Annotated in this window: 51 protein-coding genes (2 of these 51 running past the window's edge); 29 read left to right on the top strand and 22 right to left on the bottom strand. The window is 66.8% G+C overall.

Going from position 1 to position 57,344, the window contains the following annotated elements; genetic code table 11:
* Window positions 1–1,401, bottom strand: the 5' portion of a protein-coding gene (locus tag C8J43_RS12980) for an AMP nucleosidase (protein ID WP_056048645.1). 36 nt of this gene lie to the left of the window's left edge; 1,401 of the gene's 1,437 nt are visible here — the first part of the coding sequence; its start codon is at window positions 1,399–1,401; the stop codon falls past the left edge of the window.
* A 179-nt stretch (window positions 1,402–1,580) separates the two neighbouring features.
* Window positions 1,581–2,060 (bottom strand): peroxiredoxin, encoded by a 480-nt coding sequence (locus tag C8J43_RS12975; protein ID WP_133031239.1) that lies wholly within the window; start codon window positions 2,058–2,060, stop codon window positions 1,581–1,583.
* A 108-nt stretch (window positions 2,061–2,168) separates the two neighbouring features.
* On the opposite strand from C8J43_RS12975, the gene C8J43_RS12970 reads away from it, so the two are divergent.
* The 10 genes from C8J43_RS12970 (at window position 2,169) to C8J43_RS12925 (ending at window position 16,377) form a co-directional block, all read left to right on the top strand.
* A complete protein-coding gene (locus tag C8J43_RS12970) occupies window positions 2,169–2,729 on the top strand; it encodes a YqgE/AlgH family protein (RefSeq protein ID WP_056050390.1) in 561 nt (186 codons plus the stop codon).
* Window positions 2,730–2,991: 262 nt separating this feature from the next.
* Window positions 2,992–4,425 (top strand): adenosylhomocysteinase, encoded by a 1,434-nt coding sequence (ahcY, locus tag C8J43_RS12965; RefSeq protein WP_133031238.1) that lies wholly within the window; start codon window positions 2,992–2,994, stop codon window positions 4,423–4,425.
* Between the two features lie 147 nt (window positions 4,426–4,572).
* Complete coding sequence (locus C8J43_RS12960; protein ID WP_133031462.1) at window positions 4,573–6,948, top strand: PAS domain-containing sensor histidine kinase; 2,376 nt, start codon at window positions 4,573–4,575, stop codon at window positions 6,946–6,948.
* A 118-nt stretch (window positions 6,949–7,066) separates the two neighbouring features.
* On the top strand, window positions 7,067–7,516 hold the full coding sequence (gene tsaE / locus C8J43_RS12955) for a tRNA (adenosine(37)-N6)-threonylcarbamoyltransferase complex ATPase subunit type 1 TsaE (RefSeq protein WP_133031237.1): 450 nt from the start codon (window positions 7,067–7,069) through the stop codon (window positions 7,514–7,516).
* Complete coding sequence (locus C8J43_RS12950) at window positions 7,513–8,493, top strand: phosphotransferase (protein WP_207893403.1); 981 nt, start codon at window positions 7,513–7,515, stop codon at window positions 8,491–8,493. Before tsaE ends, C8J43_RS12950 begins: the two co-directional genes overlap by 4 nt.
* A complete protein-coding gene (locus C8J43_RS12945) occupies window positions 8,490–9,245 on the top strand; it encodes a nucleotidyltransferase family protein (RefSeq protein WP_243645565.1) in 756 nt (251 codons plus the stop codon). The genes C8J43_RS12950 and C8J43_RS12945 overlap by 4 nt, the downstream gene beginning before the upstream one ends.
* Window positions 9,238–12,198, top strand: a complete 2,961-nt coding sequence (addB, locus tag C8J43_RS12940) for a double-strand break repair protein AddB (protein WP_133031234.1) — start codon at window positions 9,238–9,240, stop codon at window positions 12,196–12,198. The genes C8J43_RS12945 and addB overlap by 8 nt, the downstream gene beginning before the upstream one ends.
* Entirely contained in the window at window positions 12,188–15,613 is a 3,426-nt protein-coding gene (gene addA / locus C8J43_RS12935; RefSeq protein ID WP_133031233.1) for a double-strand break repair helicase AddA, read from the top strand. The genes addB and addA overlap by 11 nt, the downstream gene beginning before the upstream one ends.
* A 64-nt stretch (window positions 15,614–15,677) precedes the next feature.
* Window positions 15,678–16,001 carry a thioredoxin TrxA gene (gene trxA / locus C8J43_RS12930; protein WP_055877560.1) on the top strand — a complete coding sequence of 108 codons (324 nt, stop codon included), beginning with the start codon at window positions 15,678–15,680 and terminating at the stop codon, window positions 15,999–16,001.
* A 91-nt stretch (window positions 16,002–16,092) separates the two neighbouring features.
* Window positions 16,093–16,377, top strand: a complete 285-nt coding sequence (locus C8J43_RS12925) for a virulence factor (protein ID WP_133031232.1) — start codon at window positions 16,093–16,095, stop codon at window positions 16,375–16,377.
* 1 nt (window position 16,378) lies between these two features.
* Here the strand turns inward: C8J43_RS12925 and argJ are convergent, their stop codons facing one another.
* Complete coding sequence (gene argJ, locus C8J43_RS12920; protein ID WP_133031231.1) at window positions 16,379–17,599, bottom strand: bifunctional glutamate N-acetyltransferase/amino-acid acetyltransferase ArgJ; 1,221 nt, start codon at window positions 17,597–17,599, stop codon at window positions 16,379–16,381.
* A gap of 146 nt (window positions 17,600–17,745) precedes the next feature.
* Here argJ and C8J43_RS12915 point away from each other — a divergent pair, with 146 nt between their 5' ends.
* The 4 genes from C8J43_RS12915 (at window position 17,746) to C8J43_RS12900 (ending at window position 22,286) form a co-directional block, all read left to right on the top strand.
* Complete coding sequence (locus tag C8J43_RS12915) at window positions 17,746–17,997, top strand: hypothetical protein (RefSeq protein ID WP_133031230.1); 252 nt, start codon at window positions 17,746–17,748, stop codon at window positions 17,995–17,997.
* A gap of 99 nt (window positions 17,998–18,096) precedes the next feature.
* Window positions 18,097–20,835 carry a preprotein translocase subunit SecA gene (secA, locus tag C8J43_RS12910; protein ID WP_133031229.1) on the top strand — a complete coding sequence of 913 codons (2,739 nt, stop codon included), beginning with the start codon at window positions 18,097–18,099 and terminating at the stop codon, window positions 20,833–20,835.
* A gap of 284 nt (window positions 20,836–21,119) precedes the next feature.
* Window positions 21,120–21,536, top strand: a complete 417-nt coding sequence (locus C8J43_RS12905; RefSeq protein WP_133031228.1) for a secondary thiamine-phosphate synthase enzyme YjbQ — start codon at window positions 21,120–21,122, stop codon at window positions 21,534–21,536.
* A 123-nt stretch (window positions 21,537–21,659) separates the two neighbouring features.
* Complete coding sequence (locus tag C8J43_RS12900; RefSeq protein ID WP_056048678.1) at window positions 21,660–22,286, top strand: hypothetical protein; 627 nt, start codon at window positions 21,660–21,662, stop codon at window positions 22,284–22,286.
* A gap of 101 nt (window positions 22,287–22,387) precedes the next feature.
* Here the strand turns inward: C8J43_RS12900 and mfd are convergent, their stop codons facing one another.
* Together mfd and C8J43_RS12890 are read right to left on the bottom strand one after the other, a co-directional pair.
* Entirely contained in the window at window positions 22,388–25,858 is a 3,471-nt protein-coding gene (gene mfd / locus C8J43_RS12895; RefSeq protein ID WP_133031227.1) for a transcription-repair coupling factor, read from the bottom strand.
* Window positions 25,859–25,979: 121 nt separating this feature from the next.
* Window positions 25,980–26,246 carry a succinate dehydrogenase assembly factor 2 gene (locus C8J43_RS12890; RefSeq protein ID WP_056048683.1) on the bottom strand — a complete coding sequence of 89 codons (267 nt, stop codon included), beginning with the start codon at window positions 26,244–26,246 and terminating at the stop codon, window positions 25,980–25,982.
* 72 nt (window positions 26,247–26,318) lie between these two features.
* On the opposite strand from C8J43_RS12890, the gene recG reads away from it, so the two are divergent.
* Both recG and C8J43_RS12880 read left to right on the top strand, forming a co-directional pair.
* Window positions 26,319–28,370, top strand: coding sequence for an ATP-dependent DNA helicase RecG (gene recG / locus C8J43_RS12885; protein WP_133031226.1), 2,052 nt, complete (start codon window positions 26,319–26,321; stop codon window positions 28,368–28,370).
* 41 nt (window positions 28,371–28,411) lie between these two features.
* A complete protein-coding gene (locus C8J43_RS12880) occupies window positions 28,412–28,852 on the top strand; it encodes a DMT family transporter (protein WP_133031225.1) in 441 nt (146 codons plus the stop codon).
* 2 nt (window positions 28,853–28,854) lie between these two features.
* On the opposite strand, the gene C8J43_RS12875 is transcribed toward C8J43_RS12880, so the two are convergent.
* The 5 genes from C8J43_RS12875 to serS all read right to left on the bottom strand — a co-directional run bounded on the left by C8J43_RS12875 (window position 28,855) and on the right by serS (window position 33,821).
* Complete coding sequence (locus C8J43_RS12875) at window positions 28,855–29,172, bottom strand: PilZ domain-containing protein (protein WP_133031224.1); 318 nt, start codon at window positions 29,170–29,172, stop codon at window positions 28,855–28,857.
* 104 nt (window positions 29,173–29,276) lie between these two features.
* Window positions 29,277–30,515: a tyrosine--tRNA ligase gene (gene tyrS / locus C8J43_RS12870; protein ID WP_133031223.1), complete on the bottom strand. Its 1,239-nt coding sequence runs from the start codon at window positions 30,513–30,515 to the stop codon at window positions 29,277–29,279.
* A 110-nt stretch (window positions 30,516–30,625) separates the two neighbouring features.
* Window positions 30,626–31,780, bottom strand: a complete 1,155-nt coding sequence (locus tag C8J43_RS12865) for a M23 family metallopeptidase (RefSeq protein ID WP_133031222.1) — start codon at window positions 31,778–31,780, stop codon at window positions 30,626–30,628.
* A complete protein-coding gene (gene surE / locus C8J43_RS12860) occupies window positions 31,780–32,544 on the bottom strand; it encodes a 5'/3'-nucleotidase SurE (protein ID WP_133031221.1) in 765 nt (254 codons plus the stop codon). The genes C8J43_RS12865 and surE overlap by 1 nt, the downstream gene beginning before the upstream one ends.
* A complete protein-coding gene (serS, locus tag C8J43_RS12855) occupies window positions 32,544–33,821 on the bottom strand; it encodes a serine--tRNA ligase (RefSeq protein WP_133031220.1) in 1,278 nt (425 codons plus the stop codon). The genes surE and serS overlap by 1 nt, the downstream gene beginning before the upstream one ends.
* 145 nt (window positions 33,822–33,966) lie before the next feature.
* On the opposite strand from serS, the gene C8J43_RS12850 reads away from it, so the two are divergent.
* The 4 genes from C8J43_RS12850 to C8J43_RS12835 all read left to right on the top strand — a co-directional run bounded on the left by C8J43_RS12850 (window position 33,967) and on the right by C8J43_RS12835 (window position 36,794).
* Window positions 33,967–34,407: a host attachment family protein gene (locus tag C8J43_RS12850; protein WP_133031219.1), complete on the top strand. Its 441-nt coding sequence runs from the start codon at window positions 33,967–33,969 to the stop codon at window positions 34,405–34,407.
* Window positions 34,408–34,656: 249 nt separating this feature from the next.
* Complete coding sequence (locus C8J43_RS12845) at window positions 34,657–35,163, top strand: hypothetical protein (RefSeq protein ID WP_133031218.1); 507 nt, start codon at window positions 34,657–34,659, stop codon at window positions 35,161–35,163.
* Window positions 35,164–35,748: 585 nt separating this feature from the next.
* On the top strand, window positions 35,749–36,237 hold the full coding sequence (gene dksA / locus C8J43_RS12840; protein ID WP_056048710.1) for an RNA polymerase-binding protein DksA: 489 nt from the start codon (window positions 35,749–35,751) through the stop codon (window positions 36,235–36,237).
* Window positions 36,238–36,413: 176 nt separating this feature from the next.
* Window positions 36,414–36,794, top strand: coding sequence for a PilZ domain-containing protein (locus C8J43_RS12835; protein WP_133031217.1), 381 nt, complete (start codon window positions 36,414–36,416; stop codon window positions 36,792–36,794).
* Between the two features lie 73 nt (window positions 36,795–36,867).
* On the opposite strand, the gene C8J43_RS12830 is transcribed toward C8J43_RS12835, so the two are convergent.
* Window positions 36,868–37,023: a DUF465 domain-containing protein gene (locus tag C8J43_RS12830; RefSeq protein ID WP_082444127.1), complete on the bottom strand. Its 156-nt coding sequence runs from the start codon at window positions 37,021–37,023 to the stop codon at window positions 36,868–36,870.
* Between the two features lie 86 nt (window positions 37,024–37,109).
* Here C8J43_RS12830 and C8J43_RS22555 point away from each other — a divergent pair, with 86 nt between their 5' ends.
* From C8J43_RS22555 to C8J43_RS12820, 3 genes are all read left to right on the top strand, one after another.
* The gene (locus C8J43_RS22555) at window positions 37,110–37,244 is read left to right on the top strand and encodes a hypothetical protein (RefSeq protein ID WP_279388833.1); all 135 of its coding nucleotides are present in this window, start codon (window positions 37,110–37,112) and stop codon (window positions 37,242–37,244) included.
* Window positions 37,245–37,258: 14 nt separating this feature from the next.
* Window positions 37,259–37,456, top strand: a complete 198-nt coding sequence (locus tag C8J43_RS12825; protein WP_056048712.1) for a DUF465 domain-containing protein — start codon at window positions 37,259–37,261, stop codon at window positions 37,454–37,456.
* A 136-nt stretch (window positions 37,457–37,592) separates the two neighbouring features.
* Window positions 37,593–38,054: a DUF1465 family protein gene (locus tag C8J43_RS12820; protein ID WP_243645564.1), complete on the top strand. Its 462-nt coding sequence runs from the start codon at window positions 37,593–37,595 to the stop codon at window positions 38,052–38,054.
* A gap of 60 nt (window positions 38,055–38,114) precedes the next feature.
* Here the strand turns inward: C8J43_RS12820 and C8J43_RS12815 are convergent, their stop codons facing one another.
* The gene (locus C8J43_RS12815) at window positions 38,115–39,551 is read right to left on the bottom strand and encodes an NAD-dependent succinate-semialdehyde dehydrogenase (RefSeq protein ID WP_133031215.1); all 1,437 of its coding nucleotides are present in this window, start codon (window positions 39,549–39,551) and stop codon (window positions 38,115–38,117) included.
* A gap of 203 nt (window positions 39,552–39,754) precedes the next feature.
* Between C8J43_RS12815 and C8J43_RS12810 the strand changes: the two genes are divergently transcribed.
* The gene (locus tag C8J43_RS12810; RefSeq protein WP_133031461.1) at window positions 39,755–40,015 is read left to right on the top strand and encodes a hypothetical protein; all 261 of its coding nucleotides are present in this window, start codon (window positions 39,755–39,757) and stop codon (window positions 40,013–40,015) included.
* Between the two features lie 89 nt (window positions 40,016–40,104).
* The gene (locus tag C8J43_RS12805) at window positions 40,105–40,965 is read left to right on the top strand and encodes an NAD(P)-dependent oxidoreductase (RefSeq protein ID WP_133031214.1); all 861 of its coding nucleotides are present in this window, start codon (window positions 40,105–40,107) and stop codon (window positions 40,963–40,965) included.
* 7 nt (window positions 40,966–40,972) lie between these two features.
* On the opposite strand, the gene C8J43_RS12800 is transcribed toward C8J43_RS12805, so the two are convergent.
* The 9 genes from C8J43_RS12800 to C8J43_RS12760 all read right to left on the bottom strand — a co-directional run bounded on the left by C8J43_RS12800 (window position 40,973) and on the right by C8J43_RS12760 (window position 51,803).
* A complete protein-coding gene (locus C8J43_RS12800) occupies window positions 40,973–42,127 on the bottom strand; it encodes a PepSY-associated TM helix domain-containing protein (protein WP_133031213.1) in 1,155 nt (384 codons plus the stop codon).
* Window positions 42,127–44,175 (bottom strand): TonB-dependent receptor, encoded by a 2,049-nt coding sequence (locus tag C8J43_RS12795; protein WP_243645563.1) that lies wholly within the window; start codon window positions 44,173–44,175, stop codon window positions 42,127–42,129. Before C8J43_RS12795 ends, C8J43_RS12800 begins: the two co-directional genes overlap by 1 nt.
* 86 nt (window positions 44,176–44,261) lie before the next feature.
* Window positions 44,262–44,726 (bottom strand): hypothetical protein, encoded by a 465-nt coding sequence (locus tag C8J43_RS12790; protein ID WP_133031212.1) that lies wholly within the window; start codon window positions 44,724–44,726, stop codon window positions 44,262–44,264.
* A gap of 68 nt (window positions 44,727–44,794) precedes the next feature.
* Window positions 44,795–46,297 carry a coniferyl aldehyde dehydrogenase gene (locus C8J43_RS12785; RefSeq protein ID WP_279388837.1) on the bottom strand — a complete coding sequence of 501 codons (1,503 nt, stop codon included), beginning with the start codon at window positions 46,295–46,297 and terminating at the stop codon, window positions 44,795–44,797.
* 7 nt (window positions 46,298–46,304) lie between these two features.
* Window positions 46,305–46,532, bottom strand: a complete 228-nt coding sequence (locus C8J43_RS12780) for a hypothetical protein (protein WP_133031210.1) — start codon at window positions 46,530–46,532, stop codon at window positions 46,305–46,307.
* Between the two features lie 154 nt (window positions 46,533–46,686).
* Entirely contained in the window at window positions 46,687–47,907 is a 1,221-nt protein-coding gene (locus C8J43_RS12775; RefSeq protein WP_133031209.1) for an acyl-CoA dehydrogenase family protein, read from the bottom strand.
* 10 nt (window positions 47,908–47,917) lie between these two features.
* Complete coding sequence (locus C8J43_RS12770) at window positions 47,918–49,015, bottom strand: acyl-CoA dehydrogenase family protein (RefSeq protein ID WP_133031208.1); 1,098 nt, start codon at window positions 49,013–49,015, stop codon at window positions 47,918–47,920.
* A complete protein-coding gene (locus tag C8J43_RS12765; protein ID WP_133031207.1) occupies window positions 49,012–50,550 on the bottom strand; it encodes an acyl-CoA synthetase in 1,539 nt (512 codons plus the stop codon). Before C8J43_RS12765 ends, C8J43_RS12770 begins: the two co-directional genes overlap by 4 nt.
* Complete coding sequence (locus tag C8J43_RS12760) at window positions 50,550–51,803, bottom strand: acetyl-CoA C-acetyltransferase (RefSeq protein ID WP_133031206.1); 1,254 nt, start codon at window positions 51,801–51,803, stop codon at window positions 50,550–50,552. The genes C8J43_RS12765 and C8J43_RS12760 overlap by 1 nt, the downstream gene beginning before the upstream one ends.
* A 114-nt stretch (window positions 51,804–51,917) precedes the next feature.
* Between C8J43_RS12760 and C8J43_RS12755 the strand changes: the two genes are divergently transcribed.
* Both C8J43_RS12755 and C8J43_RS12750 read left to right on the top strand, forming a co-directional pair.
* Window positions 51,918–52,472: a TetR/AcrR family transcriptional regulator gene (locus C8J43_RS12755; RefSeq protein ID WP_165899618.1), complete on the top strand. Its 555-nt coding sequence runs from the start codon at window positions 51,918–51,920 to the stop codon at window positions 52,470–52,472.
* Between the two features lie 57 nt (window positions 52,473–52,529).
* On the top strand, window positions 52,530–54,149 hold the full coding sequence (locus tag C8J43_RS12750) for a choline dehydrogenase (protein WP_133031204.1): 1,620 nt from the start codon (window positions 52,530–52,532) through the stop codon (window positions 54,147–54,149).
* Window positions 54,150–54,248: 99 nt separating this feature from the next.
* Here the strand turns inward: C8J43_RS12750 and C8J43_RS12745 are convergent, their stop codons facing one another.
* Window positions 54,249–55,028: an SDR family NAD(P)-dependent oxidoreductase gene (locus C8J43_RS12745; protein WP_133031203.1), complete on the bottom strand. Its 780-nt coding sequence runs from the start codon at window positions 55,026–55,028 to the stop codon at window positions 54,249–54,251.
* 104 nt (window positions 55,029–55,132) lie between these two features.
* Between C8J43_RS12745 and C8J43_RS12740 the strand changes: the two genes are divergently transcribed.
* Both C8J43_RS12740 and C8J43_RS12735 read left to right on the top strand, forming a co-directional pair.
* Complete coding sequence (locus C8J43_RS12740) at window positions 55,133–56,503, top strand: cytochrome P450 (protein WP_133031202.1); 1,371 nt, start codon at window positions 55,133–55,135, stop codon at window positions 56,501–56,503.
* A gap of 114 nt (window positions 56,504–56,617) precedes the next feature.
* Window positions 56,618–57,344 carry the 5' end (the start) of a S9 family peptidase gene (locus C8J43_RS12735; protein WP_243645578.1) on the top strand. 1,289 nt of this gene lie beyond the right edge of the window, so 727 of the gene's 2,016 nt are visible here — the first part of the coding sequence; the start codon lies at window positions 56,618–56,620; the stop codon falls past the right edge of the window.

Here is a 57,344-nt window from a genome sequence, read left to right as displayed (position 1 = left end):
GCGGCTGTGGAGCTTCGGGCCCTCCAGGCGGAGCTGTTCGCAGGTCTCGATCCCGATCCGCAGATGCTCGCTGATCGCGCGTTCGTAGAAGCGGTTGGCCTGGCCCGGCAGCTTCAGCTCACCGTGGAGCGGCTTGTCCGAGACGCAGAGCAACGTGCCGTAGGGGACACGGAAGCGGTAGCCCTGCGCAGCGATCGTCGCGGACTCCATGTCGATGCCAACGGCGCGGCTGAGCGAGAAGCGGAGTGCGGACTTCGAATAGCGGAGTTCCCAGTTGCGGTCGTCGGTGGTGACGATCGTGCCGGTGCGGAGCCGACGCTTGAGTTCCTCGCCCGACTGGCCCGAGACGATCTCGGCCGCCTTGGCCATCGCGAGCTGGACTTCGGCGATCGCGGGAATCGGGATTTCTGGCGGCAGGACATCGTCGAGGACATGGTCGTCGCGGAGATACGCGTGTGCGAGGACGTAATCGCCGATCCGCTGGCTGGGGCGCAGGCCACCACAATGGCCGATCATCAGCCACGCCTCGGGACGCAGCACGGCGAGATGGTCGCAGATCGTCTTCGCGTTCGACGGCCCGACGCCGATGTTGACCAGCGTGATACCGGTGCGATCGTCCGCCATCAGGTGATAGGCAGGCATCTGGTGGCGGCGCCATGCGCTATCAGAGATGATCTTGTCGATGTCGTCGCCCGACGAGATCGTGATCCCGCCGGCGCCGGAGAGGCTGGTGAAGCGCGAACCTTCACCAAGCTGCGTGCCGGCCCAGCGGACGAACTCGTCGACGTAGCGATGGTAGTTGGTGAACAGCACGAAGCGCTGCGCGTGCTCGGCGGGGGTGCCCATGTAATGGCGCAGGCGGGCGAGGCTGAAGTCGGTACGCAGGCCGTCGAACAGCGCGAGCGGACGCGTCTCGTCATGCGCGATCCAGAGGCCGTCGGCGATCTCGTCGCCGATATGCGCGAGTTCGGTCGCGGGGAAGTGACGCGACAATTCGGTCGCGGAGACCTCGTCGAGGCTCAGCGCGTGGCCGGGCTCGATCACATAGGGGAACGGGATTTCCTGGCGACCCTCGACCGCTTCGACGGTGACGTCGTAATCCTCGATCAGCAGCGTGAGCTGTTCGGTCAGATATTCGGCGAAGATCGCGGGCTTGGTGACGCTGATGCGGTATTCGCCTGCGTTGACCAGGCGGCCGAACGATCGCAGCGGGGTCGGGCGATCGACGCCGCCCTTATAGGTCAGCCGGATCTCGGGATAGGCGAACGAGCCGTCGGTGCGGCTGGCGGGATCGGGTGTCGTTCCGTCGGCGATATAGGCGCTCATCGCGGCTTGGAGGCGCTCGACGGAGGCGCGGTAGAGGCGGTCGAGGTCGGCGACGAGGTCGGATGCGATTGTCATCGGGCAGTGTTAGGTGGCGGACGTTACGGTGGCAAGACTTCGAAATCCTCCCCGGCACGGGGAGGGGGACCGTTCGCGAAGCGAAGGGTGGAGGGGGCGTGCCGCACACGGAACGTTCGCGGAGAGCCCCCTCCGTCAGCCCTGACGGGCTGCCACCTCCCCGTGCCGGGGAGGAATGATCAGATCTCGCTGAGGAGGTGCTCGGCCGAGCTGACCTTGAACTCGCCGGGTGCCTCGACGTTAAGCTGCTCGACGACGCCGTCATTGACGAGCATCGAATACCGCTGGCTGCGCGTACCCATGCCGAAGCCCGAGCCGTCCATCGTCAGCCCGATCGCTTTGGCGAAATCGGCATTGCCGTCCGCAAGCAACGTGATGTCGCCGGCGCCCGCCGACTTGCCCCATGCGCCCATCACGAACGCGTCGTTGACCGACACGCAGGCGATCTCATCGACGCCCTTGGCCTTCAGCTCGGCTTCCTTCTCGACGAAACCGGGCAAATGCTTGGCCGAGCAGGTCGGCGTGAACGCGCCGGGGACCGCGAACAGCGCAACCTTACGGCCCTTGAAGAAGCTGTCGGTGTCGACCTGGTCGGGGCCGTCCGCGGTGGCCTTGACGAGGTTGGTGGTGGGAAGGCGGTCGCCGACGCTGATCGTCATCTGAAATCTCCTGTGCCGCGCGGTCGTCGCGCGCGGTGCGTACCTTGGACGCCGGACGGCGGATTTCAAGCGTGGCGACGGGGTGCGCGCAACGCTATGTTCCTGGTCATGGACAAAACGCGCTTTCTTTCGGGACAATTCCTGCTCGCGATGCCGGGCATGAGCGACCCGCGCTTCGCCCGCGCGGTGATTGCGATGTGCAGCCATGACGAGAACGGCGCGATCGGCATCGGGATCGGCGCGACGATCGACGGGCTTGGTTTTCACGATTTGCTCGAACAGTTCGGGATCGAGCCGGGCGACGCCCCCAACGCGCCGGTGCATTTCGGCGGACCGGTCGAGCCGCGACGCGGGTTCGTGGTGCATTCGTCCGACTGGGGCGGGCAGGACTCGGTCGATGTCGCCGGGCGGTGGAAGCTGTCGAGCACCGTCGACGTGCTGCGTGCGATCGCCGACGGGAAGGGCCCGTCGGAGTGGGTGGTGGCGCTCGGCTATGCCGGTTGGGATGGCGGACAGCTCGAGGGCGAGCTGTCGCGGCCGGGGTGGTTCAACGTGGCCGGGGATGCCGAACTGCTGTTCGAGACCGCGGCGGAGGATCGCTGGACGCTGGCCTTCGCGCAGGCTGGCGTGGATCCGCGGTTGCTTGTCGCGGAGACGGGGCGGGCCTAATCTTCCCCCCTCCCTGGCAGGGAGGGGCCGGGGGTGGGGCGGCCGGTTGGCTAGCCGTGCGCCCGCCTCGAACCGACCCACCCCCAACCCCTCCCTGCCAGGGAGGGGAGCCGAAGAAGGGCAACGCGGCTTACAAAGTGTGCATCCCCAACCATCATATAAAGATATCTTTATATTTGATTTGGAGCTTCCACTCTCCTATGATGCAGTATCCGGCACGGGCATGAGGCTCGCCGATCACGATATTCTCAGGAGACTCCTCGTGGCCACCACGCTTGCGCCTACGAAGACCGACGCCAAGGCCGACTACGTTGTCGCCGACATCAGCCTCGCCGATTTCGGCCGCGCCGAGATCAACATCGCCGAGACCGAAATGCCCGGCCTGATGTCGCTGCGCACCGAATTCGGCGCCGCACAGCCGCTCAAGGGCGCGCGCATCACCGGTTCGCTGCACATGACGATCCAGACCGCGGTGCTGATCGAGACGCTGACCGCACTCGGCGCCGACGTCCGCTGGGCGACCTGCAACATCTTCTCGACGCAGGACCATGCCGCCGCCGCCATCGCCGCGACCGGCGTCCCCGTGTTCGCGATCAAGGGCGAGAGCCTAGCCGATTACTGGAACTATGTCGGCGACATCTTCTCATGGGATCGCGACGTAGAGGGTCAGACCGCCAACATCATCCTCGATGACGGCGGCGACGCGACGATGTTCGCGCTCTGGGGCGCCAAGCTCGAAGCCGGCCACACGATGCCCGAGCCCGAGAACGAGGAAGAGGTCGAGATGCAGCGCGCGCTCAAGGCGTACGTCGCAAAGAACCCCGGCTACCTGACCGAGACCGTCAAGAACCTGAAGGGCGTCTCGGAAGAGACCACCACGGGCGTTCACCGCCTGTACGAGATCGCGAAGAAGGGCGAGCTGCCGTTCCCCGCGATCAACGTCAACGACTCGGTCACCAAGTCGAAGTTCGACAACCTCTACGGCTGCAAGGAATCGCTGGTCGACGCGATCCGTCGCGCGACCGACGTCATGCTCGCCGGCAAGGTCGCCTGCGTCGCCGGTTTCGGTGACGTCGGCAAGGGCTCGGCCCAGTCGCTCCGCAACGGCGGCGCGCGCGTGATGGTCACCGAAGTCGATCCGATCTGCGCACTGCAGGCGGCGATGGAGGGCTTCGAGGTCGTGACGATGGAAGAGGCCGTGACCCGCGCCGACATCTTCTGCACCGCGACCGGCAACGCCGATGTCATCACCGCCGATCACATGAAGGCGATGAAGCCGATGTCGATCGTCTGCAACATCGGCCACTTCGACTCGGAGATCCAGATCGCCGCGCTGTCGAACTACGACTGGACCGAAGTGAAGCCCGGCACCGACCTGGTGAAGTTCCCGGACGGCAAGCAGATCATCATCCTGGCGAAGGGTCGCCTGGTGAACCTGGGTTGCGCCACCGGCCACCCGTCGTTCGTGATGTCGGCCTCGTTCACCAACCAGACGCTCGCGCAGATCGAGCTCTGGACCAAGGGCGAGAACTACAAGAACGAAGTGTACGTCCTGCCGAAGCACCTCGACGAGAAGGTCGCGATGCTTCACCTCGAGAAGCTCGGCGTGAAGCTGTCGAAGCTTTCCGACAAGCAGGCCGGTTACATCGGCGTGCCGGTCGAAGGCCCGTTCAAGCCGGATCACTACCGCTACTAAGATGCCGATACCGATCCTTACGGGATGGGACATCGGAGGGCTCGGTCGAAAGACCGGGCCCTTTTGCGTGGTGGCGGCTTCCCCGGCGGGGGCGAAGTGTCCTAGATGGGCGACGATGACGCTCGCTCGCCGCTCCGCTCGCCTATCATGATCACGCTGGGTCTCGGCACGGCGCTGGCCGCAGGCGCGATCCTTTCGCTGCTCGTCGTGGCGGGGGGCATCCTGTTGTTCCTCGGCCAGCGCGCACGCGGCGATGCTGTGGCGGCGATTGAGACCAGCGCGCATCTTCAGACGCTGCTTGACGGATCGCCAGCGATCGTCACCGTGATCCGCTCCGGCGGGCGGATCGAGATGACGCAGCGGATGGCGGATTGGCTGGGGCTGGATGTGGCCCCGCGCTCGATCGCCGAACTTGCGACGGGCGGGACGGGGCTGTCCGCCGACGACGCAGCGCGGCTGATTGCGGATATCACTGCGGCGCAGCGCGCGGGGCGGACGTTCGTGCGATCGGTGCGGCTGGTCGGCTCGACCCGGGCGATCACGTTTCGCGGTGGCCGTGCGCCCGGCGAGATGGGTGCGGCGGGGGCGGTTTTGCTATGGGCGTTCGATGCGACCGACAGCGAGGCGGAGATCGCCCGACTCAGCGCCGAAACCACGCGGCTGGGATCGGCGTATGACTCGCTGACCGGGCTCATCGAGGCGGCGCCGATGCCGATGTGGTACCGCGCCAACGATCTGCGTCTGACGATGGTCAACACCGCCTATGTCGATGCGGTCGAGGGGCGCGATGCCGCCGATGTCGTTGCGCGCGGGCTGGAGCTGGTCGAGGGGTCGGGCCGCGGCGGGCCGCTTGCCGGGGCGGCGGTCGCGCGCGAACAGGGCCGGCCGCATCAGCAGGTCCTGCCGGCGACGATCGACGGCGCGCGGCGCTCGTTGCAGATCTACGACGTGCCGCTGCCGAGCGGCGGCGTGGCCGGGTTCGCGATCGATATCGAAGAGCTGGAGCAGGCGCGGTCGGGGGCGAAGCGCTTCGCCGAAGCGCAGCGCGCGATGCTCGACCGGCTCTCTGCGGGCGTTGCGCAGTTCGGCGGCGATCGGTCGCTCGTGTTCTGCAACCAGCCGTTCCGGCGGATGTTCGCCATGCGCAGCGAATGGCTCGCCGATCGCCCCGAATTCGACCGCGTGCTCGAGCGGATGCGCGAGGCCAACCGGCTGCCCGAGGTCCGCGATTTCCCGACCTGGAAGGCGGAACGGCACGACTGGTTCCTGCAGACCGGCGGATCGCAGAGCGGCCCGGTCGGCGGTGGCGCGATCGAGGAGAACTGGCATTTGCGCGGCGGCACGCATCTCCGCGTCGTCGCGCAGCCGCTCCCCGATGGCGGGCTGCTGCTGATCTTCGAAGATCGCACCGAGCAGGTCCAGCTCGCGAGCGCCCGCGACACGCTGTTGCGGGTGCGGACCGCGACGTTCGACAACCTCTTCGAGGCGCTCGGCGTGTTCGCGGCGGATGGCCGGTTGCAGGTCTGGAACAACCGGTTCCGTCTGTTGTGGGGTCTCGAGGAGGAATTCCTCGCTGCGCATCCGCGCGTTGATGCGTTCGCGGAGGCGGTCGGCGGCAAGCTCGCGACGCCGAGCCGTTCGGCGCTGATCCCCGATCTGGTCCGCTCGGCGACGGTCGAGCGGCAACAGCGCGGCGGTCGCGTGGCGTTTGCCGACGGGCGCCATTTCGAGTTCGCCGGCGTGCCGCTGCCCGATGGCAACGCGCTGTTCACGATGCTCGACATCACCGACAGCCGGCGCGCCGAGCAGGCGTTGCGCGACCGCGCCGATGCGCTGGAGGCCGCCGACAAGGTGAAGACTGCGTTCGTCGCCAATATGAGCTATGAACTGCGCACGCCGTTGACCTCGATCAGCGGGTTCGCGGAGATGCTGCATGGCGGCTATGCGGGCGAGATGACGCCGCAAGCCGTCGGGTATGTCGGCGCGATCCTCGAGTCTGTCGAGCGGCTCGGGCTGCTGGTCGACGACGTGCTCGACCTGACGCGCGCCGAGAGCGACCGCGACGAGACCGACCGCAGCGACGTCGATCTCGCCAACACCGTGCGCGCCGCGGCGGAGACGATCCTGCCGTCGGCAAAACGGCGCAAACTCGACTTCGCGGTCGAGGTCGCGCGGTCGACGGGGCGTGTCAACGGCAATCCGAAGCGGCTGAAGGAGGTTGTCGAGCATCTGTTGCGGCATGCGGTCGCGGCGACGCCGGATGGCGGGCGCGTGCTGTTGCATACCGACGGCAATGCGACGTCGGCGCGGATCGTGGTGTCGGACGACGGGGTCGGGATGGACGCCGAGGCGGTCGCGCATGCGTTTGACCGGTTTGCGGAGTCGAAGCCGATGGGGGATCGGGCGCTCGGGCTCGGACTGCCGTTGGCGAAACAGTTCGTCGAGGCGCATGGCGGGACGATCGAACTGGTGTCCGAGCCGGGGGCGGGGACGCTGATCACCGTAGAATTGCCGCGGCGATGATCGTTTTGAATCTGCTCCCTCTCCCCTCCGGGGAGAGGGTCGGGGTGAGGGGCTGCCAAGCAGCGCGTCGCCCGGAACAGCCCCTCACCCAACCCTCTCCCCGAGGGGGAGAGGGCTCATGCGCGTGATCCGACTACCCGACCCGCAAGCTACCGAAGCGTTCGGGGCCATGCTTGCCGACCTGGTCCGACCCGGCGACGTCATCACGCTTGTAGGCACACTGGGCGCGGGCAAGACCAGTGTCGCCCGCGGTCTCCTCGCCGCGCTCGGCCTCGCCAGCGAGGCGCCGTCGCCTAGCTTCGCCATCGTCCAGCCCTACGAGCCGCCCGAAGTGCGCTTCCCCGTACTCCACGTCGACCTCTACCGCATCGACGACCCCGCCGAGATCGAGGAACTCGCGCTCGACGATGCGCGCTACGATTCGCTGCTGCTCGTAGAATGGCCGGAGCGCGCGGGGCCCGATCACTGGCCGGATGCTCTTCGCTTGACCCTGACGATCGAGCCGGACGGCACGCACGGCTTGACAGTCGGAGTCCCGGAAGCTTGGAGGTCGCGATGGCCGACATGACCCCGCCGCCCGGCGCCGCCGCTTTTCTCGACGCTCATGGCTGGGGAGGCGCGCAAATACTCCCGGTCGCCGGCGACGCGTCGTTCCGACGCTATTTCCGCGCGATCGACGGTGCCGAAAAGGGGGGGCGTCAGGCTATCCTGATGGACGCGCCGCCGCCGCACGAGGACCCGCGCCCGTTCATCGCCATAGCCGAATGGCTCGTCGAACGCGACTTCGCGGCGCCGGCGATCCTGGCATGCGATCTCGACCAAGGGCTCGTTCTGATCGAGGATTTCGGCGACGATCGGCTGCGCGAAGCGGTCGACGCTTCACCGGACGAAGAACTGTCGCTGTATGCGCCGGCGATCGACCTGCTGGTGCGGTTGCGTGCCGAGCCGGCTGGGCCGGTCCCCCCCTATGATCGCGCGGTGCTGAAGCGCGAGGCGGGGCTGTTCGTCGAATGGTACTGCCCGGCGGTCGGAATCGAGGCAGATATTGCTGGGTGGGACGCGGCTTGGGAGTCGGTGTTCGACCACGCCATCGCCGAGACGCCGGTCACGGTACTGCGCGATTATCATGCCGAAAACCTGATGCTCGTCGGGCCGGAGCGATCGCTCGGCCTGCTCGATTTCCAGGACGCCTTGGCGGGGCATCCAGCGTATGACCTCGTGTCGCTGTTGCAGGATGCGCGGCGGACGGTCGATCCGGCGGTCGAGGCGGCGATGCTGGCGCGATATCGCGCGGCGGCAGACGCGGGAGAAGACTTCATGAACGCGTATCACGTGCTCGGCGCGCAGCGGAATGCGAAGATCCTCGGCATCTTCACGCGGCTTTGGAAGCGCGACGGCAAGCCGCATTATGCGACGATGTGTCCCCGCGTGTGGACGTATCTGGAGCGCGATCTGGCGCAGCCGGTCATGGCGCCGGTCGCGGCATGGTTCGCCGCGAATGTGCCGCCCGCGCTGCGCGGCGATCCGCTGGCCTTGAGCGCGTGAGCCGCCAGCAGACGATCCGGCCTGTCCCGCGCGGGATCGTGCCCGAGACGGCGATGGTGATGGCGGCGGGCCTGGGCAAGCGCATGCGGCCGCTGACCGCGACGCGACCCAAGCCGCTGGTCAAGGTCGCGGGCAAGCCGTTGATCGACCACGTGTTCGAGCGGTTACAGGCCGCCGGGATCAAGCGCGCGGTCGTCAACGTGCATTACCTCGCGGATACGCTGGAGGCGCACGTCACCGACCGGTTCGACGGGATCGACGTGGTGATTTCCGACGAGCGGAAGATGCTGATGGAGACGGGCGGCGGGCTCGTCCAGGCGCGGCATCTGCTCGGCAACGCGCCGGTGCTGGTGGTCAACAGCGACAACCTGTGGATCGACGGGCCGGTCGACGCGATCAGGTTGCTCGCGTCGCGCTGGGATGACGCCAAGATGGACGCGCTGCTGCTGATGGTGCCGCTCGCGCGCGCCAACAATCACGGCGGGATGGGTGACTTCTATCTCGGCAGCGACGGGCGGATCGTCGGCCGCCGCAAGCCGGGCCGGGTCGCGCCGTTCGCCTATACCGGCATCCAGATCCTCCACCCGCGGTTGATCGCCGACTGGCCGGAGGGACCGTTCTCGACCAACATCTTCTGGGACCGCGCGATCGCCGCCGAGCGCGCCTATGGTCAGGTCCACCAGGGACTGTGGTTCGACGTCGGCACGCCCGCCGCGATCCCGAAGACCGAGGCGATCCTCGCGGATGGCTGACGTCGCCGCGGCGGATCGCCCGACGCTCTACACGATCCCCGCGCACCGGGCGTTTGCGGATGCGCTGGTCGCCGGCCTGACCCGGCGGGCCGGGCGCGATCCGCTGGCGCTCGCCCGCGCGCTGGTCGTGTTGCCGAACAACCGCGCGGTGAAGGCGGTCACCGAGGCGTTCGTGCGTGCGAGTGGCGGCGGGCTTGTCTTGCCGCGACTGGTGGCGCTGGGCGATCCGGAGATGGGCGAGGCGGTTGGCGCCGCGCTCGATCCGGCGGACGACATCGATCCGCCGCTGCCCGCGGTCCCGCCCTATCAGCGGCGCATGATCCTCGCGCGACTGGTGTCCGAAGAGCGCGCGCGTGAAGGCCATCCGGTCGATGCAGCGGAGGCCGTGCGGCTCGCGGGGGAACTTGCGCGGACGCTCGATCAGTTGCTGGTCGAGGAAGTGCCACCGACCCGGTTGCGCGATATCGAGCTTGGGCCCGAGCTGACCGAGCATTGGCGGCGCGCGCTGGCAACGTTCGAGATCGTCCTGCAACGCTGGCCGGGCGAACTCGCGCGGCTGGAGCGGATCGACGCAGCGACCCGCCGCTCGGCGTTGCTCGACCGGCTCGCCCAGCGCTGGCGGAACGCGCCACCCGCCGGGATCGTCTGCGCGGCGGGCGTGACCGACTCCGCGCCTGCCGTCGCGCGGCTACTCCGGTGCATCGCCGACATGCCGCAGGGAATGGTCGTGTTCGCCGGCCTCGATCTTGCGTTGCCGGACGAGGAATGGGACGTGCTAGGCCCGCATGATCCGAACCCGGTGACCGGGCTCACGCGACGGTCGATCGAGACGCATCCGCAGTTCGATGCCAAGCTGATGCTTCTGCGCATGGGCGTCGCCCGTGGCGAGGTGCAGACATGGCGCGAAGGTGGCGGGCATGACGCCGACCCCGCGCGCGGCCGGGCGATCGCCAACGCGCTGGCGCCCGCGGATTTTACCGGCAAATGGACGCAGATCGCAGCGGAGGATCGCCGGTTGAAGGGCGTGACCGCCGCCGAACTCGCGACCCCGGCAGAGGAAGCGCAGGCGATCGCTCTCGTCCTCCGCGAGGCGTTGGAAGTGCCCGAAAGGACCGCCGCTCTCGTCACGCCGGATCGCGCTCTGGCGCGGAGGGTAGCGGCGCATCTCGGGCGCTGGGACATCGGCATCGACGACAGCGCGGGGCGACCCTTGTCGATCCTGCCACCGGGTACGTTGCTGCTCGCGTTGGCCGAAGCGGCGGCGCAGCGCTTCTCGCCGCTCGCATTGCTGGCGTTGCTGAAGCACCCGCTGGTGCGGGCGGGCGACGATCGTTTGCTATGGCTCGACGGCGCACGCGCGCTCGACCGGCGGTTGCGCGGGCCAAGGCCGGCGGCGGGGCTCGACGGAATCGCCGGACATCTGGAGGAGCGCAAAGGCACGGCGGCAAATTGGTGGACCGATGTCCAGCCGCTCCTAACGCCGCTGGCGAACGCGTTCGATCAGGGGCCGCAGCCCTTGGCGTCGGTGCTCGCGTGCCTGCGCGAGACGGCGCAGACCTTGTGCGGCGACAATCTCTGGTCGGGGCTAGCCGGGCGTGCGTCAGCGGAGTTCCTCGCCGATCTGGAAGCCGAAGCACCTGCCGGACCGCCGCGGATCGATCCGCGCGAGCTGCCTCAGCTGTTGCGCACGTTGCTCGACGAAGTGGCGGTGCGGCCGGCGCCGGGCGGCCACCCACGGCTCGCGATCTACGGCCTGATCGAAGCGCGGCTGCAGACCGCCGACGTCATGGTGCTCGGCGGGCTGAACGAAGGCGTATGGCCGGGGCGGCCTGCGCCCGATCCCTGGCTGGCGCCACGCATCCGCATGGAGCTAGGGCTGCCGGGGCTGGAGCGGCGTGTCGGCACGGCGGCGCATGATTTTGCGCAGGCGTTAGGCGCACCTCGCGCGGTCGTCACGCGAGCGCGGCGGGACGCGAAGTCGCCGGCTTTGGCCTCGCGTCTCTGGTTGCGGTTGCAGGCACTCGCGGGCGATCGGTTCGAGCGGGCTTCGGCGCTGGAAGGCTGGACGCGAGCGCTAGACGATCCGGGCGAGCATTTGCCCGCAGACCGTCCCGCCCCGTCGCCGCCCGCGCTGCTGCGTCCGAAAGCTATTTCCGTCACCGAGGTCGATCGCCTCAAGGCCGACCCCTACGCCTTCTACGCACGCCGCGTGCTCGGGCTGATGCCGCTCGATCCGGTCGATGCCGACCCCAGCGCAGCATGGCGCGGAACCGCCGTGCACGACATTCTCGAACAATGGTGGAAGCAGGACAACTGCACCGTCGACACGCTGCGCCAGCGCGCGAAGGCGATGCTCGGCGACGAGCGGACGCATCCGATGATGCGTGCCCTCTGGCAACCGCGGTTGCTGGAGGCGATCGACTGGATCGCCGGCGCCATAGTCGCGCAAGGCGAAGACGGCCGCACGGTCGCCAGCGCCGAGGGCAAGGGCAAGATCGAGATCGCCGGCGTGACGCTATCGGGGCGGTACGACCGCATCGACAAGCTCCCCGACGGGCGCCTCGCGGTGATCGACTACAAGACCGGCAAGCCCCCTTCGCCTACCGCCGTCCGTGCGGGCTACAGCCTGCAACTCGGCCTGCTCGGGCTGATCGCCGAGCGTGGCGGTTTCGAAGACGTCCGCGGCACCGCAGGCGCGTTCGAATATTGGTCGCTCGGCAAGAAGCGCGACGCGTTTGGCTATATCGAGAGCCCGGTCGATCCCGAGGGCAAGCGCGACAAGATCCCGACCGCCGAATTCACGTCAATCGCCGCGCACAACTTCACCGAAGTCGTCGGCGAATGGCTGACCGGCAGCGCCGCGTTCACCGCGAAACTCGTCCCCGAATACGCCCCCTATGCCGAGTATGACCAGCTGATGCGACGCGACGAATGGTATGGCCGTGAGCGGTGACGCACTCGCCACGCTCCCCCGGCTGAGGGGCGCGCAGGCCGATGCCAGCAACCCGTCGTCGCACGTCTGGCTGTCCGCGTCGGCCGGCACCGGCAAGACACAGGTGTTGGCGGCACGCGTGTTCCGCCTCCTCCTGCGCGGCGTCGATCCCGGCGCGATCCTGTGCCTGACCTTCACCAAGGCGGGCGCGGCCGAGATGGCGCAGCGGATCAACGGCAGGCTCGCGGCATGGGTACGCATGCCCGCGCCGGCGCTGGCGGCGGACCTGATCGCGCTCGGCGAGAGCCCGGTCCAGACTCTGCAGGACCGTGCACGCACGTTGTTCGCCAAGGTGCTCGATGCGCCGGGCGGGGGGCTCCGCATCCAGACGATCCACGGCTTCTGCCAGGGATTGCTGGCAGCATTCCCGGTCGAGGCCGGGCTGACGCCGGGCTTCCGGCCGCTGGAGGCGCGCGAAGAGGCGGGGCTCGCACGCGAGGCACTGGCGTCGATGCTGTCGGATGCCGAGCGCGAAGGCCGCGAACGTCCGGTGGAGATCGTCGGCCGCCTGTCGCTGCGAATGGGCGAGGGCGGGGCGGAGGCGTTCCTGCTCGCCTGCGCCCGTGCGCTGCCGGCGCTTGAAGCACTCCCGGTCGGGATCCAGCCATGGCTTCGACGCGAACTCGGCCTGCCCTCCGGCGATATCGACGAGGCGATCGCCGAATGGTGTGACGCGCTCGACCTCGACGCGATCGCGCGCATTGCCGCGGCGAACCGCGCGTGGGGGACGGCCACCGGGCAAGCCGCGGCGGCGACCGTGCAGCGGTGGCTCGACTCCGAGGATCGCGCGGCGACGCTGGACGAACTCGCCAGCGTCGTGCTGACCGGCACGGGCACGCAGCGCAAAGCCTCGAAGAAACTGATCGATGCCGAGCCCGATTACGAAGTGCTCGCGCGCGATCTGGGTGAGGCGTGCACCGACGTGCTGTCGATGGTCCAGCGCGCGACCTATTGCGACCTGCTCGCCGACGGGCTGGAGGTCGGGCGCGATTATGCGCGCGGCTATGCGTTGGCCAAGCGGCGCGCGGGGGCAGTCGATTTCGACGACCTGATCGCGACGACGGTGGCGCTGCTCGACCAGCCGGGGATCGGCGAATGGGTGCGCTACAAGCTCGACCAGGCGACCGAACATCTGCTGATCGACGAGGCGCAGGATACCAACGGGCATCAGTGGCGGATCGTCCGCGCGCTAGCCGACGAGTTCTTCGTCGGCCGCGGCATCTATGCGCCGTCGACGCGGACGCTGTTCACGGTCGGCGACTACAAACAGGCGATCTTCGGGTTCCAGGGCACCGATCCGCTCAATTTCCAGGCAGCCGAGCAATATTTCGGCGGTCGTGCGAGCGAGGCGGAAGGCGACGACGACTGGCCAGAGGAGGAGCGTGGACTCCCCCTGGCGCGGCTGTCGCTACGCCACTCGTTCCGATCGACCCGCACCCTGCTGGAGTTCGTCGACGCGGCGATCGATGCGATCGGTGAGCCGGGGCTCGGCATTGCGGGCGAAGTCGAACAGCATGCCAGCGAGGTCGCCGGCCCCGGCACCGTGACCTTGTGGCCGCCGGTCTCGGCTGGCGGTAGCGAGGACGACGAAGAAGGCTGGGTCGACGACGCGGTGCGCAAACTCGCCAGCGACATCGCGCGCGCGGTCAAGGGCTGGCTCGCGCCCGACACGGGGCTCATGCTGGAGAGCAAGGGGCGGCGGTTGCGGCCCGAGGACGTCATGATCCTGGTGAAGCGACGCGGCGATCTCGCCTCGCTGATCGTCGCGCGGCTCTATCCCGAGGGCGTGCCGGTGGCGGGCGTCGATCGCCTGCGGCTGAACGCGCCGCTCGCAGTGCAGGATCTGCTCGCGACGATCCGCTTCGTGTTGCAGCCCGAGGACGACCTGTCCGTCGCGGCGCTGCTCGTGTCGCCGCTGATCGGCTGGACGCAGGACGAATTGATGGCCGCCGCCCCGCGCGAGGCCGGGCCGCTGTGGCGCCACCTGCAACGCACGCAACCCACCACGCGGCTCGCCCCGTTGCTGGCGATGCTTGCGCGAGCCGACATCGCCACGCCGTACCAGTTCCTGGAGGAGTTGCTGTCGGGCCCGCTCGATGGCCGGCGCAAACTGATCCGGCGGCTGGGGACAGAGGCACGCGATCCGATCGAGGAACTGCTCAACGCCGCGCTGACGTTCGAGAGTACGACGACGCCGTCGTTGCAGCGTTTCCTCGACTGGTTCGACCGCGGCGACGTCGAGATCGTCCGCGATCCGTCTGCGCCGCTCGACGCGGTGCGGGTGATGACCGCACATGGCGCGAAGGGGTTGCAGGCGCCTCTGGTGATCCTCGCGGATGCGACGGCGGACCCGTCGGCGGCACCGCGCTCGATCCTGAAATGGGCGCCCGAGCCGGGGGCAGCGCCGATCCCTGTGTTCCGGCCGCGGTCGAGCGAGCGTGGCGGACCGCTGGATGCTGTCGTGTCGGCGGCCGAGCAGCGCGAACTGGAGGAGCATTGGCGGCTGTTCTACGTCGCCGCCACGCGCGCGGAAGAGCGGCTGGTGATCGCCGGTGCGCTCGGGCCGCGTGCGAAGGGCGTGCCGCCGGAGAACAGCTGGTACGCTGCGGCCGATCGGGCGCTGACGGCGCTTGAGGTCCCGATGGGTGAGGGCGCGCGGACGTTCGCCGGGGTCGAGCCTCAGCCTGCGGTGATCGCCAAGGCTTCGGCTTCGGTCGAGATTGCGGCTAACGCGCAGCTGCCGGCTTGGGCGCACGAACCCGCACCGCAAGAAGCGCGTCCGCCTCGTCCGCTGTCGCCGTCTGCGCTAGGTGACGACGCGGTGTCCGATCCACCGCCGACGCCGGCGATGCGCGTCGCGGCGGAGCGGGGGCGGCTGATCCATGCGCTGTTCGAGCGTCTGCCGGCGGTTGCTGCCACCGACCGCACGACGGCAGCCGATCGCTGGCTGGCAAAAGCAGGCGGCGTCGACGATGTCGCAGCACGGTCCGAAATCGTGCGGAGCGTGGTCGCCGTGCTCGACGATCCGCGCTTTGCCGAGCTTTTCAGCGCGGATACGTTGGCCGAAGCACCGATCGCCGCGACCCTCGCGAACGGCATGGTCGTGTCGGGAACGGTCGATCGCCTGTTGATTGAGCCCGACCGCATCCGCGTCGTCGACTTCAAGACCGGTCGGCGCGCACCGCGCGGCCTCGACGACGTCCCGGAATATCATCTGAAGCAGATGGCGGCCTATGCCGAAGCCTTGGCCGTGATCTTTCCGGGTCGGTCGGTCGAGGCGGCCTTGCTGTACACGGCGGGACCGCGGTTGATCGTGCTGAACGACGAAACGCTGGCCGCGAACAAGCCGCACTATCGGCCCACGGAGCAAAGCTAGCGCCCCGGTGGTTGAGCGCACACGCGAGCGACCTTAGATACGTCTCAACCAAGGAGAATTCACGATGGCGACCAAGCAGATCACCGATGCCAGCTTCGATGCGGACGTACTGAACGCCGACGGCCCCGTGCTCGTCGACTTCTGGGCGGAATGGTGCGGCCCGTGCAAGATGATCGGGCCGTCGCTCGAGGAGATTTCGGAAGAACTCGGCGAGAAGGTGACGATCGCCAAGCTCAACATCGACGAGAACCCCGACGCGCCGGGCAAGTACGGCGTCCGCGGCATCCCGACGATGATCCTGTTCAAGGGCGGCGCGCCGGCGGCAACCAAGGTCGGCGCTGAGCCGAAAGGCCGGCTGAAGGCTTGGCTCGAAGGCGAGCTGGCCTGATGCAATACCCGCCTGATTGCGCTAGATCATCGGCATGACGATGATGGGGCACAATCGGGCGAGCGCGTCCCCCTCAAAGCGAGGGGGCAGCATGTACGCGATCGTGTTCGATCTGGACGTTTCGATGCTGGAGCAGATGTATCCCAATCCGTCATGGCGAAACGCGTACCGCGATGTCGGAGATATTCTAAATAAGTGCGGTTTCGAGCGACAACAGGGCTCGACCTTTTTCGGGAACGAGAACATCTCAGCGGTCGACTGCGTGCTCGCCGTGCAGGAACTGAACCGCACCTATTCGTGGTTCAGCCCTGCGGTGAGCGATATCCGGATGTTGCGGATCGAAGAGAATAACGATCTGTCGCCCGCGTTGCGGTGATTTAGCTGCGATAGTCGGCGTTGATCGAGATGTAACCGTGCGTGAGATCGCAGGTCCAAACCGTGGCGCGGCCTTCGCCCAGCGCCAGATCGACGCCGATTTCGATCTCGTGGCCCTTGAGATGCGCAGCGACCGGCGCCTCGTCGTAGCCGCTCAGCGCCAAGCCACCCTCGGCAACCTGCGTATTCCCGAACCGGATCGAGAGCGTGTCGCGATCGGCTGGTTCGCCCGCCTTGCCGACCGCCATGACCACGCGGCCCCAATTGGCGTCCTCGCCGGCGATGGCGGTCTTCACCAGCGGCGAGTTGGCGATGCTCATCGCGATGCGGTGTGCGCTACGGTCGCTGTCCGCGCCGGTCACCTGGATCTCGATCAGCTTCTGCGCGCCCTCGCCGTCCCGAACCACGAGCATGGCGAGTTGATGGCACAGGTCCGCCAGCGCCGCGCGGAAGGCGTCCGCCCCCACGCTGTCATCGTCCGCCAGCGCGACGTTACCAGCCTTGCCCGTCGCGAACGCCAGCACCGTGTCGCTGGTCGAGGTGTCGCTGTCGACGGTGATGCACGAGAAGCTCGGTGCGTTTGCCTTGGACAGCGCGGCCTGCAGGAATTCCGGCTCGACCGCGGCGTCGGTGAAGATGAAGCCGAGCATCGTCGCCATGTCCGGCGCGATCATCCCCGAACCCTTGATGATCCCGACGAGGCTCACGGTGCGATCCCCGATCACCGCGGTCGTCACAGCGCCCTTGGTGAAGGTGTCGGTCGTCATGATCGTCGCCGCGGCATCCTCCCACCCGCACGGCGCGGCGGCGAACGCGGCGTCGAGCCCTGCCTCGGCCTTGTCGATCGGCAACGGGACGCCGATTACGCCCGTCGAGGACACGAACACGTCCGAAGGCTGGCACCCCAGATGCGCCGCCGTCCGCGCCGCGATCGCCTCGACCGCCGCCCGCCCACGCGAACCGGTGAACGCGTTCGAATTGCCCGCGTTCACGACCAGCGCCCGCGCCTGACCAAGCGTCAGCGCCGCACGACACCACTCCACCTCGGGCGACGGGCATTTGCTCGTCGTGAGCACGCCCGCTACCACCGTCCCCGGATCGAGCGTCACGAACGTCAGGTCGCACCGATCCCAGGTCTTGTACTGCGCCCGCGCGACATGCAGCGCGACTCCGTCGATCGAAGGGGCGGCGGGGAAGGGCACGGCGAGGGGCGAGGTCTGCATGACGCCTTAATAGTCGCTGCCGGGCGGGCGACAAGACGACGTTCGCGAAGATCGCCCAGGCGGACTCTCCTCCGCCGCGTCCGCCGGGTGCTCTGTTGAGACGAACGGTAGATTTATCGCGCAGGCTCGAATACAGCCGGTCCCGCATGAACCTGCTGCTACTCCTCTCTGCCCTGCTCTCTGCGCTGACCGGCGCGGCGCCGGGTATGCGTGGGCAGTCCGCCCAAGCCGTGGTGCAAGGCAACGTCTGCTCGCAGTCGATAGCAGCAACGCCGGCCAAGGTCTTGATAAGGCCCGTAGCTGGCGTTCCAGCGCTGCCCCAGGTCGCGGTCGCTACCACGCTCCGCACGATTGCCGTGGTCTCGCTACCGCTATGGGCAGAGCGCCGCCGCGAATAGCGTCTAGGTGTGACCTTATCGTAACCTTTGGATCCAAGCGATCCGCTTCCGCGTGCGCCCACCGTGTGCCGCCGCGTCTCAAATTCAGGAAATCAGCCCATGTTCGGTGGCCTCGCCAAATCCTTGTTCGGTTCGTCCAACGACCGCTACGTCAAGTCGCTCAACCCGATCCTCGCCAAGATCGCCTCGTTCGAGCCCTCGCTCCAGGCGATGTCGGACGAGGAGCTTTCCGCGCAGACCGTCAAGTTTCGTGCGCGGCTCGTAGAGGGCGAGAAGCTCGACGACCTGCTCCCCGAGGCGTTCGCGACCGTCCGTGAAGCGGCGCACCGCGTGCTCGGCCAGCGCCATTACGACGTGCAGATGGTCGGCGGCATCGTCCTTCACCGCGGCGAGATCGCCGAGATGCGCACCGGCGAGGGCAAGACGCTCGTCGCCACGCTCGCGACCTATCTCAATGCGCTGCCGGGAGACGGCGTCCACGTCGTCACCGTCAACGACTACCTCGCCGCGCGCGACGCGGAGTGGATGGGGCAGGTCTACACCTTCCTCGGCATGACGATTGGCGTCATCATCCCGAACCTGTCGGACGAGGAGCGCCGCGCCGCGTACGCCGCGGACATCACCTACGGGACCAATAACGAGTTCGGCTTCGACTATCTCCGCGACAACATGAAGTACGAGCGCAGCGCGATGACGCAGCGGGCGTTCAACTTCGCGGTGGTCGACGAGGTCGATTCGGTGCTGATCGACGAAGCGCGGACGCCGCTGATCATCTCCGGCCCGACCGACGACAAGTCCGAGCTGTACATGCAGGTCGACGCGGTCGTGAAGCAGCTCGATCCGATCGATTACGACAAGGACGAGAAGCAGAAGACGATCATCCTCACCGAGGACGGCACCGAGAAGGTCGAGCGGATGCTGGAGGCGGCCGGGTTGCTCGAGGGGCAGAACCTGTACGACTTCGAGAACACGCAGGTCGTGCATCACCTCAACCAGGCACTGCGTGCGATCGTGATGTTCAAGTCGGACATCGACTACATCGTCAAGGACGGCAAGGTCATCATCATCGACGAGTTCACGGGTCGCATGATGGACGGCCGGCGCTGGTCGGACGGCCTGCATCAGGCGGTCGAGGCGAAGGAGGGCGTCCAGATCGAGCCCGAGAACCAGACGATGGCCTCGATCACGTTCCAGAATTACTTCCGCATGTACCCCAAGATCGGCGGCATGACCGGCACCGCGGCGACCGAGGCGGCCGAGTTCTACGACATCTACAAGATCAACGTCGTCAGCATCCCGACCAACGTTGAGGTCAAGCGCGTCGACGAGGAAGACGAGTTCTACAAGGATACCAAGGACAAGTTCGCGGCGATCGCCAAGAAGATCAAGCATCACGCCGACCTCGGCCAGCCGGTGTTGGTCGGCACGGTGTCGATCGAGAAGTCCGAGATGCTGAGCGAGTTCCTGGTTGGCGAGAACGTCGATCACAAGGTGCTTAATGCGCGCTTCCACGAGATGGAGGCGCACATCGTCGCGCAGGCCGGACGTAAGTCCGCAGTGACGATCGCGACCAACATGGCGGGCCGCGGCACCGACATCAAACTCGGCGGCAACCTGGAGTTCCGCATGCTCGACGAGCATCCCGAGCTCGTCGAGGGCACGCCCGAATATGACGAGGCGGCGGCGCGGATCACGATCGAGATCGAGGCGGAGAAACAGGCGGTGCTCGCCGCGGGCGGCCTGTTCGTGCTCGGCACCGAGCGGCACGAGAGCCGGCGTATCGACAACCAGCTGCGCGGGCGCTCGGGTCGTCAGGGCGATCCGGGTCTGTCGCGCTTCTATCTCAGCCTCGACGACGATCTGCTGCGGATCTTCGGGCCGGACACGCTGTTCGCCAAGATGATGCGCAACAATATCGAGGACGGCGAGGCGATCGGCAGCAAGTGGCTGAGCAAGGCGATCGAGACCGCGCAGAAGAAGGTCGAGGCGCGCAACTACGACATCCGCAAGCAGGTCGTCGAGTATGACGACGTGATGAACGAGCAGCGCAAGGTCATCTACGAGCAGCGCGCAGACATCATGGATGCCGATACGGTCGGCGATGTGGTGACCGACATGCGCGCGGAGACGGTCAACGTGATCGTCGGCGATGCGTGCCCGCCCAACTCGTATCCCGAGCAGTGGGATGTTGCCGGCATGAAGACGCGGCTTGCCGAGGTGATGAACCTCGAGCCGCAGATCGACGCGTGGTTGCTGGAGGAGTCGGTCGACCCCGAGGTGATCGAGGAGCGTGTCCGCGCGATGGCGGACGAGGCGATCGCGCAGAAGTCGGCGGATCTCGATGCAGAGACCTGGACGTCGGTCGAGAAGTCGATCCTGTTGCAGAACCTCGACCATCACTGGAAGGAGCATCTGGCGACGCTCGATGCGCTGCGTCAGGTCGTCCATCTGCGCGCGTATGCGCAGAAGACGCCGATCAACGAGTATAAGCAGGAGGCGTTTTCGCTGTTCCAGCGGATGCTCGAGACGATCCGCGAGGACGTGACCAAGACGATCGCGCATGCGCAGTTCCAGATGCAGGCGCCGGTCGGGCTGCCCGAGCTGCCGGACTTCATCACGACGCATTTCGATCCGTTCACGGGGGAGGACAACTCGAACGACTTCGATGCGGGGACGCGTGGCCACATCACGTCGATGATGCCGCCGTTGCAGATCCCGCAGCCGCAGGAGGCCGATATCGGCGAGGATCCTGCGAACTGGGAGGGCGTGGTCAGCCGCAATGCGCCGTGCCCTTGTGGGTCGGGGCGCAAGTACAAGCAGTGCCACGGGGCTGTCTGAAAGATCATCACTGGATCGGTCTACCACCCCGGCGGAGGCCGGGGCCCAATTGGTGAGGTCGGAGTAACGGAGCGCATCCGCAGTTAGCAACGTCCCCCAATTGGGCCCCGGCCTCCGCCGGGGTGGGGCGGGATGATACGGCCGCCTTCGTTCTCCCGCGAAGGCGGGAGAACAGGCTACCGGTGATGGCCTATGGGACTCCTGGACCCCCGCCTTCCCGGGGGAACGGCAACCCCCGGGGAAAGGGACACGGAGCAACCCTTCCGACCGATCGTTAGGACCCCATGCGCCAAGCCACCACGATCCTAACCATCGACACCACCCGCCAAGGCCTCGTCGACGTCACCGACAAGATCGACCGCTGGACCCGGGACCAACGTCTCTCCGAAGGCCTGCTGACGGTATTCTGCCGCCACACCTCCGCCTCGCTCCTCATCCAGGAAAACGCGGCGTCGGAAGTCCGCACCGATCTAGAAGCCTATTTCGCCCGCATAGCTCCCGAATCGCGTGAGTATCTCCACGACGACGAAGGCCCGGACGATATGCCGGCGCACCTCCGCACCGCGCTCACCCAGGTCCAACTCTCGATCCCGCTGATCGACGGCCGACTCGCGGTCGGCACATGGCAGGGCATCTACTTGTTCGAACACCGCCGTCGCCCGCATCGTCGCACGCTCGCGCTGCATGTCATTGGCGAGTAACGCGGATCATGAAAAATGAGTCAGTATGGTGGCGCATTGGAGCGATCCCGTTCATCAACCGTTCCACCATTGACGGCTAATAAGCGGCGTTTCGCCGCATTCGCCGCGAACGGAGACGACACCATGTTCAAGACACCGGGTCGCAAGGTCGCATTCGCAGCGCTCGCAACGGGCGCGCTGCTGCTGGCCGGATGCGCGACCGAGACCGCTTATCGCCCCGCGACGGGGCAGGGGTTCAACCGCACCGGCTATAGCGACCGCCAGGTCGAGCCCGGTCGCTTCCTCGTCAGCTTCGCCGGTAACAGCGTCACGTCGCGCGATACCGTCGAGCGGTACCTCTTCTTCCGTGCCGCCGAGCTGACGTTGCAGAACGGCTATGATTACTACCTGATGGCCGACCGTGACACCAACCTTCAGTCGCGTACCTATACGACGCCGGGTCTTGGCGGAGGGTTCGGGTATGGCGGCTTCGGCGGTTACTGGGGTCCGTCGTGGCGCTATTACGGCCGCGGCTTCGGCTGGCGTAACTGGAGCCCCTATGGCGGCTTCGGTGGTGGTTTCGGCGGCGGCTATGGCGGTTTTGGTGGTGGCCCATGGGGCAATGACTTCGATGTCCGCACGATCGATCGCTATGAGGCGACCGCGGAGATCGTGATGCGCAAGGGCCCGATCCCGCGCGACAACATCCGCGCGTTCGATGCGCGGAAGGTTGTGGACAGCATTGGACCGAGTGTCGTGCTGCCCAAGTAAGCTTAGGCTTTTCGAAACGGTAAAAAGGCCGGGCTACCTCAGGGTAGTCCGGCCTTTTTATTACGCTGCTCCCTCTCCCCGGAGGGGAGAGGGCTAAGACGTTACCCGGCGGCCTTCGCCAGCCCCTTCGACAGTTGCAGCGCCCCATGCAGCCGCGCCTTCGGATCGCCCCACGCACGTTGCAGCACCAGCTTGCTGTCCGGCCGCAACCGCGCGACGCCGTTCAACCGCTCGACATAGGCCAGCAGCTTGTCGATGTTCGGCGGCTTGTCGTCGTGGAACGAGACCAGCACGCCCTTCGGCCCGACGTCGATCTTCGACACGCACGCGCGCTTCGCGTTCAGCTTGATCTCGATGACCTTGATCAAATTCTCGGTCGCATCCGGCAGAGGCCCGAAGCGATCGATCATCTCGGCGGCGAACGCCTCGATCTCCTGGCCCTCGTCGAGATCGTTGAGGCGGCGATAAAGCCCCATCCGCAGGTCGAGATCGGGCACGTAATCCTCGGGGATGAGGATCGGCGCATCGACTGTGATCTGGGGGCTGAAATCGCGCGGACGCGACGAGGTCATGCCGCCGGCTTTGGCGTCCATGATAGCCTCCTCCAGCATCGCCTGGTAGAGTTCGAAGCCGACCTCCTTGATATGCCCGGTCTGCTCATCGCCGAGCATATTGCCGGCGCCGCGGATATCCAGATCGTGGCTGGCAAGCTGGAAGCCGGCGCCCAGCGAATCGAGATCGGACAGCACCTTCAGGCGCTTCTCGGCCGTCACCGTCATCTGTCGTTCGGGCGGTGTCACCAGATACGCATAGGCGCGCGTTTTCGACCGGCCAACGCGCCCGCGCAGCTGATAGAGCTGGGCAAGGCCGAAGCGGTCGGCGCGGTGGACGATCATCGTGTTGGCGGACGCGATGTCGATCCCGCTCTCGATGATCGTGGTCGAGACGAGCACTTCGAACTTCTTGTCGTAGAACGCCGACATGCGTTCCTCGACCTCGGTCGGCGACATCTGGCCGTGCGCGACGACGAAGCGGATTTCGGGCACCTGTTCGCGCAGGAAATCCTCGATCTCGGGCAGGTCCGCGACTCTTGGCGTGACGACGAAGCTCTGCCCGCCGCGGTAATGCTCGCGCAGCAGCGCCTCGCGCAGCACGACCGGGTCGAACGGCATGATGTACGTCCGCACGGCGAGGCGATCGACCGGCGGGGTCTGGATCACCGACAGCTCGCGAATGCCCGACATCGCCATCTGCAGCGTGCGCGGGATCGGGGTCGCGGTCAGCGTCAGCATGTGGACGTCCGCCCTGAGCGCCTTCAGCCGCTCCTTGTGCGTCACGCCGAAGCGCTGCTCCTCGTCGACCACGACCAGCCCGAGGCGCTTGAAGTCGATGTTCTTCGCGAGCAGCGCATGCGTGCCGATGACGACGTCGATCGTGCCGTTCGCCAGCCCCTCCTTGGTCGCCTTGGCCTCGCTCGCGGTGACGAGTCGCGAGAGGCGACCCATGTTCATCGGGAAGCCTTCGAAGCGGGCAACGAAGTTGTTGTAATGCTGGCGTGCGAGCAGCGTCGTCGGGCAGACGATCGCGACCTGCTTGCCGCCCATCGCCGCGACGAACGCAGCGCGCAACGCGACCTCGGTCTTGCCGAAGCCGACGTCGCCGACCACCAACCGGTCCATCGGTTTGCCCGCGGCGAGATCGCCGAGCACGTCCTCGATCGCGCGGTCCTGGTCCTCGGTTTCCTCGTACGGGAAGCGGTCGACGAAGCTCGGATAGCCGCTCGCATCGGGTTCGAGTACGTCGCCCGGATGCAGCGCGCGTTCGGCGGCGGTCGCGATGAGTTCGCCGGCGATCTCGCGGATCCGCTCCTTCATCTTCGATTTCCGGCGCTGCCAGCCTTCGCCGCCGAGACGGTCGAGCGTCGCGCCTTCCTCCGACGAGCCGTAGCGCGAAAGAACGTCGATATTCTCGACCGGCACGTACAGCTTGTCGCCGCCGGCATAGCTCAGCGCGACACAATCATGCGGGCTCTGGCCAACCGGGATCGAGGTCAGGCCCTCATACCGCCCGATGCCGTGCTCGGTGTGGACGACGAGGTCGCCCGGCGTCAGAGTCGCGAGTTCGGCGAGGAATGCGTCGGCGGACTTCTTGCGCTTCTTGCGGTGGACGAGGCGGTCACCGAGCATGTCCTGCTCGGTGAGGACCGCGATCCCCGGCGCGGTGAAGCCGTGATCGAGTGGCAGGACGATCAGCGCGACGCCGAAGCTGCGCGCGGTATCCGCGATCCCGAGCGCCTCCTGCCAGGTCTCGGCGTGCTTACCTCCCTTCATGCCGTGGTCGGCGAGCAGGCTCCCCAGGCGTTCGCGCGCACCGATCGAGTAGCTGGCGAGGATCGGTTTCCGCCCCTGTTTCCGGAGCTTCTCGACGTGATCAGCGACGGCTTCGTAGATGTTCGCCTGCGCGGCGCGCTCGGGGCCGAAATCGCGCGGGCCATCGACGTCGAAGTCGAGGACGGTGTCGCTCGACGGTTCGTGGAACGGCGAGGTGATGTGCGCCGCGAACGCCTCGACCCCGCCGGTCGATTCCTGCGCGTCGAGATACAGCGCCTTGGCGGGCATCGGCCGGTAGCTGCCGGGCTGAGCCGCCTCGGCGCGCTTGCGGTTCTCGTAATAGTCGGCGATCGATTCGAGTCGGCTCTCGACCGCCGCGGCGACGCCGTTGTCGCGCACCACCACGTCGTCGGCGCCGAGATGGTCGAACAGCGTCGCCATCTTCTCCTCGAACAGCGGCAGCCAATGCTCCATGCCTGCGATCCGCCGGCCTTCGGAGATTGCCTGGTACATCGGATCGCCCGTCGCGGTCGCGCCGAACGCGTCGCGGTAGCGGGTGCGGAAGCGCTTGATCGAGTCCTCGTCGAGCAGCGCCTCGGACGCCGGCAGCAGGACGAAGCCGTCGATCCGGCCGGTGGTGCGCTGGTCCGCTGCGTCGAACGTGCGGACGCTCTCGATCTCGTCGCCGAAGAAATCGAGGCGGAGTGCGTGGTCTTCGCCCGACGGGTAGAGATCGACGATCCCGCCGCGGACCGCATATTCGCCCTGGTCGTGGACGGTGTCGGTGCGGACATAGCCGTTCGCCTGGAGCAGCATTGCGAGCTTGTCACGACCGATCCGTTCGCCGGGGGCTAGACGTGCGACGAGCTGGCGGATGCGGAACGGGGTGAGGACACGCTGCGTCGCGGCGTTGGCGGTGGTCAGCAGGAGCTGTGGGCCCTTGGGCTTGCCCTGGAGTCGTTGGAGCGCGGCGACACGCTCGGCCATGATGCGGAGCGTGGGTGAGGCGCGGTCGTAGGGGAGGCAGTCCCAGGCCGGGAAGCTCAGCACCTCGAGATCGGGCGCAAAATATGCTGCGGTCGAGGCCACCGCGCGCATCGCCGCATCGTCCGGCGCGATGAACACTGCGCGCGTCTTCGCGGCGCGCGCGAGGTCTGCGAGCAGCGACGGCTGGAAGCCGGACGGTACGCCGGAGAGGATCAGCGGGCTAGTCGCGGAGAGGATCGTCTTGAGGTCTGGCATTCGAACTCCCCCCTCCCTGGAAGGGAGGGGCTGGGGGTGGGTTGGTCTGGGGCAGGTGTCACGACCGCCAAGCGGCCGACCCACCCCCAACCCCTCCCTTCCAGGGAGGGGCGCAGACGCGTTACTTCACGACCGTCACGTAATTGATGTCGCGCATCGCCTGCATCATAGGGCCATCCCACTCCGGCGGGCACACGATCGAGCCGATCGCCCAGCCCATTATGTCGACGTCCTGCTCCTCCAGCAACGCCTCGAACCAGTCGAGCTCTTCCGGCGTCCACGTTCTTCCATAGGTCGCGAAGAAGCCGCCGATCATCATGTCGGCTTCGCGCGTGCCGCGGTGCGAGCTCCGAAAGCCCAGGCGCTTGAGGCGGGTCTCGTGGTCCATCGTATCTCCAACGGGGATAGGCCGGCGACCGCTGGCGGCGGGCGTCGGCTAGGCTATAGAGGCCAGATAGTCATGCGACCCGAAATCCTCAATCCGCTGTTCGCCGAAACCCTCGTCCTGAAAGGAGTGGGGCCCGCGCTCGCCAAGCCGCTCGACCGGCTCGGGCTCGCGCGCGTCGTCGACGTCGCCTTCCATCTGCCGACCGGCTACGTCGATCGCCTGCCACGCACAGAGCTCATGTCGAGCGATGCCGGGCGGATCATCACGATCACGCTCACCCCGCGCGACTACAGGATCAGTGCGGGGCGGGGGCCTACGCGGGTGCAGGCGACCGACGAGCTCGGCAACTACGTCAGCCTCGTGTTCTTCGGCGGCAGTTCGGGCTGGGCGAAGAAACTTCTCCCGATCGGCGAGGCCAAGCGGATATCTGGCCGGCTCGACGAATACGGCCAGGAATTGCAGATCGTCCATCCGGACATCGTCGAGCCGGACGAGGAACTGCGCGAGCGCGAGCCGATCTATCCGCTATCGGAAGGCCTCACGTCGCGGCGGCTGGCGGCGCTGACCACGCAGGCGGTCGCGCGCGCGCCGGACCTGCCCGAGTGGATCGAACCTGGGCTGAAAGCGAAACGCGAATGGCCGGGCTGGCGCGAGTCGCTGGCGCGCATCCACGCCGACCCGTCGGACGCCAAGGCGCGCGAGCGGCTGGCGTATGACGAGGTGTTCGCAAACCAGTTGGCGATGACGATCGTCCGCGCCGATACCCGCAAGCGCCGAGGCCGTGCGTTGCAGGGCGACGGCCGGCTGCGCGATATGCTCAAGCTCCCCTACACGCTGACCGGCGCGCAATCGCGGACGGTCGGCGAGATCGAGGGCGACCTCGCGCAGACCGCGCCAATGCTGCGGCTGCTGCAAGGCGATGTCGGCTCGGGCAAGACGCTGGTCGCGGCGATGGCGATGCTGATCGCGGTCGAGGCGGGCGCACAGGCCGCGATGCTCGCGCCGACCGAAATCCTCGCGCGCCAGCATTACGAGACGCTCCGGAAAACGCTCGCCGGTCTGCCGATCGAGGTCGGCGTGCTCACCGGTCGCGACAAGGGCCGCGTTCGCGAGGCGACGCTGATGGCGCTGGGGAACGGCGAGATCGACATCCTCGTCGGCACGCACGCGATCTTCCAGGATGCGGTCGGCTACAAGGACCTCGGCCTCGTGGTGGTCGACGAACAGCACCGCTTCGGCGTCGCGCAGCGGATGACGTTGCAGGCCAAGGGCGTCGCGCCGCCGCATTTGCTCGCGATGACCGCGACGCCGATCCCGCGCACGCTGACGCTCGCGCAGTACGGCGAAATGGACGTCAGCCGTCTCGACGAGATGCCGCCGGGTCGCCAGCCGATCGAGACGCGCGTGATCTCCGAAGACCGGCTCGACGACGTGGTCAACGCGCTCGGCCGGCATCTGGCGGATGGCGGGCAGGCCTATTGGGTGTGCCCGCTGGTCGAGGAAAGCGAGAAGAGCGACCTCGCCGCCGCCGAAATGCGCGCGGAGGTGTTGCGCGCGCGGTTCGGCGAGAAGGTCGCGCTCGTCCACGGCCGCATGAAGCCCGCGGAGAAGGACGCGGTGATGGCCGAGTTCTCCGCCGCGCGCACGTCGGTCCTCGTCGCGACGACCGTGATCGAGGTCGGCGTCGACGTGCCCAACGCGACGCTGATCGTGATCGAGCACGCCGACCGCTTCGGTCTCGCGCAACTCCATCAGCTCCGCGGGCGGGTAGGGCGCGGCACCGGTCGATCGATCTGCCTGCTGATGCGTGGGTCGTCGCTCAGCGAAACATCCCGCGCGCGCCTCGCCCTCATGCGCGAGACCAACGACGGCTTCCGCATCGCCGAAGAGGATCTACGGCTCCGCGGCGCGGGCGAATTGCTCGGCACGAAGCAATCCGGCGAGATGGCGTTCCGGCTCGCGACCCCCGACATGATGGCCGACCTGCTGCAATGCGCGCACGACGACGCGCGGCTGCTGATCGATCGCGACGGTGGGTTGGAGGGACCGAGGGGGCAGGCGGCGCGGACGGCGCTCTATCTGTTCGATCGCGATGCGGGCGTCGCGCTGCTGCGATCGGGGTAAGAGCTGTTGCTTTCGTCCGCGCAGGACGACACGGGGGACGCATGCCAGCACTTTTCCCGATCCTCATTGTCCTGCTCGCCGGCGTCGGGCTGGCGGTCCAGCCGCCGACCAACGCCGCGCTGGCAAAGGCGTCAGGCTCGGTCTGGCTGGCGTCGCTCGTGTCATTCGCGATGGGCACCGCGATCCTGTTCGCGATCTGGGCGGCGGCCGATCGGACGATGCCGTCGGCTTTGAAGGGTGCACCTGTATGGGCGTGGCTCGGCGGGCTTTACGGTGCGTGCTTCGTCGCGGCGCTGGCCTATGCGTCACCGCGGCTTGGGCTCGCATCCGCATTGACGATCGCGGTCGGGAGCCAGTTGGTGACCGCGCTGGTGCTCGACCGGTTCGGTCTGCTTGGGCTCAGCGCGCAGCCGATCAGCCTCATGCGGGTTGGGGGCGTCGTGCTGGTGATCGGCGGCGTGCTGCTCGTCCGCGCCGGCTGACGTCAGCTGTTGCGGACCATCACCGTGAGCATGCCGTAATAATCGGAGAGCGGGATCGTCCGTTCGAGTTCGCAGCCGATCCGCCCACCTAGCGACCAGCGCACGATCGCATCGACTCCGCCCAGGATCGGCAGGGCGATACGCAGGCGGTCGCCAGCCTCGGGCGACCCCTCGCACCGCGCCATCAGGCCGTTCGCGGACATGTTGACCAGTACCAGCTTCATTTTGCGGCCGTCGCCGTCGATCGCATGCGTGCGGTGCATTACCTCGTCGCGCGGTTCGCCGCGATGGTCTCGAACAGCCGTGGCATAGTTTGGCATCGGACGTCCCCCGTTTCGAAGATCACCGACTTAACCCATTTGCGGTGAAGCCGGTGCAAACGGGGATGCTTAATACCGTGTTTTCCGTAACATAAAGGCGCTGGTTACGAAGGGTTTAGCATCCCGTGTCGCTTCTTCCCAAGGCTCAGGCGCACCGGCGCCGCGACGTCGATCGAGGCGGTCGGCTCCTTCACGGCGTCACCGTCGACCCGCACCGCGCCCTCGGCGATCTTGCGCCGTGCTTCGCCGTTGGAGGCTACGAAGCCCAGACCAACGAGTGCCTCGACGATACCGATCGTGCCGCCGCTGACCGCAAAGGTCGGGAGCGAGTCGCCCGACGCGCCTTCCTCAAAGGTCTTCCGCGCAGTCTCGGCGGCCTGTTCGGCAGCATCGCGACCACGGCACATCGCGGTCGCTTCGTTGGCGAGGATGATCTTAGCGGCATTGATCTCCGCGCCTTCGAGCGCCTCGAGACGCGCGATCTCGTCGAGCGGGAGGTCGGTGAACAGCTTCAGGAAGCGGCCGACGTCGCGATCGTCGGTGTTGCGCCAGAACTGCCAGTAATCGAAGTGCGGCAGCTGGTCCTCGTGCAACCAGACCGCGCCCGACATCGTCTTGCCCATCTTGCCGCCATCCGCCGTGGTGATCAGCGGGGTGGTGACGCCGTAGACCTCGGTCGAGTCCATGCGACGTGCGAGTTCGATGCCATTGACGATGTTGCCCCATTGGTCCGAGCCGCCCATCTGCAACCGGCAGTCGGCGCGGCGCGACAGTTCGAGGAAGTCGTACGCCTGAAGGATCATGTAGTTGAATTCGAGGAAGCTCAGCGACTGTTCGCGGTCGAGGCGGAGCTTGACCGAGTCGAAGGCGAGCATCCGGTTGACCGAGAAATGCTGGCCGACATCGCGCAGGAACGGGATGTATTCGAGCGCATCGAGCCACTCGGCATTGTCGAGCATCACCGCGTCGGTGGGCCCCCCCACTTCACCCTCGGGCGCGAAGGTCAGGAAGCGTTCGAAGATGCGGCGGATCGAGGCGACGTTGGCCTTGATCCCGTCCTCGCCGAGCAGTTTGCGCGCTTCGTCCTTGAAGCTCGGGTCGCCGATCTTGCCGGTGCCGCCGCCCATCAGGACGATCGGCTTGTGCCCGGTCTGCTGGAGCCGGCGGAGCAGCATGATCTGCACCAAGCTGCCGACGTGGAGCGACGGCGCGGTCGGATCGAAGCCGATATAGCCGGGCACCACCTGTTTGCCGGCGAGCGCATCGAGCGCGGCCGCGTCGGTCATCTGGTGGACATAGCCGCGCGAGGTCAGCGTGGTGAGCAGGTCGGACTGGTAGGTCATGGCAGGGCGCTTAGGACAAAAGCTCGGTCAGGAAAACGGCGCGCACGAAACTTGTTTCCCCGCGAAGGCGGGGACCCAGCCTGGGCTCCCGCCTTCGCGGGAGAACAATCTTACGTTCGTGGCAACTGCGACGTGGGGTCGACTGGCGTGCGGCCCTTGCGGAGTTCGAAGTGCAGTTCGGGCCGATCCGCAAACCCGGTATCTCCCGATAGCGCGATGGTCTGGCCGCGCTTCACGCTCTGGCCGCGTTGGACCAGCAGCTTCGACGCGTGGCCGTAGACGCTCGTCCAGCCGCCGCCGTGCTTGACGATCACCAGACCGCCGAGCGCGGCGATGCCGTCTCCGACATAGGCGACCACGCCGTCAGCCGCGGCGTGGATCGGCGTTGCCATCGGCACCGCAATCTTGATGCCGTCGTTGCGCTCGCCGCTCGCGCCCGGGCCGAAGCGCTTCACCACCCGGCCATCGACCGGCCACAGGAACCCGCCGCTCGCCAGCCGTGCCGGTGCGGTGACGACCGCGTTCGACGGCAGTACGCGGCGCGGCGTCGCAATTGGTTTTGCCGGTGCCTGGTTATTGGCGAGCGCCGGCTCGCCGCCGGTCAGGATGTCGTCGATGTCGAGCTTGAACGCCGACGCGCGTTCCGCGGCGCTGGGCCTGCCGCCGCCGGGGGCGTCGGGGATCAGGACCCGTTGGTCGGCGCGCAACACGTATGGCTCGACCAGCGCGTTGGCCGAGACGATCCGCGACCATTCTACGCCATAGGCACGCGCGATCGCGATGCCGGTCTCGCCGCGCCGGACTTGGTGATAGCGCCCGCCGGGGATCGTCAGCCGCTCGCCGGTCTCGATCGTGTAGGGCGAATCGAGATCGTTCGCGCGCGCGATCGCCTCGAGCCCCGCACCGCTCCGATCGGCGACCTTGCTCAGCGTATCGCCGGGCTGCACGACATAGGTCGTTTCAGGGATCGTCTTGGCATCGGCCCGGACCGGACGCGCCTCCCAGGCCGGGCGCGGCGCGGGCAGGGTCGTCACCGCGCCGGTATCGCGGTCGGATCGGTCATCGGACCCGTCCTGCGCTACGGCTTGATCCCGACGAGGCGGCGGATCGTAACGCTGGACGGGTGGATCGCGGTACGGGCGCTGCGGGCGACGGTCAGGGGCCGGCTGGCCGTAGCCGGCGGGGCGTTCGACCTGCGGAATGCACGCGGCCAGCCCGAGCAACGGCAGCGAGGCCGCCGCCAGCAGGGACCGCGCGCGCACCATCACCGATAGGCCTGGGTGAGCACGTCCAGCGAGTCGGTGTGGGTCAGGTCGAGATGCATCGGCGTCACCGAGACGAATCCGTCCGCGGTCGCTTCGAGATCGGTCGCGTGCGCCGGCGTCTCGACGGTCCGACCCAGCGCGAACCAGTGATATTCGTAGCCGCGCGGATCGGTGTTGGTGACGATCTCCAGCCGCCCGTAGTCCCGCAGGCCCTGGCTGACTACGCGTACGCCCTTTACCGCATCGGCGGGGCCGGCGGGAAAGTTGACGTTGACCAGCGTCCCTGGCGCCATCGGTGCGTCGAGCAATGGCCGCAACACGCGTTCGCCCCATGCCGCCGCCGCCTCGAACGGCACGCTGTCGCCCATGCCCTCGCGGCTATAGAGCTGGCTGAGCGCGATCGACCGGATGCCGCCCAGCGCGCCCTCCATCGCCGCGGAGACGGTGCCCGAATAGGTCACGTCCTCGGCAAGGTTCGCGCCCCGGTTGACGCCGGACAGGATCAGGTCGGGCGGGCAATCCTTCATGATCTTGGCGAGCGCCATCATCACCGCGTCGGTCGGCGTGCCCGCGACGGCATACCGCTTCTCTCCATGTTTCCGCACGCGGATCGGCCGCGACAACGTCAACGAATGTCCAGCCCCCGACTGTTCCTCGGCGGGTGCGACCACCCAGATATCGTCGGACAAGGTCCGGGCGATCGCCTCCAGCACCTTAAGCCCAGGCGCGTGATAGCCATCGTCGTTGGTCAGCAGGATCCGCATCAGCGCTTTGGCTCCAACAGCGTCAGCCCGCCGAGATACGGCTGGAGCACCGTCGGCACTGCGACCGCGCCGTCCTCCTGCTGGTAGTTCTCCAGCACCGCGACGAGCGTCCGCCCGACCGCGAGCGCGGAGCCGTTAAGCGTGTGCACGAACCGTGTGCCCTTCTCGCCCTCGGGCCGATAGCGCGCGTTCATGCGGCGCGCCTGGAAGTCGGTGCAGGTCGAGACGCTGCTGATCTCGCGATAGCGCGCCTGGCCCGGCAGCCAGACTTCGAGATCGTGGGTGCGTGCCGCGGTGAAACCCATATCGCCGGTGCATAGGAGCATCCGCCTGAACGGTAGCTGCAACGCGTCGAGTACGCCTTCCGCGCACGCCGTCATCCGCTCGTGCTCGGCCTCGGACATGTCGGGGGTGACGATCGAGACCATCTCGACCTTGTCGAACTGATGCTGGCGGATGTAGCCGCGCGTATCGCGACCCGCAGCGCCCGCCTCGGAGCGGAAGCACGGCGTCAGCGCGGTGAAGCGCAACGGCAGTTCGGCTTCGCTGAGGATCTGTTCGCGGACGATGTTGGTGAGGCTCACCTCCGCGGTCGGGATCAGCCAGCGGCCGTCGGTGGTCCGGAACAGGTCCTCCGAGAACTTCGGCAGCTGGCCGGTACCGAATACGGCGTCGTCGCGGACGAGAAGCGGCGGCGACACCTGTTCGAAGCCCGCGTTCGCGACATGATCGAGCATGAACTGGCCAAGCGCCCTTTGCAGCTTGGCGGCAGGCCCGCGGACGAGCGTGAAGCGCGCCCCGGACATCGCCGCACCGGTCTCGAAGTCGAGGCCGATCGCAGGACCGATCGCGTCATGCTCGCGCGCCGCGAAGGCGAACGTCGTTGGCGTGCCACGCGTGTGAACCAGCGCATTGTCGTCCTCGCCGCCGCCCTCGGGCACGTCGGTCGCGGGAAGATTCGGGATCGCGGCAAGCATGGCCTGGAGTTCGCTACCAAGTCGCGCCTCATCGGCTTCCAGCGCGGGCAGCGCCTCCTTCAGGCTCGCGACTTCAGCCATCAGAGCCTGCGCCTTGGCCTCGTCCTTCTGTGCCTTGGCCTGGCCGATCGCCTTCGACAGTTCGTTGCGGCGGGTCTGCGCGCTCTGCGAGTCCGCGATCGTCGCGCGGCGCTGCTCGTCGAGCGTCACCAGCGATGCGGACTGCGGTGCGACACCCCGCTTGGCGAGGGCGGCGTCGAAGGCGGCGGGATCGTCGCGGATCAGGCGTATGTCGTGCATGGCTGGGCTATGCCGAGGGCCGCGAGCGTACGCAAGGCAGGCCCTCTGAAACCTCCCCCTTGGCGGGAGAGGACCAAGGGTTCGCAACCTCTCGCGTTCGCGGCGCGTTCTTCAGGTATACGCATAGCGAAAAGGAGAAACCTGCATGCATCTTCCTCACAACTCCGTCGTGCTCGTCGCGGACGGCCGGAAAATGCTGTTCCTGCGCAACGAGGGTGATGTCGAATTCCCCAATCTCGTCGTCGAAAAGGCGCAGGAGCAGGACAATCCGGCAACGCGCGATCAGGCGACCGATTCCGCAGGCCGCGCCTCATCGCCACAGGGCGGTGTGCAGAGTTCGGTCGAGCCGACCGATTTCCACCAGATCGAGGAAGACCGTTTCGCTGCCGACGCCGCTGACTTCCTGAAGAGCGGTGCGCTGAAGAACACCTATGACTCGCTGATCGTGGTCGCGCCGCCGAAGATTCTCGGCGAACTGCGCAAGCATTATCACAAGGAAGTGGTCAGCCGCCTCAAGGGCGAACTCGACAAGGACCTGACCGGACATTCGATCAAGGATATCGAGAAGGCACTCAAGAACGCCTGATCGCGCCTGGCGAACCCGATTGCCGCTAACAAAAAAAGGCCCCGGTGGATCGATCCACCGGGGCCTTTTTCCTGCTTGATCTCAATAAGGCCGGTTCAGGCCTTGACCGCCGCCGGTTTCGCGAACCGCTTGCGAGCCACCAGCGCGGCTGCGGCCGCACCGAACAGCAACACCATCGGCGGCGCGGGGACGGGGGCGGGCGGGCCACCGCTGGATCCCGGCGGATCGCCATGATGACCACCGGAACTCGTGCTGCTGCTGGTCGACGTGCTGCTCGCCGACGAGGTCGACGAGGCGGAGGAGGTGCTGCTGCTCGATGCCGACGTCACGTTGCCGCTCGACGACGACGAGACATTGCCGCTCGAGGACGAAGACACGTTGCCGCTCGACGACGACGATACGTCGCCGCTCGAGCCGCCCGATGCCGATGTGCTGCTGACGCCGCCGGTCGACGACGACGTCGACCCACCGCTCGAGGTCGACGAGATCACGATGCTCCCGCTCGATCCGCCGCCACCGCCGCCGAAGCCCCCTCCGAAGCCGCCGCCAAATCCGCCCGAACCACCAAAGAAACCGCCGCTGCCGCCGACCACGACGGGAACGCCGCCGCCGCCACCGATGAAGCCGCTACCGACCGGCGCGATCGCGGGGTTTGGTGCCGCATTGGCGACCGTGACGATCGTCGGCGTGCAGGCGGTGCTTGTCGTCGTCGTGACCCGGCGACGCAGGCGCGGGCGGGCAACCGACGCGACCTGACGATGAACCGCATGTTTCACCAGGACGCGCTTGGTGTTCGCGGTCCGTGCCGGCCGCTCGGCGACGTGCACCGCACCCCCGCCGATCAACGCACCGCCGCATGCGCATGCGCACAATTTAGCCAGAGCCATCCTCACCGACATATCGTCATTCTTTCATTGTCGACATTCGCTGTAATGCCGCACCCCGTCCGCAGCTTGCATCCTGCTATCCGACTAACTGCAAAAGAAACGGTTAAGTGCAACCGCATTATCCGAACCTAGTATAGGTAACGAACTATTTACGCATCCATAGCTGACACGATCGACGTTAACGTGCCGGGCTGGGACATAAAAGCACCAAAAGCAGGCGCGTGCCGCGGTATCCGGGCCGTGCTGCCAGCGGATAAGGTCCGGTTCGGTCTTGCCAAATGTTGGCGCGCGACGCGAGCCGCAAGCCACGCAATAAAATGTCCGTTTTGATCCAGGATGCGCAAGTGGGGTCGCTTGTGGTGCCGGACGGCTGCGACTATAGGCGCTTTCACCATTTGGGGGAGGCTTCTGGAGATCGGCGTGGCTGATCCGACGAGGCCAAAGGGAGAGTGGTATGGCGACCGTTATGAATCGTATGGACGATACCGACAATTCCAACCACGGCGCGGCAAACGACCGTAGCGCGGATGACGGCGGTGCGGACGGCGCGTACCGCCCCGATGCCGACGAACCTTTCATGAGTCTTCGGCAACAGGCCTATTTCCGACGCAAGCTTCAGGCCTGGAAAGAAGCGATCCTGCGCGAGTCGCAGGAAACCCTGTCGCAGCTGCAGGTCGACTCGCTCCGCGAGGCCGATCTGACCGACCGCGCGTCGAGCGAGACCGACTGGTCGATCGAACTGCGAACGCGCGATCGGCAGCGCAAGCTGGTCTCGAAGATCGAATCTGCCATCCGCCGGATCGACGAGGGCGAATACGGCTATTGCGAGGTTACCGGTGAGCCGATCAGTCTCGCACGCCTGGAAGCACGACCGATCGCGACGATGACCGTCGAGGCGCAGGAACGTCACGAGCGGCACGAGAAGGTCTCGCGCGAGGATTGAGCGGCGTAGGGCGACGGCGTGGGAGTCGACGGTGCGGGTCAGCGGCATCCGTCGGATCCGTTAGGTCTTTCGTCGCAGTATGATGCTATGATCCGTCGGCGGTAAGGATCGGGGCGGCCGGGAGCGAACGGCGACCAAACGGGACGAATGGCGTGACAGAAGCTTTTGACCGGTCGATGACGACTGACGCCGCGGCAGACGGGCAGGAAACATCGTCTCTTGACGTGTCGGGCAACCGCGTCGGAAGCCGCGACAGCCTGTTTGTCATGGCGAAGCTCAGGCTGGCGGACGAGCGGGGACCTCGCGAGGTTCGTGTCCGCAATCTCTCCGAACGCGGGCTGATGCTCGAACTGGACAAGGTCGTCGCGATCGCAACACCGGTACTGCTGGAACTGCGCGGGCTCGGCGAAATCGGCGGCAAGGTCGCATGGTGCACCCAGGGTCGCATCGGCATCGCGCTCGACTCGCCGATAGATCCCAAGAAAGCCCGCAAGGTTGCCGGCGTGTCGCAATCGGCGAATACGCCCTTCTATGCCAAGGCGACGACCGAACGCTGATCGCGCGGACTGTCTCGCAGTGTCCCCCCGGACCAGCGTCCGGGGAGTGCTGCGGTTGCCAAAATGCGGCAAATCAGAGGCTGACGATTTCCTCTTTCAGCTTGAGTTTCTGTTTCTTCAATCCTGCCAGGATGGTCGCATCGGGCAAAGGCCGGTGAGCTTCGGCTGCAATCCGTTTATCGAGCACGGCGTGCTTGGTTTCCAGAGCTGTCTGATGCGTCGTCTGCACGGTAGGATACCTCCTGCATTCGGGTTGGGGAGCAGAGTAAACCACTGTGTCATCGAAATGTCTTCATCGGAAATGGACCAAATCGATTGAACGACCGGTTTTCTGCGATGACCGGTGCACGGATCGCAGATCGTCCCGCATTGCCGCAAATCGCCGGCTCGGTCGGTTTAGCGCTCGCGCCGGTCGGCGGATTTGCTAAGGGGCACGGCAGCAGCCAGTAATACCGGGGGACGAGGTGGACGAGGCGCAGACCAAAGCTCAACTCGAAGCCATGCGCATCGAGCATCGCGATCTCGACGACGCGATCGCGGCGCTGGCGGCCAAGCCCGTGCCCGATCAGCTGCAGATGGCGCGATTGAAGAAACGCAAGCTGCGGCTCCGCGACGAGATTGCCGCGCGCGAGGATATGCTGATCCCCGACATCATCGCGTGATCGCCGTCCTCGTCTGACGCGTTCCCGCTCAGATCAGGACCCCGCCGCACCGAACGACGCATTTCGGGACAGATCTTGGTTAACGCGGCGTTCGCCATGATGGGCTACGCAGGCGCGCTATGCCATCGCGCTGTCCATGACTGACTCTCGACACGAAACGCAGATGCATCGTCGGTTGATCGACGCGCTGTATAGCGAATCGATGCTGCTGGCCGACGAAGCGCGCGCCTATTTCGATGAAGTGGGCCGTAACGAGCGCGACGGGCTCGATCCGTTCGTGCGCGTCGGTTTCAGCTGCGAATCGCTCAAGGTCACGACGCGTCTCATGCACGTGATCGCGTGGCTGCTGACGCAGCGCGCGGTTCAGGCCGGCGAACTGGACGTAAAGGATGCGCTCGATCCGTTGCGCCGCCTGGGAGATGGGCCGGTTACCGACAGGGTTCTGCTTGAATCCCTGCCGGCCCGGGCGCGTGCGTTGATCGACTCGAGTACGGACCTGCATCGACGGGTCGCGCTGCTGGACGCCGCGCAATCGCTCCCCGACACGCTGCCGAGTGCGGTACGTTCGATGCATCGGCGGCTGGCCCAGGCATTCTAGGCGGCCGATGCACCGCGATAGGGTGCATCGGCCGCGGTCCGCGACAAGAGTTGGTCGCGATCAGCTGATGTGTACGGTCTTGGTGATCAGGTGTGCGGCAACGCCTTCCGGACCGTCCTCGGAACCGTGGCCGCTGTCCTTGATCCCGCCGAACGGGCTGTCGGGATAGCTGAGCCGGACGTTGTTGATCGCGATCATCCCCGCCTCGATCGCGTCGCCGAGCATGTTCTGCCGGCGTCCATTCTCGGTGAAGCAATAGGCGGCCAGACCGAATGGCAGGCGGTTGGCTTCGGTGATCGCGTCTTCGTCGGTCGCAAAGCGGCTGAGCAGCGCGATCGGGCCGAACGGCTCCTCGTTCATCGCGCGCGCCGATAGCGGCACGTCCGACAGCACGGTCGGCTGGAAGAAGAACCCGCCGCTGCCGCCATACTCGCCGCCCGCGAGCAGCTTGGCGCCGTGATCGGTCGCATCGCCGACCAGTTCGGCGATCGCCTCGGGTCGGCGCGCATTGGCCATCGGGCCCATCTGGCTGGTCGCGGCCATCCCGTCGCCGACCTTCAGCGCGCGAGTCCGTTCGGCAAAACCTGCGGTGAACCGATCGTAGATGCCGTCCTGAACGTGGAAGCGGGTCGGCGCGACGCAGACCTGCCCCGCGTTGCGAAACTTGTGCGCGACCAGCGTGTCGAGCGTCTTGTCGAGATCGCAGTCGGCGAACACCAGCACCGGTCCGTGCCCGCCAAGCTCCATCGTCGTCCGCATCATCGTGTCGGCGGCAAGCTTCATCAGCGCCTTGCCGACCGGGACCGATCCGGTGAAGCTCAGCTTCCGCGTGATCGGCGAGGCGAGCAGGTGGCGGGAGACCATGTCAGGAACGCCGAACACGCACTGCGCGACGTCGCCGGGCAGCCCGGCATCCTGGAAGCATTTCAGCACTTCGACCGCGCTGCCCGCGGTTTCCTCGGACGGCTTGATGATGATCGAGCACCCCGCCGCGAGTGCGGGCGCGATCTTGCGGACGACGTTCATCACCGGGAAGTTCCAGGCGCAGAACGCGGCGACCGGACCGACCGGCCGATGCAGGACGAGGCTGCGCGAGCCCGACGGACGTGGCAGTACGCGCCCATAGATGCGCTGCGCTTCACCGGCGTGGAAGTCGAGCAGCGCGGCAGCAAAGGCGACCTCGCCCTTCGCCTCGGCCTGAATCTTGCCCTGTTCGAGCGTCGCGATCCGGGCGATGTGATCGGCGCGCTCGCGGAGCAATTGCGCGGTACGGATGAGGATCGCCGCGCGCTTTTCGGGCGGGGTCGCGCGCCAGGCGATGAACCCGCGCTGCGTCGCCTCGAGTGCGCGGTCGAGATCGGCGGCGGTCGCGAGCGGCAATGCGGCCTGACCCGCGCCGGTCGCTGGATTGAGCACGTCACGCGTCTCGCGCCCGTCGCCGCTCATCCATTCGCCAGCGATGTACAGGCCGAGGCTCGTGTCATAGGCCGTCGTCATAGATCGTCTCCATCCGTGTTGCGGGGCGTTGCGCGCCAGTGGGTCGAACTTAGCCTGAACGTGAGGCCACGCACTGCCCATCGCGAGTACATCGTCGGGGCATTGCCGAGGCGCAACCCCATGCCGCACGTGCGTCGCGCTGGATGCCCACCGATGCGCGACCAATAGTCGTGTCGACGATCTTGGTGCATGCTCGCCAGTCTATGGCGAAGAAGAAGTATCTGCTGACCGCGACCCTGCCGGACGGGTATGTGAAGACGATCGGCCCGACGGCGACGCCGTTCACGCATTATTGGCGGCTGGTGGCGCATCTCGGCGGCGGGCGGACCGAGGTGTTCTGGGGCCATACCAAGTCGCTCACCGAGGCCCGCCGGAAGCGTGCTGCCGCAAGCGATCCCGGCATCGCGCGCGGCTGGGATCGATATGATTTCGAGATCGTCGAACTCGTTCGATCGTCGGACTAGCGTGATTTCGATCATCGGCGCGACGCGCGATCGGAACGTCCGCGCCGTCCCTGCGCTGTGGTGTGGCGTACCAGGACAGGATTGATGACATGAAGATCGGTTTTATCGGCCTCGGCCAGATGGGCGGCGCGATGGCCGCCAATCTGCTCAAGGCGGGACATGACGTGACGGTGTGGAACAGGTCGGCGGACAAGGCCGCCAAGCTCGTCGAAGCAGGCGCGCACTTGGCCGAGAAGCCGGTCGACGCGGCGCAAGGCGAGGTGGTGATGACCATGCTCGCGGACGATCGCGCGCTCGAGGCAGTGGTGTACGGCGAGGGGGGTATTCAAGGTGCTCCAGCGCTGCACGTGTCGCACAGCACGATCGGCATCGCGCTCGCGGATCGTCTTGCGGCGGACGCGGGCAACGGCTTCGTATCGGCGCCGGTGTTCGGCCGTCCGGTCGCGGCGGAGGCCGCCAAACTGTTCGTGATCGCTGCCGGCGCGCCGGCCAACCTCGATCGGTGCGAGCCGCTGTTCGGCGCGATCGGACAGCGGACGTTCCGCATCGGCGAGACGCCGTCGGCCGCGAACCTCGTCAAGCTCAGCGGCAATTTCATGATTATGGCCGCGGTCGAGGCGATGGCGGAGGCAATGACCCTGGCCGAGAAAGGCGGCGTCGATCGCCGGACGTTGCTCGACGTGTTGACCGGCACGCTGTTCGGCGCGCCGATCTACCAGACCTATGGCGACATCCTCGTCGAGGACCGGTTCCACCCCGCCGGCTTTGCCGCACCGCTCGGCCTCAAGGACATGACGCTGGCGGATACCGCGGCGACCATGCTCCGCGCACCGATGCCGATCCTCGGTATCGTCCGCGACCATTTGCGCTCGGTGATCGCCAGCGAGGGCGAGGATGTCGACTGGGCGGGCGTCGCGCTGGCGGTTCGGCGCGGTGCGGGTATCGCCTAGCCGCGGGCTAGGACCGGTGGCGGGGCGGCGATCGCCGTCGCCAGCGCAGCAGACCGGTCACCAGCATCGCGCTTGGTACCAGTCCGGTGACGAACGCCAGCCACCGTCCGATCAACCCGAACGCCTCGCCGCCGTGCAGCGGATGCAGCCAGTTCAGCACCGTATCGCCGCTGGTGTCGGCGAGACCGTCGCGGACGGCGAGGATCCGGCCGGTATACGGGTCGAGCCAGACGTTGGTACGCGGGAACCGGCGGCTCGGCTCGCCCGGCCGCGCGAGATTGATCCGGATCGGCGCGGTGGTCGTTGCCGGTGTCTCGATCCAGGCAAGCGCGCCATCGGGAAACCGGCGCTGGGCGACTGCGATCAAGCGGTCGACCGGCAGCGCGGGCCCCACCGGTTCGACCGTAAGCGCAGGCACATGGAAGAGTGGCGACGCGCGCGCGATCAACGGTCGGGTCTGGTCGGGCAGGTCGAGCAGGACGCCGGTCGCGGTGATCGCGAGCAGCGGGATCAACCCGATCAGCCCGGTCAGCTTGTGGAGATCGTAGAGCCGGCGGATCGCGGCGGCGGGGCGCTTGAACCGCAGCGCCCGCCACCATCCACCCGGTCTCGGCCACCACGCCCAGAGTCCGCTGGCGATGAGAACGAGCATCGCGATGCCGGCGATGCCCATCGCGATGCCGCCCGGTTCGCCGAGCAGCAGGCGATAATGCAGGTCGTAGATCCAGGTTACGACCGTATCGCCCCAGAACCCGGCCCGGATCGTCGTCAGGCGGACCGGGTCGATCCACAGCAGCATCGGCGCGAACGCACGCCCGGCGGTCTCCTGCGGCGTGTAGTAGCGGACCGGGATCGCGCCGCCGCTCGGGTCGATCTCGATCCGCCAGGCGCCGGTTCGCGCGGGATGCTCGCGGTGGAGCGTATCCACGACCGCCTGCCACGATGGCGGGCGCGTACCGTCCGGCACTGCGCGTAACGCCGGGCTGAACGCCGCGTCGATCTCCGGGTAGAATACGAGCGCGCTGCCAGTCAGTCCGGCAAACGCGAAGATCAGCCCTATCGATAGGCCGAGCCACAGATGGATGTGACGAACGACGACTCGCGCCGATCGTGGCCGGGCGGGAATCGGGGCGGCGATCGGGGCAGTAATCCGGGCAATCATCAGAGCCGCAGCCGCACCGCGCCGAACAGCGCGCGCGGATCGGCGGGGGCGTGGAGCCGCTGCGTCCCGTCGTACCAAACATATTCGTAATGCTCGTTGGCAAGGTTCTTGATCTGCAGCGACACCTCGACGTGCGGCGTCACCGCGTAGGCGACCTCCGTGTTGAGCACGACGTAGCCGCCATAGCGTCCCTGCGTGTTGGCAGGGGAGAGTTCGTAACTCGACTGGCCATTGCCCCAGAGCGACAGTCGCAACCGATCGATCGCCGTCACGTCGAGCCCGCCCGAGACGACGTTCTGCGGGACATGATCGATCGCGTTGCCGGCCTGCGACGGCGTTGCAGGGTCGGGGGTGACGATCGTCGCGGTCTGGTGCGAATAGCTGCCCCACAGGTCGACGCCGCGCGCCGGTTTGAGGTCGAGCTGGAGATCGATTCCGCGCCGCCGGGTCTTGCCGAGATTGTCGAAATCGCCCGACGGGTCGTTCAGCCGTCGCTTTAGTTCGCCGCTCGCGGTCTGTTGCCACAGCGCGACGCGCGCCTCGAGCCAGCGACCCTGCGTGACCTTGATACCGCCCTCATATCCTTCGTTGATCGAGGGGGCGACATCGACGGTGCGCGGCGGCACCAGATAGGCGCCCGAACCCGCGCCGATCTGGAACGTCCGGCCATAGTTCGCATAGAGCGTGACATCGCGGACCGGGGTGATTGCGACGCTGAGCTTGGGCTGGCTGATCGTACCATAGTCGTTGATCGGTGCGGTGGTGCCCGCAAGCCGGTTGGCGAAATGCCCCTCGACCCGGTCGACCCGCCACGCCGGCGTGATCTTGAGCCAGGCGGTCGGCTCGATCACCGCTTGGAGATAGCCGCCATACACGGTCAGGCCGAATTGCTGGTCGCGCGTCTGGCTGGTGATGACGCGGCGATCGGTCAGCCAGCGCAGGCTGCGATTGTCCTGCACCTGGATGTCGCCCCCCGCTTCGATCATCAGCGCGTGGAGAAAGTCGACATGCGGATGATAATGCAGCGCGACGATGCCGCCATATTGCCATTCGTCGGTCAGCCGCCGCTGCTGCGCGACGCTGGCCGAGAAGCGGACGTAGCGGTCGTCGGTGAGGCTGTTCGCATAGCCCTTTGCGCTGAGCGCCAGCGTGTCGGCCAGGTCCGAATCGAGGTGGAGGCTGTACTGGCCGATCCGACGCTTGCCGCCATCGGTCTCGGACACCGCATAGGATCGCTGCCGGTCGGTATAGGCGTCGGCGTCAGTGAGATAGCCCGGTTCCTGCGCGGTCGCGGTCGAGTAGCGGACGATCGCGCCGATCCGGGTCGCGCCGAAATCGTAGAACCATTTGCCCGCGAGATTGAGACGATCGAGATCGGCATGGTCGCGATAGCCGTCGGTGCGACGATAGCTGACGAGGTAATTCTGGCTGAACTTGCCGCGTTCGAGCCCCGCCGACACCTGGCCATCGACGGTCCCGAACGCGCCGCCAATGAGCCGTGCGTCTAGGTAGGTGCCGCCGATCCGGGTCAGGATGTTGGCGTTGCCGGCGATGTTGTTGAGGCCCCAGCGCGGATCGGACGTGCCGCGGACCAGTTCGATCCCGGCGATGTCGAGCGGTGCGACCATGTCGATGCCGGTCATCCCGCCGGCATTGTCGTTGGTCGGGACGCCGTCGATCATCAGCTTGACCGCATTGATCTCGCCCTCGCCGTTGAACCCTCGGATCGAGAAGCGGCCCGATGTCGTGCCCTGATTGAAATCGGTCAGCACGACGCCCGGCAGCCGCGCGAAGATCTCCCAGGCGTTGTCGACCGACTGGCGCTGCGCGACGTCGCCGCCGAGCAGATCGACCGAGGTCAGGACGTTGCCGGTCGAGCGCGCCATGCTCGGCGCGGTCACGACGATGTCGCCGATCGTGAAGCGCGTATCGCTCTCGGTCGTCGGGGCATTGGCGGTTTGCGCGGTACTCGGCGTGGCGAACGCGAGCAGCGGCACGACGACGGCCAGCGCCATCGTCGCCTCGTGGGGAGGCGTGAATCGAAACATCGGCAATTCCAGTGATCGGCGCGCATCTCGGGGATGCGCGTCATGAATCGGTGCACATCGCGCTCGGCGACATGCGTTTCAGAGGATCAGAGGTAGGCCGGCGGGCCGCGTAACGGCGGGCGCAGATACCGCGTCAGCGCGCGCGGGAGCGGTCGGACATACCGCCATGCGAGCGCCATGGCGAACGCGATCGCAGCGATACGCAGGACGAGATCGACACTTTCCAGCGCGTGCGCGGTCAGGCTCGAGAACGCGCAGGGCATCTCCGCCTTGTCGTGCTTGGTCGAGCGATCGTGGTTCATCGCCGATCCGGCGCCATCGTCGTGCATGCCCGGCATGGCGATCGCCTGTGGGGCCACCGCCTGTGCCGTCATGCCTTGTGCCGTCATGTCCCGCGGCGTCATCCCCGAGCAGAGCGTGATCGCGATCCGGCCGTGCTCGCTGGATACCATGTAGCCCGAGGGCACCAGCAGCTTCATCGCCAGCGCCGCCATGCACAGCATTGCCGCGAGGTAGCGATGGGACAGGGAAAGGCGGCGAAGACGGTACACGACTCGGGGGTAGCGGGGTGCGGGCGGCCTGTCACTTGGCCATCCTGTCCTCCCCCGCACGGAAAGGATCAGCGGATCATGCGCGCGATCGTCTTTGCAGCCGCCGCACCATAAGGCGGCTTCAATCCGGCGAGCTTGGCGACATCGAGCCGCGATTGCTTGAAGACGGCGCGCGCGTGGCTGAACGTGCGGAAGCCGTCGATCCCGTGATACGCGCCCATGCCCGACGGGCCGCTGCCCCCGAACGGCAGGTCCTCCATCGAGATGTGGAAGATCACATCGTCGAGCGTCACCCCGCCCGAGATCGTCCGGTCGAGCACGCGGCGGCGTTCGGCGTCGTCGCTGCCGAAATAATAGAGCCCAAGCGGTCGGTCGCGGCGGTTCACCTGCGCGATCGCGTCGTCGATGCCGTCGTAGCGGCGGATCGGCAGGACCGGGCCAAAGATTTCCTCCTGCATCACGATCATGTCGTCGGTCGCGTCGCGGACGATGTGCAGCGGCATCTTCCGCGAGTTAGCGGCGCCGAAATCCTCGTTGGCGGGGTTCACGACCTCGACCGTCGCGCCCTTCGCACGGGCGTCGGCGATCCAGTCGGTGAGGCGCTGGTGATGGCGGTCGTTGACCACCGACGTGTAGTCGGCGTTGGCGAGCAGCGTCGGGTACATCGCGCTGGCCGCCGCCTTGATACCGTCGACCACTTTTGCCTCGTCCGCCGAGGGCACCAGCATGTAGTCGGGTGCGAGGCAGATCTGCCCGGCGTTCATCATCTTGCCGAGCGTCACGCGTTCGGTTGCCTTAACGATATCGGCCGATGCGCCGAGGATTACTGGCGATTTGCCGCCGAGTTCGAGCGTGACCGGGGTCAGATTATCCGCGGCGGCGTGGAGGACGTGGCGGCCGATCGCGGTCGCGCCGGTGAAGATCAGGTGATCGAACGGGAGCGCGGAGAAGGCCTTGCCGACCTCCGCATCGCCCGAGACGATCGCGAGTTCGTCCTGCGCGAAATACCGCGGGGCGAGTTCTTCGAACAATGCAGCGGTGGCAGGGGTGTATTCGCTCGTCTTCGCCATCGCGCGATTGCCCGCGGCGAACACGCCCGCGAGCGGACCGATCAGCAGGTTCACGGGGAAATTCCACGGCGCGATGATGCCGATCACGCCCTTGGGCTGGTATTCGACCCAGGCCTTCGCGCCGAGCAGTCCCAAGGGAAACTGCACCGGACGCCGGTCGCGGCGCATCCAGCGGTCGAGATGCTTGGCCGCATGCGCGATCGGCGCGAGCGACGCGCCGATATCCGTGATCATCGTCTGTTCACGGCTACGATGCCCAAAATCCTCCGACACCGCGTCGCAGAACCGCGCGGCATTGTCCCGCACCATCGCCGCAGCACGCTTGAGCCGATCGAGGCGGACGGCCTTGGTGACCGGCATATCGGCCATGAACGCGTCACGCTGGGCGGTCAGGATGGTGTGCATGTCGGTCATCGGGGCATCCTCGAATGGGTAACAAACCCGCCTCGCAAGGTGTGCGGGGTCAAAGCGAACGCCAAGCGATCGTGTGACGTTGTAGATACCGCCGCTAGTTGCGGTGCTCAGCGGGAGGCGGTGCCAACGGCTTTCGTTTGTGCTTACCTCCCGCTGCCAGGACGATGACGGCGCTCGACAGCAGAATACTCGACACGAGGACGCCGACGGAAAGCAGGCCTGCGTTGGTCACGCGGGCATCGAATTTCGTCCGTGCGCCGATCCTGATCGAGACTTCCGCGGCGTGACCGTGACCGATCAATCGGCGTTCGGCGATATCCAAGTTTTTCATCGGTAAAAGCTGAACCTTCGTTGGCCATCGGGCAAGCCCCCAAGCCTCAGATAGCGAAGCAACAGCATTGCCCCATGGGCCACGTCTTCGGGCGTGACGTCTATCGGGTCGGCCGTGACGAAGAATGCGGGGGCCGCACTGCGCTTCAAGCTCCCACCGGCAGATCCCGGAACGCCTGATCCTTGTCGACGCGGATTTCGCCGGGGAGGCCGAGGACGCGTTCGGCGATGATGTTCTTGAGGATCTCGTCGGTGCCGCCGGCGATGCGTAGGCCGGGCGCCCACATGGTTGCGGCGTGGAATGCGCCTTTGAGCGGGGTAAGCGCGGGGTCGGATATGATGCCGTATTGATCGCCCGCCTCGACCGCGGTGTTGCCGATCGCCTGTAGCTGGTTGGCGGCGACGATCTTGCCGATCGAGCTTTCGGGGCCGGGCACCTGGCCCTTCGACAGTGCGGTAATCGTCCGCATCCGGGTGTTGCGCAGGCCTTCGGATTGCACCCACCAGTCGGCTAGCGTCTGGCGGAAGGCCGTGTCCTTCAGCAGCGGACCGTCTGCGCCGTTGGCCTGGGCGGCGAAGGCGATGATATCCTCCGGGCCGACGCCACCGCTCGTGCCGATCGCCAGGCGTTCGTTCATCAGCGTGAACAGCGCGACTTTCCAGCCGCCGTCTATGGGTCCGAGCCGCTGCGCGTCGGATATCCGCACGTCCTCGAACCATACTTCGTTGAAGCTCGACCCGCCGGACATCTGGTGGATCGGCCGGATCTCGATCCCCAGCGCCTTCAGGTCGAGCCAGAACATCGTCAGGCCCTGGTGCTTCGGCACGTCCGGATTGGTGCGGACGAGGACGATGCCATAGTCGCTGTAATGCGCGCCCGAGGTCCAGACCTTCTGGCCGTTGATGACCCAGTCGTCGCTCCCATTCTCGTTTTTGGCGCGGACGGCTCGCGTACGGATCGCGGCGACGTCGGAGCCGCCGGCGGGTTCGGAGAAGAGCTGTGACCAGATCTCGTCGCCGCGCACCGCGGGGCCGACGAAGCGGTGCTTGGTCGCGTCGTCGGCATAGGCCATCACGGTCGGCACGCACATCCCGAGCCCGATCGTGAAATAGCTGCCGTCGACCGCGTGGCGCGCTTCTTCCTGGCCGAAGATCACGCTTTCGATCGGCGTGCCGCCACCGCCGCCCCATTCCTGCGGCCATGTGATGCAAGCATAGCCGCCAGCCGCTTTGCGCGCCTGCCAGGCCTTCGCCTTGGCCATGTCGTCGGTGTAATGGCCGTCATCGTGCTCGGCGATGTTCGCCTCGAGCCAGTCGCGCGCGGCGGCGCGATAAGCGGCTTCGGCGTCGCTGTCCTTGAAGTCCATGCTCGTCCTTTCAGGCGGCGTTGCGCATTTCGAGTTGGCCGACGAGCCGTTCGCGCCATGCGGCGGGGCTGCCGGCGACGAGCGCGAGCTGGCGTGAGCGGCGGTAATAGAGGTGGCAGTCAGACTCCCAGGTGAAACCCATCCCGCCATGCGTCTGGATGTTCTCCTTCGACGCGAACCAGTATGCGTCTGACGCAGCGACGCGCGCGGTCGCGGCGGCGAGCGGGAGTTCGGCGGCGCCCGCGTTCAGCGCCCACGCGCCATAATAGGCGTTCGAACGTGCGAGTTCGTTCTTCACGTACATGTCGGCAAGCTTGTGCTTGATCGCCTGATACCCGCCGATCTGCCGGCCGAACGCGTAGCGATCGAGCGCATAACCCTTCGCCATCTCAAGACAGCGATCCGCGCCGCCAAGCTGCTCGAACGCGAGCAGGACCGCGGCACGGTCGAACACCGCCTGCATCGCGGCGATCCCATCGTCGCTGCCAAGTCTTTCGCTAGGCACGCCATTGAAGGTGAGCCGCGCCGCGCTGCGGGTCGGGTCGAGCGTTTCGAGGACTTCGGCGGTGACGCCTGCGCCCTTCTCGACGAGGTAGAGCCCGTCGCGGGCGAGGACGACGATCAGGTCGGCGACGTCGCCATCGGTGACGGGGATTTTCTCGCCCGTGAGTTTGCCGCCGGAGACGGTGGTGCGGACCGATCGTGCAGTGACCGGGCCGGCGCCTTCCGACGTTGCGAATGCACCGATGACGTCACCCGCCGCGATCCTAGGCAGCCATCGAACTTTCTGGGTGTCGCTGCCGTACAGCATCAGCGCTTCGGCGACGAAATAGATGGTCGAGGCGAACGGGATCGGCGCGCAGGCACGCCCCAGTTCCTCGGCGATCGCGCCGAGTTCGATATGGCCGAGCCCCAGCCCGCCGAACTCTTCGGGGATCGCTGCGCCGAGCCAGCCCTGTTCGCCGACCGCCTTCCAGAGATCAGCGTCATACGCTTTGGCAGGATCGTCGAGTACCGCGCGGACCCGGTCGCTGCCGCAGTGCGCGGCCAAGAACTTGCGCACTTCGTCCTTGAGGAATTTCTGGTCGTCGGAATAATCGAAGTTCATGCGGACTCCTTCGAATGCGCCCAATATTCGTCGCGGAGCAGGCGCTTGTAGAGCTTGCCCGTCTCGTGGCGCGGCAGCGTGTCGCGAAAGTCGATCCGGCGCGGCGCCTTGACGTGGCTGAGGTTCGCGCGGGCGAAGGCGCTGAGTTCGGCGGCGAGTTGCTCGCGATCCTCGGTCGGGTCGGCGGGGCAGATTATCGCGACCACCTGCTCGCCCATCTCGTCGTCGGGCGCGCCGATCACCGCGACGTCGGCGACCTTCGGATGCGTGACGAGGAGGTTCTCGATCTCGGCGGGATAGATGTTCACGCCGCCCGAGATGATCATGAAGCTCTTGCGATCCGTGAGGTAGAGATAGCCCTCATCGTCGAGCCAGCCGACATCGCCGAGCGTCGTCCAGCCGAGCGCGTTGGCGGCTTCCGCGGTCTTGGCGGGATCGTTGTGATATTCGAACGCCCCGCCGCCCGCGAAATACACGTCGCCTTCGGCGCGCGGTGGCAGTGCATTGCCGTCTTCGTCACAGATCATCGTCTGCGCGGTAAGGTTGCGGCCGACCGAGCCCCTGTGCGTCAGCCACTCCGCGCTGGAGATCGCGCAGAACCCGTTGCCCTCGGTGCCGGCATAATATTCGCCGATGATCGGGCCCCACCAGTCGATCATCGCCTGCTTGACCGGGAGCGGGCAGGGGGCGGCGGCGTGCCAAACGGCTTTGAGTGACGACACGTCGTAACGCGCGCGGACCTCGGGCGGCAGTTTGAGCAGGCGGATGAAGTGCGTCGGCACCCATTGCGCGTGCGTGATCCGGTAGCGTTCGATCGCGGCGAGCGCGGCTCCCGGGTCGAAATGCTCCATCACTACGACGGTGCCGCCGACCTGGTGTACCGCCATCGACCAGCGCAGCGGCGCCGCGTGATAGAGCGGCGCGGGCGAGAGATATACCATCTCGGGCGTGAAGCCGTACAGCCCTTTGCCGAGCATCACGAGCGGCGAGACGTTGGTGCCAAACGGCTCGTCCGACAGCGCGTGCTTCACCCCCTTGGGCTTGCCGGTGGTGCCGGAGGAATAGAGCAGGATGCCGCCGGGCGACGGGTCGGCAATGGGCGTGGCGGGTTTCGCATCACGCGCGGCTTCGTAAGACGCGTACCCGTCGATCGCGCCGTCGACGACGTAGCGGCGCACGTCGTCGAGCATAGGTACCAGCGCGGCGGCTACTTGTGCGCATCCCTTGCTCACGATCAGCACCCGGCAATCGCCGTCGCGGATGATGTACGCCGCCTCGGCCGCGGTCAGCTTCGACGACAGGCACGTGCAATACACGCCGGGACGCTCGGCCGCCCACATGATCTCCAGATAGCGCGCCGAATTGTCCATCAGCACAGCAATCCCGTCGCCGCGCTTCAGCCCGAGCGACCGGAGCAGATGCGCGCCTTGGTTTGCCCGTTCGTCGAGGTCGCGATACGTCACCGTCTCGCCCGTCGCCGCCATGATGTAGGCGGGTTTGTCGGGCGTCGTCAGCGCGTGCGCGACGGGGTGCATCAGACGCGCTCGATGATGATCGCCGGGGCCATCCCGCCGCCCGCGCACATCGTCACGAGCCCGCGCTTCAGGTCGCAGCGTTCGAGCTCGTCCAATATCGTGCCGATCAGGATCGCCCCGGTCGCGCCGATCGGATGGCCCAGCGCGATCGAGCCGCCGTTGACGTTCACCTTGTCGCGGTCGAGTTTCAGGTCGCGGATGAACTTCTCGGCGACCACCGCGAACGCCTCGTTGATCTCCCACAGGTCGATGTCGTCGACCGCCAGCCCAGCCTTCGCCAGAACCTTCCGCGCGGCGGGGACGGGGGCGTTGAGCATCAGCGTCGGGTCGTCGCCCATGTTCGCCATCGCGACGATCCGCGCGCGGGGCTTCAACCCGTGCTTGGCAGCGTAATCGGCACTCGCGAGCAGTACGGCTGCAGCGCCATCGACCACACCGGAGGAATTGCCGGCGTGATGGACGTGCTTGATATCCACGTCGGGATAGCGCCGGTTGATCTGCTTGCGGAAGGTCGTGCCCTTGTCGTCGAGCGGCACGTCGGCAATCCCGGCGAACGACGGGCGGAGTGCGGCGAGTCCCTCGGCGGTGGTGTCGGGACGGGGGTATTCGTCCTTTTCAAGAACCAACGCGCCGGTCGCGTCGGTGACCGGCACTAGACTGCGATCGAACCGCCCTTCGGCGATCGCCACTGCGGCGCGGCGCTGGCTCTCCAACCCGAGCGCTTCGAGCGTTGCGCGGTCGATCCCCTCGATGCTGGCGATGGCGTCGGCGCAGATGCCCTGGTTCGATTGCGGATGCGCCGCGTCGAGCCTGGCGTTGCCCGAGCCGATCCCGAGCGGCCGCTTGCCCGCCGCCATGTCATCCTGCATCATCGTCGTGGTCAGCGACATCATCTCGGTGCCGCCGGCGATCACGAGGTCCTCCATCCCGCTCATGATCTGCGCCGCGGCGAAGTTTACCGCGGTAATCCCGCCGCCGCAGAACCGGTCGAGCGTCGTCCCGCTCGCCTTCACGTCATAGCCTGCATCGAGCGCTGCCATCCGCCCGAGATCGCCGCTCTGCTCGCCACGCTGCGTCGAGGTCGACCAGATGATGTCGTCGACATCGGCGGTATCCAGCTTGTTTCGCTCGGCAATCGCCTTCAGGACGGTCGCGGCGAGATGTTGGGGGTGCATGTGCGCAAGCGCGCCCTTGCCGGTCTTGCCGATACCGCGCGGGGTACGGACGGCGTCGATGATCAGTGCCTCGGCCACATCGCTCTCCTGTTGCACCCGCCGGTTCGGTCGTGGTGCCTGGTGCCGGATTGCGTCCGGTGCCAGCACGGCGTAACATTCGTTATGGGGAATGGCTTGTCAAGCAGGGTATTGGTGGAAGACGCGACGGCACCACGGGCGGATCTGGCGCCGCGCGACTGGCTGGAAATCGGCTTGCAGTTGCTGAAGGATGGCGGGTTGCGCGCGCTGAAGCTTCGGGGTCTGGCGCAGACGCTCGGCGCTTCGACGGGAAGCTTCTACCATCATTTCAAGGACTTCGACGGGTATCATGCGGCGCTCGCGGGGTATTTCGTCGAGGCGCATATCGACCCCTTGATCGTAGCGCTCTCCGCGTCGGATCTTGCGCCGGTCGAGCGGATCCGGGCGTTTGCGGACCATGTCCGCGATCACGACATGGCGCAGCTGGCGCTGGCGATGCGGGCCTGGGGAAAAAGCGACGTGCGGGCGGCGGCGGCGATCCGCGAGCATGACGAAAAGGTGATGGCGTTCCTGATCGCGGAACTGGTCGCCCATGGGTTCGAGCCGGTCGAAGCCGAAATCCGCAGCTATGCGCTGCTGGCGATCGGTCTCAGCCAGGTTCATGCCGACGAGGGGATCGACCGCAGCGTGTTGCGTGAGGGATTGCTGACCCTGCTGTGCGAGCGCTAGCGTAACGGACTGACGCGACTCCGTAAAAAGCGGAGCGCGAAACGGGGGGATGCGGGCATGCGGAAGTATGACTACGTGATTATCGGCGCGGGCTCGGCCGGCTGTGTGCTCGCCGCGCGGCTGACAGAGGACCCGGGGGTGAGCGTGCTGCTGCTCGAAGCGGGCGGCCGCAACGATGGCGTGCTGGTGCGGATGCCCGCCGGCGTCGGCGAACTCATCAAAAGCAAGAATGCGAGCAACTGGGGCTTCTCGACCGAGCCCGAGCCGCATCTCGACAACCGGCGGCTGTGGTGGCCGCGCGGCAAGGGGCTGGGCGGCAGCTCGTCGATCAACGGCATGATCTACACGCGGGGCCATCCGCAGGATTACGACGAGTGGCGGCAGATGGGCTTGCCTGGTTGGTCGTTCGACGACGTGCTGCCGTATTTCAAGCGGCTCGAAGGGCATCATCGCGGCGAAAGCGACCTGCATGGTGGCGGGGGACCGCTGACGATCTCCGGCGGCGAGTCCGACAGCCCGTTCTACGACGCGCTGGTCGAGGCCGGGCGCCAAGCTGGCTATCCGGTGACCGAGGATTTCAACGGCGCGAGCCAGGAGGGGTTCGGGCGCTACGACCTGACCGTGGCGGACGGGAAGCGTTGGAGCACGGCAGCGGCGTATCTGCGGCCGGTACTGTCGCGGCGCAACCTGACCTGCGTCACGGGCGCGCGGACGACGCGGATTCGGATTGACAAGGGACGCGCGACCGGCGTCGATTACGTGCTCGACAAGGGCGGGCGGAAGGAGAGCGTGACGGCGACGCGCGAGGTACTGCTGTGCGCGGGGGCGGTGCAGTCGCCGCACATCCTCCAGTTGTCAGGGATCGGCGATCCGGATCGGCTGACTGCGGCAGGGGTCGGTGTGGTGCATGCGCTGCCCGGCGTCGGGGAGAATTTGCAGGACCATCTCGACGTCGTGATGAACTGGAAATCGCGCGGGCTGCGGACCGGGTACGCGATGACCAAGGGCGTGGGGATGATTGGCGTCGGGCTGAACTACTTGTTGCGGGGCAAGGGGGCGGGGCGGCAGCAATTCCTCGAGGCGGGCGCGTTCGTGTCGTCGCGCGAGGGGCTGTCGCGGCCCGACGTGCAGATCCACGCGGTGCTCGCGATCATGCAGGATCACGGGCGGACCAAGGCGGTCGAGGACGGCTTCACGCTGCATCTCTGCCAGTTGCGGCCGGAGAGTCGGGGGCGCATCGGGTTGCGCTCGGCCGACCCGTTCGCCGACCCGACGATCGTCGCGAACTATCTCGCGACCGCGGAGGATCGCCGCGTGATGCGCGCGTGCGTCGGGATCGGTCGCGATGTGGCGCGGCAGGCGGCGCTCGATCCGTACCGGGCGGGGGAATTGTCGCCGGGCGAGGACGTCCGCACCGATGACGAGATCGACGCCTGGGTAAGGCGGACGGCTGAGACGATCTATCACCCTGTGGGGACGTGCAAGATGGGCGCCGCAGACGATACACTGGCGGTGGTCGATGCGAGCTTGGCGGTGCGTGGGTTGCAAGGACTGCGGGTGGTCGACGCATCGGTGATGCCGACGCTGATCGGGTCGAACACCAACGCCCCGACGATCATGATCGCGGAGAAGGCCGCGGACATGATCAAGGGGCGGCAGTTGGCGCGGGCGGCCTGATCCAAACCCGTCATCCTGACGAAAGTCAGGACCCAGGATCACAAGCGATGTCGTTCGTGGCTCTGGGTCCTGACTTTCGTCAGGATGACGGGGAGGGCGTTACCGAGGCGCCATCCGGATCGCGCCGTCCAGCCGCACGTCCTCCCCATTGAAATACCCGCATTCGATCATCGTCAGCGCCAGCGCCGCAAACTCCTCCGGCCGCCCGAGCCGCTTCGGAAACGGTACCGAAGCCGCCAGCGCATCGCGCACCTGCTGCGGGGCCGCCGCCAGCAGCGGTGTGTCGAAGATCCCCGGCAGGATCGTGTTCACGCGGATCCCCTCGCTCATAAGATCGCGCGCAATCGGCAAGGTCATCCCGACCACCCCTGCCTTCGACGCGGAATACGCAGCTTGGCCCATCTGGCCATCCTCCGCCGCCGCGCTCGCCGTGTTGACGATTGCCCCCCGCTCGCCGTCTTCACCCGGCTCCAACGTCAGCATCCCAGCCGCCGATTTGGCGAGGCAGCGGAACGTGCCGACGAGGTTGATCTGGATGATCCGGTCGAACGCATCGAGCGGGAAATGCTTGATCGAGCCGTCCTGCTTCGATCGCCCCGCAGTCTTCGCCGCGTTCCCCGTGCCCGCGCAATTGACCAGGATCCGCTCCTGACCATGCGCCGCATGCGCCGCCGCGAACCCCGCATCGACGCTGTCGTCGGACGTGACATCGACCTTGCAGAACACCCCGCCAATCTCGTCCGCAAGCGCTTCGCCCTTGTCCGCTTGAAGGTCGAAGATCGCCACCTTCACCCCCTTGGCGGCCAGCGCGCGCGCTGTCGCCGCGCCCAAGCCCGACGCACCGCCGGTCACCACGGCTGCACTGTTTGCGAGGTCCATGCATCTCTCCTGTCAAAGCCCCGAGATCCGCGCCCCGGTTGCAGAACATTAGTTATGCCGGTATTCGAAGCTTGCCAAGCCGGCATGTCGCTGAGGATTTGTCGATGAGCCATGCCATGTTGCAGAATGCCAGTCCGCACTGGCTCCCGCGTCAGCCCAAGGGCGCGCTCGATCATATTCCGGGCAGCAATGGCCTGCCGTTTGTCGGCAACACCTTCAAATTGCTGGCCGATCCGATCGCGTTTAGCGAGGGTATGGCCGCACGATACGGCCCGATCTATCGCAATCGCGCACTCGGCGGCACCGGCGTGAACTTGCTCGGACCCGACGCGAACGAACTGGTGCTGTTCGATCGCGACAAGATCTTCTCGTCCGAACAGGGCTGGGGGCCGCTGCTCAACATGCTGTTCCCGCGTGGCCTGATGCTGATGGACTTCGACAAGCATCGCGCCGACCGCAAGGCGCTGTCGGTGGCGTTCAAGCCCGAGCCGATGCGGCATTACGCGACCGAACTCGACGCGGGCATCGAGGCCGCGATCGGCGGCTGGGCCGGGCAGACGTTGCGCTTCTACGATGTGGTGAAGAAGCTCACGCTCGATCTCGCTGCGACCAGCTTCCTCGGCGTGCCGCTCGGCGCGGAGGCGGACCGGATCAATCAGGCGTTTGTCGACGAGGTGCAGGCGAGCGTCTCGCCGATCCGCAAACCCTGGCCCGGCACGCAGATGCGCAAAGGCGTCCGCGCCCGCGCCTATCTGGTCGACTTCTTCGAACGCGAAATACCCGCACGGCGGACCGGCGATGGCCAGGACTTCTTCTCACAATTCTGCCGCGCGACCGATGACGACGGTGCGCCGCTGACCGCGCTGGCAATCGCCGACCACATGAATTTCCTGATGATGGCGGCGCACGATACGATCACCTCGTCCGCGACCAGCCTGGTGATGTTGCTCGCGCGCAACCCGGACTGGCAGGAGCGGCTGCGCGAGGAGGTCGCCGCGCTCGACCCGGATGTGCCGCTGACCGAGCAGCTCGATCGCCTGATCCTAACCGAATACGCGTTCAAGGAATCGCTGCGGATGATGCCGCCCGTCCCGTCGATCCCGCGGCGTGCGCTCAAGGATTTCAGCTTCGGCGGGTTCGATATCCCGGCGGGCACGAGCGTCAACACCGCCATCACCTATACGCACCGGATGGCCGAGTATTGGCCCGATCCCGACAAGTTCGACCCGCTCCGCTTCACGCCCGAGGCGTCGAAGGGGCGCCACCGGTTCGCCTGGGTGCCGTTCGGCGGCGGCGCGCATATGTGCATCGGCTTGCACTTCGCGACGATGCAGATGCGGCTGCTGATCGCGCATCTGCTTATGCGTTACCGGATCGAGGCGGCGGCGGGCAGCGGCGATGCGTGGCAGGTCTTCCCGATCCCGCGGCCGAAGGACGGTTTGCCGGTTACCTTCGTACCGCTTGCCTCAACGTAATAATGTGTCATCGTACCGCGGTTCATTCGAAGGAGCCGTTCGTTGCGCTTGACCCTTGCTCTCCTCCTGCTCGCGGCGACGCCGGCCTTTGCCCAGCAACAGCCGGTCGCGCCGGTGCCTGCCCCCGTGCCAGACGGCCCGACGCGGAGCTTCACCGGCAGCGACCTGTTCGGCCTGACGATCGCGGCGGACCCGCAGATCAGCCCGGACGGCAAGACGATCGTCTATGTCCGCCGCACCGGCGACGTGATGACCGACACGATGCAGTCCTCGCTGTGGCTGATCGACGTCGCGAGCGGTCGCCAGACGCCGTTCGCCACCGACGGCAGCAGCCCGCGCTGGTCGCCTGACGGTGCGCGGATCGCCTATGCCGCGCGCGACGGCGAGGGATCGCAGCTCTTCGTCCGCTGGCTAAGTGGTTCGACGAGTGCGCGCGTGACAAGTTTCCCCGGCGATCCGCAGGCGCTCGCCTGGTCGCCGGACGGTACCAAGCTCGCCTACATCGCCACGGTAGCAGGCGAGGGCACCAAGCTCGGCACGCAGCCGCCCAAGCCGGAGGGCGCGAAATGGGCCGAGCCGCTGACGATCATCGACCGGGTCAACTACCGCAACGACGGACCGGGCTACGTGAAGCCGGGCTACGATCACCTCTTCGTGGTCGGCGCCGACGGCGGCGCGGCTCGGCAACTGACATACGGCAAGTTCGACGATGGCGGCCCGCTGTCGTGGACGCCAGACGGCCGCAGCATCGTCTTCGCCGCGATCCGCGGACCAGCCGCCGACCGCCAGGTGATGAACTCCGACGTGATCGCGGTCGATGCGACGAGCGGCACGATGCGGA

It is taken from the genome of Sphingomonas sp. PP-CE-1G-424, assembly GCF_004341085.1.
Taxonomy (GTDB): domain Bacteria; phylum Pseudomonadota; class Alphaproteobacteria; order Sphingomonadales; family Sphingomonadaceae; genus Sphingomonas.
This window is presented reverse-complemented; position numbering and strand designations above follow the sequence as displayed.

Excerpts from the sequence above, each read along its gene's own strand:
- C8J43_RS12975 (WP_133031239.1), bottom strand. The coding sequence starts at position 2,060 with ATGACGATCAGCGTCGGCGACCGCCTTCCCACCACCAACCTCGTCAAG.
- C8J43_RS12970 (WP_056050390.1), top strand. The coding sequence starts at position 2,169 with ATGGACAAAACGCGCTTTCTTTCGGGACAATTCCTGCTCGCGATGCCG.
- C8J43_RS12960 (WP_133031462.1), top strand. The coding sequence starts at position 4,573 with ATGATCACGCTGGGTCTCGGCACGGCGCTGGCCGCAGGCGCGATCCTT.
- tsaE (WP_133031237.1), top strand. The coding sequence starts at position 7,067 with ATGCGCGTGATCCGACTACCCGACCCGCAAGCTACCGAAGCGTTCGGG.
- C8J43_RS12950 (WP_207893403.1), top strand. The coding sequence starts at position 7,513 with ATGACCCCGCCGCCCGGCGCCGCCGCTTTTCTCGACGCTCATGGCTGG.
- addB (WP_133031234.1), top strand. The coding sequence starts at position 9,238 with ATGGCTGACGTCGCCGCGGCGGATCGCCCGACGCTCTACACGATCCCC.
- trxA (WP_055877560.1), top strand. The coding sequence starts at position 15,678 with ATGGCGACCAAGCAGATCACCGATGCCAGCTTCGATGCGGACGTACTG.
- C8J43_RS12925 (WP_133031232.1), top strand. The coding sequence starts at position 16,093 with ATGTACGCGATCGTGTTCGATCTGGACGTTTCGATGCTGGAGCAGATG.
- argJ (WP_133031231.1), bottom strand. The coding sequence starts at position 17,599 with ATGCAGACCTCGCCCCTCGCCGTGCCCTTCCCCGCCGCCCCTTCGATC.
- C8J43_RS12915 (WP_133031230.1), top strand. The coding sequence starts at position 17,746 with ATGAACCTGCTGCTACTCCTCTCTGCCCTGCTCTCTGCGCTGACCGGC.
- secA (WP_133031229.1), top strand. The coding sequence starts at position 18,097 with ATGTTCGGTGGCCTCGCCAAATCCTTGTTCGGTTCGTCCAACGACCGC.
- C8J43_RS12905 (WP_133031228.1), top strand. The coding sequence starts at position 21,120 with ATGCGCCAAGCCACCACGATCCTAACCATCGACACCACCCGCCAAGGC.
- C8J43_RS12900 (WP_056048678.1), top strand. The coding sequence starts at position 21,660 with ATGTTCAAGACACCGGGTCGCAAGGTCGCATTCGCAGCGCTCGCAACG.
- mfd (WP_133031227.1), bottom strand. The coding sequence starts at position 25,858 with ATGCCAGACCTCAAGACGATCCTCTCCGCGACTAGCCCGCTGATCCTC.
- C8J43_RS12890 (WP_056048683.1), bottom strand. The coding sequence starts at position 26,246 with ATGGACCACGAGACCCGCCTCAAGCGCCTGGGCTTTCGGAGCTCGCAC.
- recG (WP_133031226.1), top strand. The coding sequence starts at position 26,319 with ATGCGACCCGAAATCCTCAATCCGCTGTTCGCCGAAACCCTCGTCCTG.
- C8J43_RS12880 (WP_133031225.1), top strand. The coding sequence starts at position 28,412 with ATGCCAGCACTTTTCCCGATCCTCATTGTCCTGCTCGCCGGCGTCGGG.
- C8J43_RS12875 (WP_133031224.1), bottom strand. The coding sequence starts at position 29,172 with ATGCCAAACTATGCCACGGCTGTTCGAGACCATCGCGGCGAACCGCGC.
- tyrS (WP_133031223.1), bottom strand. The coding sequence starts at position 30,515 with ATGACCTACCAGTCCGACCTGCTCACCACGCTGACCTCGCGCGGCTAT.
- C8J43_RS12865 (WP_133031222.1), bottom strand. The coding sequence starts at position 31,780 with ATGGTGCGCGCGCGGTCCCTGCTGGCGGCGGCCTCGCTGCCGTTGCTC.
- surE (WP_133031221.1), bottom strand. The coding sequence starts at position 32,544 with ATGCGGATCCTGCTGACCAACGACGATGGCTATCACGCGCCTGGGCTT.
- serS (WP_133031220.1), bottom strand. The coding sequence starts at position 33,821 with ATGCACGACATACGCCTGATCCGCGACGATCCCGCCGCCTTCGACGCC.
- C8J43_RS12850 (WP_133031219.1), top strand. The coding sequence starts at position 33,967 with ATGCATCTTCCTCACAACTCCGTCGTGCTCGTCGCGGACGGCCGGAAA.
- dksA (WP_056048710.1), top strand. The coding sequence starts at position 35,749 with ATGGCGACCGTTATGAATCGTATGGACGATACCGACAATTCCAACCAC.
- C8J43_RS12835 (WP_133031217.1), top strand. The coding sequence starts at position 36,414 with ATGACGACTGACGCCGCGGCAGACGGGCAGGAAACATCGTCTCTTGAC.
- C8J43_RS12820 (WP_243645564.1), top strand. The coding sequence starts at position 37,593 with ATGACTGACTCTCGACACGAAACGCAGATGCATCGTCGGTTGATCGAC.
- C8J43_RS12815 (WP_133031215.1), bottom strand. The coding sequence starts at position 39,551 with ATGACGACGGCCTATGACACGAGCCTCGGCCTGTACATCGCTGGCGAA.
- C8J43_RS12810 (WP_133031461.1), top strand. The coding sequence starts at position 39,755 with ATGGCGAAGAAGAAGTATCTGCTGACCGCGACCCTGCCGGACGGGTAT.
- C8J43_RS12805 (WP_133031214.1), top strand. The coding sequence starts at position 40,105 with ATGAAGATCGGTTTTATCGGCCTCGGCCAGATGGGCGGCGCGATGGCC.
- C8J43_RS12800 (WP_133031213.1), bottom strand. The coding sequence starts at position 42,127 with ATGATTGCCCGGATTACTGCCCCGATCGCCGCCCCGATTCCCGCCCGG.
- C8J43_RS12795 (WP_243645563.1), bottom strand. The coding sequence starts at position 44,175 with ATGTTTCGATTCACGCCTCCCCACGAGGCGACGATGGCGCTGGCCGTC.
- C8J43_RS12775 (WP_133031209.1), bottom strand. The coding sequence starts at position 47,907 with ATGGACTTCAAGGACAGCGACGCCGAAGCCGCTTATCGCGCCGCCGCG.
- C8J43_RS12770 (WP_133031208.1), bottom strand. The coding sequence starts at position 49,015 with ATGAACTTCGATTATTCCGACGACCAGAAATTCCTCAAGGACGAAGTG.
- C8J43_RS12765 (WP_133031207.1), bottom strand. The coding sequence starts at position 50,550 with ATGCACCCCGTCGCGCACGCGCTGACGACGCCCGACAAACCCGCCTAC.
- C8J43_RS12750 (WP_133031204.1), top strand. The coding sequence starts at position 52,530 with ATGCGGAAGTATGACTACGTGATTATCGGCGCGGGCTCGGCCGGCTGT.
- C8J43_RS12745 (WP_133031203.1), bottom strand. The coding sequence starts at position 55,028 with ATGGACCTCGCAAACAGTGCAGCCGTGGTGACCGGCGGTGCGTCGGGC.
- C8J43_RS12740 (WP_133031202.1), top strand. The coding sequence starts at position 55,133 with ATGAGCCATGCCATGTTGCAGAATGCCAGTCCGCACTGGCTCCCGCGT.